Annotated in this window: 54 protein-coding genes (2 of these 54 cut by a window edge); 30 read left to right on the top strand and 24 right to left on the bottom strand. The window is 68.6% G+C overall.

The genetic code is table 11. The features are described from left to right. On the top strand, nt 1–795 hold the 3' portion of the coding sequence (locus AC1D0A_RS07620) for an ABC transporter permease (RefSeq protein ID WP_028275936.1). It extends 33 nt beyond the left edge of the window; 795 of the gene's 828 nt are visible here — the last part of the coding sequence; its start codon lies beyond the left edge, outside the window; it ends in the stop codon at nt 793–795. A gap of 9 nt (nt 796–804) precedes the next feature. Further along, nucleotides 805–1,926: an ABC transporter ATP-binding protein gene (locus AC1D0A_RS07615; RefSeq protein WP_476945488.1), complete on the top strand. Its 1,122-nt coding sequence runs from the start codon at nt 805–807 to the stop codon at nt 1,924–1,926. Nucleotides 1,927–2,165: 239 nt separating this feature from the next. Here AC1D0A_RS07615 and AC1D0A_RS07610 read toward each other — a convergent pair whose 3' ends face one another. After that, nucleotides 2,166–3,008: an alpha/beta hydrolase gene (locus tag AC1D0A_RS07610; protein ID WP_476945487.1), complete on the bottom strand. Its 843-nt coding sequence runs from the start codon at nt 3,006–3,008 to the stop codon at nt 2,166–2,168. A 251-nt stretch (nt 3,009–3,259) separates the two neighbouring features. Between AC1D0A_RS07610 and AC1D0A_RS07605 the strand changes: the two genes are divergently transcribed. Further along, entirely contained in the window at nt 3,260–3,676 is a 417-nt protein-coding gene (locus tag AC1D0A_RS07605; RefSeq protein ID WP_164468552.1) for a DUF7793 family protein, read from the top strand. 18 nt (nt 3,677–3,694) lie between these two features. Here the strand turns inward: AC1D0A_RS07605 and AC1D0A_RS07600 are convergent, their stop codons facing one another. Further along, nucleotides 3,695–4,588, bottom strand: a complete 894-nt coding sequence (locus AC1D0A_RS07600; protein ID WP_028275939.1) for a helix-turn-helix transcriptional regulator — start codon at nt 4,586–4,588, stop codon at nt 3,695–3,697. Nucleotides 4,589–4,732: 144 nt separating this feature from the next. Here AC1D0A_RS07600 and AC1D0A_RS07595 point away from each other — a divergent pair, with 144 nt between their 5' ends. Further along, complete coding sequence (locus tag AC1D0A_RS07595; protein ID WP_459383567.1) at nt 4,733–5,776, top strand: NAD(P)-dependent alcohol dehydrogenase; 1,044 nt, start codon at nt 4,733–4,735, stop codon at nt 5,774–5,776. A gap of 346 nt (nt 5,777–6,122) precedes the next feature. Here AC1D0A_RS07595 and AC1D0A_RS07590 read toward each other — a convergent pair whose 3' ends face one another. Beyond that, complete coding sequence (locus AC1D0A_RS07590) at nt 6,123–6,443, bottom strand: GYD domain-containing protein (RefSeq protein WP_028275942.1); 321 nt, start codon at nt 6,441–6,443, stop codon at nt 6,123–6,125. Nucleotides 6,444–6,671: 228 nt separating this feature from the next. On the opposite strand from AC1D0A_RS07590, the gene AC1D0A_RS07585 reads away from it, so the two are divergent. Then, the gene (locus AC1D0A_RS07585) at nt 6,672–7,001 is read left to right on the top strand and encodes an antibiotic biosynthesis monooxygenase family protein (RefSeq protein ID WP_028275943.1); all 330 of its coding nucleotides are present in this window, start codon (nt 6,672–6,674) and stop codon (nt 6,999–7,001) included. 51 nt (nt 7,002–7,052) lie between these two features. Here the strand turns inward: AC1D0A_RS07585 and AC1D0A_RS07580 are convergent, their stop codons facing one another. Both AC1D0A_RS07580 and AC1D0A_RS07575 read right to left on the bottom strand, forming a co-directional pair. Beyond that, nucleotides 7,053–7,655 (bottom strand): DUF6919 domain-containing protein, encoded by a 603-nt coding sequence (locus tag AC1D0A_RS07580; protein WP_028275944.1) that lies wholly within the window; start codon nt 7,653–7,655, stop codon nt 7,053–7,055. Next, nucleotides 7,656–8,195: an SRPBCC family protein gene (locus AC1D0A_RS07575; RefSeq protein WP_459383568.1), complete on the bottom strand. Its 540-nt coding sequence runs from the start codon at nt 8,193–8,195 to the stop codon at nt 7,656–7,658. It abuts the gene before it with no gap. A 283-nt stretch (nt 8,196–8,478) separates the two neighbouring features. Between AC1D0A_RS07575 and AC1D0A_RS07570 the strand changes: the two genes are divergently transcribed. Next, nucleotides 8,479–9,462 (top strand): ABC transporter substrate-binding protein, encoded by a 984-nt coding sequence (locus tag AC1D0A_RS07570; protein WP_028275946.1) that lies wholly within the window; start codon nt 8,479–8,481, stop codon nt 9,460–9,462. A 107-nt stretch (nt 9,463–9,569) separates the two neighbouring features. Here AC1D0A_RS07570 and AC1D0A_RS07565 read toward each other — a convergent pair whose 3' ends face one another. The 7 genes from AC1D0A_RS07565 to AC1D0A_RS07535 are packed head-to-tail and all read right to left on the bottom strand — an operon-like array spanning nt 9,570 to nt 17,253. Then, nucleotides 9,570–11,015, bottom strand: coding sequence for an NtaA/DmoA family FMN-dependent monooxygenase (locus AC1D0A_RS07565; RefSeq protein WP_459383569.1), 1,446 nt, complete (start codon nt 11,013–11,015; stop codon nt 9,570–9,572). 10 nt (nt 11,016–11,025) lie between these two features. Continuing rightward, the gene (locus AC1D0A_RS07560) at nt 11,026–12,186 is read right to left on the bottom strand and encodes an LLM class flavin-dependent oxidoreductase (protein ID WP_243178270.1); all 1,161 of its coding nucleotides are present in this window, start codon (nt 12,184–12,186) and stop codon (nt 11,026–11,028) included. Next, on the bottom strand, nt 12,183–13,070 hold the full coding sequence (locus tag AC1D0A_RS07555; RefSeq protein WP_459383571.1) for a DUF1684 domain-containing protein: 888 nt from the start codon (nt 13,068–13,070) through the stop codon (nt 12,183–12,185). The genes AC1D0A_RS07560 and AC1D0A_RS07555 overlap by 4 nt, the downstream gene beginning before the upstream one ends. Beyond that, nucleotides 13,054–14,214, bottom strand: coding sequence for an LLM class flavin-dependent oxidoreductase (locus AC1D0A_RS07550; RefSeq protein WP_476945486.1), 1,161 nt, complete (start codon nt 14,212–14,214; stop codon nt 13,054–13,056). Before AC1D0A_RS07550 ends, AC1D0A_RS07555 begins: the two co-directional genes overlap by 17 nt. Next, nucleotides 14,211–15,290, bottom strand: a complete 1,080-nt coding sequence (locus AC1D0A_RS07545) for an ABC transporter substrate-binding protein (RefSeq protein WP_243178273.1) — start codon at nt 15,288–15,290, stop codon at nt 14,211–14,213. Before AC1D0A_RS07545 ends, AC1D0A_RS07550 begins: the two co-directional genes overlap by 4 nt. An 8-nt stretch (nt 15,291–15,298) precedes the next feature. Next, a complete protein-coding gene (locus AC1D0A_RS07540) occupies nt 15,299–16,159 on the bottom strand; it encodes an amino acid ABC transporter ATP-binding protein (RefSeq protein WP_028275949.1) in 861 nt (286 codons plus the stop codon). After that, nucleotides 16,156–17,253: an amino acid ABC transporter permease gene (locus AC1D0A_RS07535; RefSeq protein ID WP_476945485.1), complete on the bottom strand. Its 1,098-nt coding sequence runs from the start codon at nt 17,251–17,253 to the stop codon at nt 16,156–16,158. Before AC1D0A_RS07535 ends, AC1D0A_RS07540 begins: the two co-directional genes overlap by 4 nt. A 241-nt stretch (nt 17,254–17,494) precedes the next feature. On the opposite strand from AC1D0A_RS07535, the gene AC1D0A_RS07530 reads away from it, so the two are divergent. The 3 genes from AC1D0A_RS07530 to AC1D0A_RS07520 all read left to right on the top strand — a co-directional run bounded on the left by AC1D0A_RS07530 (nt 17,495) and on the right by AC1D0A_RS07520 (nt 20,760). After that, nucleotides 17,495–19,501 (top strand): FAD/NAD(P)-binding protein, encoded by a 2,007-nt coding sequence (locus tag AC1D0A_RS07530; RefSeq protein ID WP_476945484.1) that lies wholly within the window; start codon nt 17,495–17,497, stop codon nt 19,499–19,501. Then, nucleotides 19,498–20,103 carry a GNAT family N-acetyltransferase gene (locus AC1D0A_RS07525; protein WP_476945483.1) on the top strand — a complete coding sequence of 202 codons (606 nt, stop codon included), beginning with the start codon at nt 19,498–19,500 and terminating at the stop codon, nt 20,101–20,103. The genes AC1D0A_RS07530 and AC1D0A_RS07525 overlap by 4 nt, the downstream gene beginning before the upstream one ends. Before the next feature lie 81 nt (nt 20,104–20,184). After that, nucleotides 20,185–20,760, top strand: a complete 576-nt coding sequence (locus AC1D0A_RS07520) for a LacI family DNA-binding transcriptional regulator (protein ID WP_476942715.1) — start codon at nt 20,185–20,187, stop codon at nt 20,758–20,760. A gap of 6 nt (nt 20,761–20,766) precedes the next feature. Here the strand turns inward: AC1D0A_RS07520 and AC1D0A_RS07515 are convergent, their stop codons facing one another. Beyond that, a complete protein-coding gene (locus AC1D0A_RS07515) occupies nt 20,767–21,831 on the bottom strand; it encodes a bile acid:sodium symporter family protein (RefSeq protein ID WP_476942714.1) in 1,065 nt (354 codons plus the stop codon). 243 nt (nt 21,832–22,074) lie between these two features. On the opposite strand from AC1D0A_RS07515, the gene AC1D0A_RS07510 reads away from it, so the two are divergent. Together AC1D0A_RS07510 and AC1D0A_RS07505 are read left to right on the top strand one after the other, a co-directional pair. Next, on the top strand, nt 22,075–23,595 hold the full coding sequence (locus tag AC1D0A_RS07510) for a SulP family inorganic anion transporter (protein WP_476945482.1): 1,521 nt from the start codon (nt 22,075–22,077) through the stop codon (nt 23,593–23,595). Nucleotides 23,596–23,721: 126 nt separating this feature from the next. Next, nucleotides 23,722–24,006, top strand: coding sequence for a DUF1540 domain-containing protein (locus tag AC1D0A_RS07505; protein WP_028275954.1), 285 nt, complete (start codon nt 23,722–23,724; stop codon nt 24,004–24,006). 173 nt (nt 24,007–24,179) lie between these two features. On the opposite strand, the gene AC1D0A_RS07500 is transcribed toward AC1D0A_RS07505, so the two are convergent. Further along, a complete protein-coding gene (locus AC1D0A_RS07500; protein ID WP_028275955.1) occupies nt 24,180–25,286 on the bottom strand; it encodes a GTP pyrophosphokinase in 1,107 nt (368 codons plus the stop codon). 255 nt (nt 25,287–25,541) lie between these two features. Between AC1D0A_RS07500 and AC1D0A_RS07495 the strand changes: the two genes are divergently transcribed. The 9 genes from AC1D0A_RS07495 to AC1D0A_RS07455 all read left to right on the top strand — a co-directional run bounded on the left by AC1D0A_RS07495 (nt 25,542) and on the right by AC1D0A_RS07455 (nt 33,829). Further along, on the top strand, nt 25,542–26,339 hold the full coding sequence (locus tag AC1D0A_RS07495) for an alpha/beta hydrolase (RefSeq protein ID WP_476945481.1): 798 nt from the start codon (nt 25,542–25,544) through the stop codon (nt 26,337–26,339). A gap of 194 nt (nt 26,340–26,533) precedes the next feature. Continuing rightward, on the top strand, nt 26,534–27,916 hold the full coding sequence (nhaA, locus tag AC1D0A_RS07490) for a Na+/H+ antiporter NhaA (protein WP_028275957.1): 1,383 nt from the start codon (nt 26,534–26,536) through the stop codon (nt 27,914–27,916). 140 nt (nt 27,917–28,056) lie between these two features. Next, nucleotides 28,057–28,359 carry a rhodanese-like domain-containing protein gene (locus tag AC1D0A_RS07485; protein ID WP_028275958.1) on the top strand — a complete coding sequence of 101 codons (303 nt, stop codon included), beginning with the start codon at nt 28,057–28,059 and terminating at the stop codon, nt 28,357–28,359. 31 nt (nt 28,360–28,390) lie between these two features. Next, nucleotides 28,391–29,752: an MBL fold metallo-hydrolase gene (locus AC1D0A_RS07480; RefSeq protein ID WP_476945480.1), complete on the top strand. Its 1,362-nt coding sequence runs from the start codon at nt 28,391–28,393 to the stop codon at nt 29,750–29,752. Between the two features lie 102 nt (nt 29,753–29,854). Further along, on the top strand, nt 29,855–30,808 hold the full coding sequence (locus AC1D0A_RS07475) for a carbohydrate kinase family protein (RefSeq protein WP_476945479.1): 954 nt from the start codon (nt 29,855–29,857) through the stop codon (nt 30,806–30,808). Nucleotides 30,809–30,821: 13 nt separating this feature from the next. Next, entirely contained in the window at nt 30,822–31,334 is a 513-nt protein-coding gene (locus AC1D0A_RS07470; protein WP_476945478.1) for a YbhB/YbcL family Raf kinase inhibitor-like protein, read from the top strand. Nucleotides 31,335–31,530: 196 nt separating this feature from the next. After that, on the top strand, nt 31,531–32,349 hold the full coding sequence (locus tag AC1D0A_RS07465; RefSeq protein ID WP_459383583.1) for an HAD family hydrolase: 819 nt from the start codon (nt 31,531–31,533) through the stop codon (nt 32,347–32,349). A gap of 286 nt (nt 32,350–32,635) precedes the next feature. After that, entirely contained in the window at nt 32,636–32,899 is a 264-nt protein-coding gene (locus AC1D0A_RS07460; RefSeq protein ID WP_476945477.1) for a hypothetical protein, read from the top strand. 87 nt (nt 32,900–32,986) lie between these two features. Continuing rightward, a complete protein-coding gene (locus AC1D0A_RS07455; RefSeq protein ID WP_028275963.1) occupies nt 32,987–33,829 on the top strand; it encodes a glycerophosphodiester phosphodiesterase family protein in 843 nt (280 codons plus the stop codon). Nucleotides 33,830–33,842: 13 nt separating this feature from the next. Here AC1D0A_RS07455 and AC1D0A_RS07450 read toward each other — a convergent pair whose 3' ends face one another. Next, entirely contained in the window at nt 33,843–34,769 is a 927-nt protein-coding gene (locus AC1D0A_RS07450) for an NAD(P)H-hydrate dehydratase (protein WP_476945476.1), read from the bottom strand. After that, the gene (locus tag AC1D0A_RS07445) at nt 34,753–35,484 is read right to left on the bottom strand and encodes a histidine phosphatase family protein (protein ID WP_459383585.1); all 732 of its coding nucleotides are present in this window, start codon (nt 35,482–35,484) and stop codon (nt 34,753–34,755) included. The genes AC1D0A_RS07450 and AC1D0A_RS07445 overlap by 17 nt, the downstream gene beginning before the upstream one ends. A 186-nt stretch (nt 35,485–35,670) precedes the next feature. On the opposite strand from AC1D0A_RS07445, the gene AC1D0A_RS07440 reads away from it, so the two are divergent. Continuing rightward, nucleotides 35,671–36,795: a glycerate kinase gene (locus tag AC1D0A_RS07440; RefSeq protein ID WP_459383586.1), complete on the top strand. Its 1,125-nt coding sequence runs from the start codon at nt 35,671–35,673 to the stop codon at nt 36,793–36,795. A 37-nt stretch (nt 36,796–36,832) separates the two neighbouring features. Here AC1D0A_RS07440 and AC1D0A_RS07435 read toward each other — a convergent pair whose 3' ends face one another. Further along, nucleotides 36,833–37,540: a DUF6766 family protein gene (locus AC1D0A_RS07435; protein ID WP_253906706.1), complete on the bottom strand. Its 708-nt coding sequence runs from the start codon at nt 37,538–37,540 to the stop codon at nt 36,833–36,835. Beyond that, entirely contained in the window at nt 37,537–38,037 is a 501-nt protein-coding gene (locus tag AC1D0A_RS07430) for a DUF6328 family protein (RefSeq protein ID WP_028275968.1), read from the bottom strand. The genes AC1D0A_RS07435 and AC1D0A_RS07430 overlap by 4 nt, the downstream gene beginning before the upstream one ends. 222 nt (nt 38,038–38,259) lie before the next feature. Here AC1D0A_RS07430 and AC1D0A_RS07425 point away from each other — a divergent pair, with 222 nt between their 5' ends. Together AC1D0A_RS07425 and AC1D0A_RS07420 are read left to right on the top strand one after the other, a co-directional pair. Then, on the top strand, nt 38,260–39,177 hold the full coding sequence (locus tag AC1D0A_RS07425) for an SDR family oxidoreductase (RefSeq protein ID WP_476856099.1): 918 nt from the start codon (nt 38,260–38,262) through the stop codon (nt 39,175–39,177). A 72-nt stretch (nt 39,178–39,249) separates the two neighbouring features. After that, entirely contained in the window at nt 39,250–39,771 is a 522-nt protein-coding gene (locus tag AC1D0A_RS07420; RefSeq protein WP_476945475.1) for a hypothetical protein, read from the top strand. Between the two features lie 139 nt (nt 39,772–39,910). Here AC1D0A_RS07420 and AC1D0A_RS07415 read toward each other — a convergent pair whose 3' ends face one another. Then, complete coding sequence (locus AC1D0A_RS07415) at nt 39,911–41,266, bottom strand: uracil-xanthine permease family protein (protein ID WP_476945474.1); 1,356 nt, start codon at nt 41,264–41,266, stop codon at nt 39,911–39,913. A 231-nt stretch (nt 41,267–41,497) separates the two neighbouring features. Here AC1D0A_RS07415 and AC1D0A_RS07410 point away from each other — a divergent pair, with 231 nt between their 5' ends. The 3 genes from AC1D0A_RS07410 (at nt 41,498) to AC1D0A_RS07400 (ending at nt 44,235) form a co-directional block, all read left to right on the top strand. Beyond that, a complete protein-coding gene (locus AC1D0A_RS07410) occupies nt 41,498–42,103 on the top strand; it encodes a malonic semialdehyde reductase (RefSeq protein WP_476945473.1) in 606 nt (201 codons plus the stop codon). 245 nt (nt 42,104–42,348) lie between these two features. Next, complete coding sequence (locus AC1D0A_RS07405; protein WP_243178291.1) at nt 42,349–42,918, top strand: hypothetical protein; 570 nt, start codon at nt 42,349–42,351, stop codon at nt 42,916–42,918. A 168-nt stretch (nt 42,919–43,086) separates the two neighbouring features. Further along, nucleotides 43,087–44,235 carry a GGDEF domain-containing protein gene (locus AC1D0A_RS07400; RefSeq protein WP_028275974.1) on the top strand — a complete coding sequence of 383 codons (1,149 nt, stop codon included), beginning with the start codon at nt 43,087–43,089 and terminating at the stop codon, nt 44,233–44,235. Nucleotide 44,236: 1 nt separating this feature from the next. Here the strand turns inward: AC1D0A_RS07400 and pgm are convergent, their stop codons facing one another. Next, nucleotides 44,237–45,898, bottom strand: coding sequence for a phosphoglucomutase (alpha-D-glucose-1,6-bisphosphate-dependent) (gene pgm, locus AC1D0A_RS07395; protein WP_476945472.1), 1,662 nt, complete (start codon nt 45,896–45,898; stop codon nt 44,237–44,239). A 148-nt stretch (nt 45,899–46,046) separates the two neighbouring features. Between pgm and AC1D0A_RS07390 the strand changes: the two genes are divergently transcribed. After that, nucleotides 46,047–46,718, top strand: a complete 672-nt coding sequence (locus AC1D0A_RS07390; RefSeq protein WP_476945471.1) for a DUF4190 domain-containing protein — start codon at nt 46,047–46,049, stop codon at nt 46,716–46,718. Nucleotides 46,719–46,749: 31 nt separating this feature from the next. Here AC1D0A_RS07390 and AC1D0A_RS07385 read toward each other — a convergent pair whose 3' ends face one another. The 4 genes from AC1D0A_RS07385 to AC1D0A_RS07370 all read right to left on the bottom strand — a co-directional run bounded on the left by AC1D0A_RS07385 (nt 46,750) and on the right by AC1D0A_RS07370 (nt 52,398). Next, the gene (locus AC1D0A_RS07385) at nt 46,750–47,604 is read right to left on the bottom strand and encodes a phosphotransferase (RefSeq protein WP_476945470.1); all 855 of its coding nucleotides are present in this window, start codon (nt 47,602–47,604) and stop codon (nt 46,750–46,752) included. Between the two features lie 4 nt (nt 47,605–47,608). After that, a complete protein-coding gene (locus AC1D0A_RS07380; RefSeq protein WP_216699111.1) occupies nt 47,609–49,114 on the bottom strand; it encodes a peptide MFS transporter in 1,506 nt (501 codons plus the stop codon). A gap of 137 nt (nt 49,115–49,251) precedes the next feature. Beyond that, a complete protein-coding gene (locus AC1D0A_RS07375) occupies nt 49,252–50,385 on the bottom strand; it encodes an alcohol dehydrogenase catalytic domain-containing protein (RefSeq protein WP_476945469.1) in 1,134 nt (377 codons plus the stop codon). A 537-nt stretch (nt 50,386–50,922) separates the two neighbouring features. Further along, the gene (locus AC1D0A_RS07370) at nt 50,923–52,398 is read right to left on the bottom strand and encodes an amidase (RefSeq protein ID WP_476945468.1); all 1,476 of its coding nucleotides are present in this window, start codon (nt 52,396–52,398) and stop codon (nt 50,923–50,925) included. Between the two features lie 288 nt (nt 52,399–52,686). On the opposite strand from AC1D0A_RS07370, the gene AC1D0A_RS07365 reads away from it, so the two are divergent. The 3 genes from AC1D0A_RS07365 to AC1D0A_RS07355 form a co-directional block, all read left to right on the top strand. After that, nucleotides 52,687–53,013 carry a rhodanese-like domain-containing protein gene (locus tag AC1D0A_RS07365; RefSeq protein WP_028275982.1) on the top strand — a complete coding sequence of 109 codons (327 nt, stop codon included), beginning with the start codon at nt 52,687–52,689 and terminating at the stop codon, nt 53,011–53,013. 18 nt (nt 53,014–53,031) lie between these two features. After that, a complete protein-coding gene (gene pheA, locus AC1D0A_RS07360; RefSeq protein WP_243178298.1) occupies nt 53,032–54,015 on the top strand; it encodes a prephenate dehydratase in 984 nt (327 codons plus the stop codon). Between the two features lie 94 nt (nt 54,016–54,109). Then, nucleotides 54,110–54,291: the 5' portion of a hypothetical protein gene (locus AC1D0A_RS07355; RefSeq protein WP_018774949.1), read on the top strand. Its footprint extends 40 nt past the window's final position; only the first 182 of its 222 coding nucleotides appear in the window; the start codon lies at nt 54,110–54,112; its stop codon lies off the right edge, out of view.

Genomic DNA, 54,291 nt, shown 5'->3' with positions numbered 1-54,291 from the left:
GCGCTGCTTTCCATCCCGGCCTTCCTGTTCCTCGTCATTCCGACGGCGATTGTGGTGCCGGTCGCGCTGAACGACAGCCGCTACATCACCTTCCCGCCGGAGGGAATCTCCTTCGCCGCCGTGGCCGGATTCTTCGCCGACCGGGCCTGGACCTCCGCACTGACGGCCAGCCTGCAGTCGGCGGCGATCGCCGTCGTGATCGGCGTGCTGCTGGGCGCCACCGCGGCGATCGGCCTGCACGGGCGCAAGTTTCCCGGCCAGCCCGCCGTGGTGGGCCTGATCCTCGCGCCGATGATCGTGCCGACCGTGGTGCTGGCGCTGGCGTTCTACCAGTTCTTCATCTCGATCGGCATGGTGGGCAGCATCGTCCCCATCGGCCTGGCGCACGCCGTGATCGCGACCCCCTATGTGTACCTGACCACCCGCGCCAGCCTCGCCGGGCTCAACCCGGCCCTGGTCCGGTCGGCGCAGAGCCTCGGGGCCGGACCGCTCTCCGTCCTGCGGCACGTGTATCTGCCCATCATCCTGCCCGGCCTGATCTCCGGGGCGCTCTTCGCGTTCTCGGTCTCCATCGATGAGACGGTGATGTCCCTGTTCATGCAGTCCCCGGGGGCCACCACCTTGCCGGTGAAGATGTTCACGGATATCCAGTTCAACCTGACCCCGAAGATCGCGGTGTCCTCCGCCCTGCTGGTCAGCGTCGCCACCATCGGGCTGCTGCTCCAGGTCTTGTTTGTCCTCAAGCGCCGCTCTTCAACCCGGATGCTGCCGCTGGCCGTGTCCGCACAAACGTAAGGAAAGTCGATGACCGCATCAGTGATTTCCGCGGGGCCCATTCCCGGCACGGGCAGGGCCGCCCAGGGCGCCATTGAGCTCCGCCAGGTCAGCAAGCACTACGGCGACGTCGTTGCCGTGGACGAACTGGACCTGACAGTCCAGCCGGGGGAGTTCGTGACCCTCCTTGGCCCCAGCGGCTCCGGCAAGACAACCACCATGATGATGGTGGCGGGATTTGAAGAACACACCGCCGGAGCCATCCTCATTGACGGCAAACCCGTGGACACGCTGCCGCCCCGGGACCGCAATCTCGGTGTGGTGTTTCAGAACTACGCCCTGTTCCCGCACATGAGCGCGCTGGAAAACGTGGAGTTTGCGCTGCGCATGAGGAAGGTGCCGCGCGCGGAACGCCGCCAGCGCGCCGAGGAAGCTCTCGACCGTGTGGGACTGGGCAAGATGGGCGGGCGCAAGCCGCGCCAGCTCTCCGGCGGACAGCAGCAGCGGGTGGCGCTGGCCCGGGCACTGGTCTTCAACCCGGCGGCCCTGCTGCTGGATGAGCCGATGGCAGCCCTGGACAAGCGCCTTCGCGAGCAGATGCAGGAGGAGATCAAGACCCTGCAGAAGGGCCTGGGCATCTCCGTGCTGTTCGTGACACACGACCAGGACGAGGCCATGGCCATGTCGGACCGGATCGTGGTGATGCGGGACGGGAAGATCGTGCAGTCCGGCCCGCCGGAGGAGGTGTACAACCACCCCATGACCGACTGGGTGGCCAGCTTCCTGGGCGACACCAACCTCATCCCGTGCACCATCGTGGAGCGCAACGGCGAGGAAGCCGTGGTGGACCTCGGCGGACTGGGGATGGCAAAGGTCCGGGACCGCGGGGCAAGCGGTGAGAACTACGCCGTCTCCGTCCGCCCGGAGCACCTCAAGTTCAGGACACGGGCTACGGCGGGCAACGGATGCGCCGCGACCCTGGTGTCCTCCACGAATCTTGGCGCCACGGTCCGCCACCGCCTCACGGCCGGCGGCCACGACCTCCAGCTCCGTGAGCTGAGCTCCGACAGTGTCGCCCGGATCCGGCCGGATGAGGAGCTGTGGGTGGGCTGGGACGCGGACAAGGCCCAGCTGCTGGTCCTGGAGTCCTGACCGCGGGATGCTGTGACGGCCGGGCCGGTTCCGGCACCCCTCCGCGGGACATGCCCTCCTCCGGCACCCCTCCGCGGGACATGCCCTCCTCCGGCGCCCAGGGATGGACATATGCCCACTATGTCCATCCCTGAGCCGCGCCGGGGGACAAGTCCATTCTGATAAGGGGGCATGTCCACTGCTGAGCGCCGGCAGGGGGCATGCCCTCGGCCGGACACGTTGACTGTGGCCGGTAGTACTCAGCCGAACTCTTTGATGAAGTCCAGGGCGGTTTGGGCGACCTCAGGCCAGCCGTGATCGATCGTGAGCGAGTGGCCTCGGTCCGGCAGCTCCTTGATTGCCGTGTGCGCCGAATTTCTTTTTTGACGCTTGTAGGACGCATTGGCGATGGCCCACGGCACGGTGTGGTCGTTCTCCCCGGAGATGATCAGCAACGGACCCCGATCCGGATTCTTCGTGTCGACCTTGGCCTCGGTGAACGGGTTGAGGTTTGCGGTTGCAGCCTGGAACAGAGGCACGCCAGAGGCCGCGACATGAAAGGTGTCAAACAATTGGCGGGCTTCGTCCTCGTCCAGGGCATTGGCCCAGCCGAAACGGAATTCGTCAAAAGTCAGAGACACTGCACGCTTGGCGTTGGCGGGATTCGCGATCACAGGCGCTGCTGATTTTAGGGCTAAGGCCGGCAGCGGCAGGACTCCCCGGAACGGTGCGGGGTCGATCGCCACCGTTACTGCGGAGGCTCCGGTTCCGGCGATCCTCTGGGCGATGAGTCCGCCGAAGGAATGCCCCACGACAGCGGGCTTGATGGTGAGCTGGCCAATCGCGTCGAGGTAGTGGTCCGTGACTTGCCTGACCATCTTCTTGGCAAAGACCTCCGGGTCGCGTCTGGCCTCATCGACGCTTTCGGGATCATCGGGCCACGTGGGGGCGAGCGTGGTGTAGCCGTTCTCCTCATACAGGGCCCGCCACCGGTCCCAACTGCTGGACAGGAGCCATAGTCCGTGGACGAAGACGACGGGTTTGAGGCCGGAAGCGTTCGCCCGGTCCACCTGCTGTTGCTCGAGGTTGGTCATATCAGCCATGGCGCTCATCCGTTCGCGTGTGCATCGCGGGCCGTCGGTGGGGGACGCGGGGACGTCCTCCCGCAGGCACGAGTATGCCTGCGGGCCATGGCGAAGGCAATGCCTTTGCTGAATGCCGGCACGGGCTGCGGGCCGCATGGGGCAGGTCCGTGGCCGGTCGGCGACGCGGAGTGCAGCCATGGTCTGCGGTCCGCCACGCGCACCGGGCCCCAAACCCGTGGCTTGTCAGGACCGGCCCTACAATGGTCTCGATGATGCCAGGACATATAGCAGCTGCTGACGGAAAGAACGTGCTGAGCATCAGTGCGGGCATCATCACATCCGTCTGGCAGCCGGGCACGTTTGTTGATGTCGACGATGCCAGGGACGCGATGCTGGCCGTAGCGCAGATCAGCGGCGGAATACCTATGCCGATGCTCTCCGAAATGACGGACGTGGAGATCAGCGCGGCCGCCAGGTACGAGTTCGCGCAGACAACAGGGGTTCTGGCGATTGCCGTGCTTGGATCCAGCACCGTGGATCGTGTGATCGCGGCGGCCATGAGCCGGCACACCCGCTACCCCCACGAATTCTTCACTTCCCGGGACAAGGCCACGGCCTGGCTGAGCAACTTTACCTCCAGCGGCCAGTCCGGTGGATACACGGACGGCATATCCGCCCTGGCGTGAGAGTGCCGCCTGCCCCGGTCAGGCCTTGTCCACAGTAAAAGCCGCCCCGGCCTCCTTGACTTGCTGGTTGGTCGCGGCCCAGCTGGCCAGCAGCCGCAGCGCATCTTCCGACGCGGAGCCGGGCTCGGCGTTGTAGACCAGCAGGGACAGCCCGGCGTCGGCGGAGACGTCCATTGCCTCGTACATCAGGTGGAGATCCCCGACCACCGGGTGGTGCAAGTGTTTGAGCCCAGTGTAGTGCTGGCGCACGTTATGCGCCGCCCACAGGGTGCGGAACTCCTCGCTCCGCGTCGATAGTTCCCCGACCAGGTCTGTCAGCCCGCGGTCGTAGGGATCCCGGCCGGCCTCGGTGCGCAGGATCGCGACGGTGTCGCTCGCCGCACGGTCCCAGCCCGGGTAGAAGCTGCGCGATCGCGCGTCCAGGAAGATGAACCGGGCATGGTTGGCCGGGCGGGCCGGGCCCGCGTACATGTCCGAATACAGGGCATGGCCCAGCGGGTTGGCCGCAAGGATGTCCATGCGTCCGTTCCGCACAAAGGCGGGCGCGTTGGCGATGGCGTTCAGCGTCAGCTGAACGCTGCGCCGGACGGACTCGGCGGGACGGGGACGACGGCGGGTCCGGCTGCCCGGGGCCGCTGCCCTGGCCAGATCGAAGAGGTGGGCCCGTTCGGCGTCGTCGAGTTGGAGGGCCCTGGCCACAGCGTCCAGAACTCCCTCCGAAACGCCCGACAGGTTTCCCCGCTCCAGCCTCGTGTAGTACTCGACGCTGACGCCGGCCAGCATGGCGACTTCCCCGCGGCGGAGTCCGGGGACCCGGCGTTTCGCGCCGTAGATCGGCAATCCCGACTCTTCGGGGGTGATCTTGGCCCGGCGCGAGGCAAGGAACTCGCGGGTCGCCTCTCGATTGTCCATGCCATCAACGTTAGGCCTTTGGGCTCTCTGAGGGAGGCCCTGCCAGTACCCCTATCAGCAGGGACTCCCTCCCGGCTGCGTTACCGGGTTTGATGGATGGTGTTCCGTTGAACAACCCCCAACGATCAACAAGCAGGAGATTCATTGCTTACCGTCAACGCTTACGCATCACCGTCCGCGACCGGGCCGCTCGCCCTCACCACCATCGAGCGCCGCGACGTGGGACCCCACGATGTCCTGATCGAGATCAAGTACGCCGGGATCTGCCATTCCGATATCCACACTGTCCGCGGCGACTGGGGCCCGCAGACCTATCCGCTGGTTCCGGGCCATGAAATTGCCGGCATTGTCACCGAGGTGGGCACGGCCGTGACCAAGCACGCCGTCGGTGACCGGGTCGGCGTCGGCTGCATGGTCAATTCCTGCGGTGAGTGCGTCAACTGCCAGGCCGGCGAGGAGCAGTACTGCCTCGCCGGGAACACCGGCACCTATGGCGCCGTCGACCGTGATGGCACCATCACCCAGGGCGGCTACTCCACCCACGTCGTTGTGACCGAAGATTTCGTGGTCACCATTCCCGAGGGCATCGAGCTCGACGTCGCCGCGCCGCTGCTTTGCGCCGGCATCACCACCTACTCGCCGCTGAACCACTGGGGCGCGGGTCCCGGCAAGAAGGTCGCGATCGTCGGCCTCGGCGGACTGGGTCACATGGCCGTCAAGATCGCCCACGCCATGGGCGCCGAGGTCACGGTCCTCTCGCAGTCGCTGAAGAAGCAGGAAGACGGGCTGAAGCTGGGCGCGGACCACTACTACGCCACGAGCGACGAGAACACTTTCACGGACCTTGCCGGCACTTTTGACCTAATCATCAACACGGTCAGTGCCGCGATCGACATCAGCTCCTACCTGCAGCTGCTGACCCTCGACGGCGCACTGGTCAACGTCGGCGCCCCCGCGGAACCGCTCCCGGTGAACGCGTTCGCCCTGATCATGGGCCGCCGTTCCTTCGCCGGTTCGATGATCGGCGGCATCCGCGAAACCCAGGAAATGCTCAACTTCTGCGCCGAGCACGGCCTGGGCGCCGAAATCGAGGTCATCCCAGCCGCGAAGATCAACGACGCCTACGAGCGCGTCCTGGCCTCCGACGTCCGCTACCGCTTCGTGATCGACACCGCGACCCTGAACTAGGACGCAGCGCACGAAGGACCCTGGGATTGGACGGACGCGGCCTCCCGTCGCGCCCGCCACCCGACAAAACACCCTGGGAGGAAATGACAGTGGAAATCCAAGCCAGGAAGCCAAGCGTCAAAGGGCCGGCGCAGATGTTCACCGGCGACGTCTGGTTTGACGTCCTCGCGGCCCCGCAGCCCGAACCGTCCCGCATGCGCGTCAACGCGGTGCACTTTGCCCCGTGCGCCCGCACGGCCTGGCACTCGCACGCCGTCGGACAGACCCTGCACGTCACCGAAGGTGTCGGGGGGGGGCCCCCCCCGGGGGCCCGCCCCCCCCCCGGGCATGCCGGGCACCGCGTGGGCTATTGCCCCGGGGCCCGGTACGACGGCGTCTTCTTGGCTGCCGCGTCGAGATCCTCTGCTGACATGAGCGGTTTCATGTGCAGGTTCACGGCGCCGGTGGAATTGATCATCAGTGACAGGGCGACGGCGTCGGCCTGGTCGGGGATATCGAAGACTCCGACAACGTCGGTCTCCCCGAAAGCGTAGTAGAAGCTTTCCAGTGAGCCGTCCACCGATTTGAGGGCTTCGACAACGGCATCACGCCGTTTGGTGCCGCCCTCACGCATGAGTCCCTTGATTCCGTCGCCGACGTAGTTCGCTTCGAACAGATATTTGCTCATCGTTTTTCCTATCCTGTGTTCGCCCAGGACATCGGCATCCGAACGTGTGCCCGCTCCCAACGATGGAAGGTCCGAGGCTGGCCCCAGAGTGGGGGTCTGCCCACATGCTAGGCCTTCCACTTCACCCTTACAACGGTTCATTTGCGGCCACAACCGGGCTCCGGGCGGTCCGGGACTACCGCCGGCCGGAGGACAGGAACATAATCGGCGTATCAACCCGTACGGACAATGGAGGCGATCGACGTGTCTGTTTATACGCTCGGAATCTGGCTGGTGCATCCCGGCCGCGAGAACGATTTTGTGCAGGCCTGGCGGGATCTGGCCAGGAAGACGAAGGAAGACTTTCCCAACGCCAAAGCCGTGCTGATGCACGATCGCGACGTCAAGAACAGGTTCATCAGCACCGGCCCGTGGGAGTCCCTGGAACAGATTGAGCAGTGGCGGGATTCTGCCCTGTTCAAGCAGGGCCTCGAGGCAATGAAGGACATGCTGGAGCATTTCGAGGCGCGCACCCTGGACGAGGCCGCGAGCATCGGGTGGGATGCGACCGATATGTGAATTTACCGGGAACCGGCTCGCCGCCGGCTGCGCGGCGCGCGTTCCCGCCGGCTAAGCGGCGTGCAGCGCCTCGAGTACGGCGGCCAACAGGACATCGTTCCGGCCCCAGACGGGATCGAAGATTTCCACGTACCAGGCATCCGCCAGGACCAGGGCCAAGGTCTCGTTGGTCTCGGCTGCCCAGTCCCTGAGCTGGTCCTCCCCAACGGGCCCCTCGCTGCTGCCGAGCAAGGTCGCGACGTCGTCGTCCTGTACGGTCACCGGGATGGAGACGCTGCTCGCCTCACCGGGGTCGTGGACGACCGTCACCAGGCCGGTCCGTGCGGACAGGGCCAGGAGTGCCGTCGCCGCCTCCGGGCCGCAGAAGGCCGTCACGTAGGCGCGCTGCGCGAGGCCCCCGGCCTGAACGCCCGGCTGCGATTCCTTGGTGAAGAGCCCGTTGCGGTTCAGCCGGGCGAGCTCTCCGGCGATGGCCGCGGTCTCCTCGTCGAACCCGGGCGCGAAGACTCCCGGCTGGTATTGGCTGTTGCCCTCCAGCCAACGGGCGGTCAGTTCGCCTGCCGCCGGGATGGTGGAGGCCTGCCGCCAGACTTCGCGGTCCGCGAGAAGCCGGCCGAAGCTGTCCCGTTCCGTCGTGAACCTGGCCTCTGACATTTAGGCCTCCTGTGCTGTGGGGTGCGGGGTGGACTGCGCCGTGAGATGTGGGGTGGGGTGCGCCTGCGGGGCGTGGTGCTGCAGGAGGACGGACAACCGTTCGCAGCTGATCCGCAGCGCCTCCAGTTCACGCCGGCTGTAGTCCTCGATGATCGCACGGATCCGCTCGGTGAGGTGCTCGTCGTCGACCTCGAACTCGTGGTTCAGCGTGACCACGGAGAGCCCGTCCGCCGGCCGGATCTCCCAGTCGCCGCCGAGCTCCCGGAACGGGGGCTCGAGGTCCAGCTGGTGGAACTGGGCGCGGTGGCTGGCGGTGTCAAAGACGCGCCAGCAGTGGCTTGAACTGAGTGAGCCGTTGGACACCACGGACGTGCGCAGCTCGTGGCCGGCGTCGTCGCCGCTGACGCGCTCCGAGTACACCGTCAGGCCCTCGAGGTAGGGCCAGTGTGAGGCGTCGCGCAGCATGCTGAAGACAAGGTCCGCCGGGGCGTTGATGCCGAGCCGGTGCGTGGTCCGGTGCGTTTGCTGGTGCGTGCTCACTGACAAGTTCACCCCTCCTGTGTCGTGCTGTCACCTTGCAGGTCTTCTATGCAGGCTAGGCCAGTTGCGGCCTGCCGTGAACAATTCCGTCCCGTCGCGTCACGCAGGGCAATCTTCGGTAACACAGGGCGTCCGCAGGCAGCGTCCGCGGACGCCGGATGAACGGGTATTACCGCCTGTATCCCTTGGTTTCACCCGGTTTCACGGCGCTTTGACCGGCTCTCCCGGGCCCCGGATAGTTGCTGGCACCAGCACCATTTCAGTCCACTCTCAAGGGGAGAACATGTCCAGTCTTTCGTTTAAATCAGGCGCCGCGGTCGCGTTGGCGGCCACCACTGTCCTGGGTCTGGCGGCCTGCTCCGATCCCGGCGCCGCTGCTGCCGGCGGCCCGTCGGCGGCGCCGTCGTCGTCCACCGGGGTGAAGCAGTTCAACCTCTCGCCGCAGCAGGACCGCGTCAAGGCCACGGTGGATGCCGCGGCCGCCGCGCTCGTCCCGGAAGCCGTTAAGAAGGACGGGAAACTGACCGTGGCGGTGAGCCCGTTTGCGGCGCCGCTGGCCGTTTACGCCACCGACAACAAGACCCCGGTGGGCAACGAGGTGGATATCGCCGTCGCTCTGGCCGAGTCCCTGGGCCTGGAGGCAGACATTGTCCCGACGGCCTGGGCCGACTGGCCGCTCGGCGTCGACTCCGGCAAGTACGAGGCTGTGCTGTCCAACGTCACCGTCACGGAGGAGCGCAAGCTCAAGTTCGACTTCGCCAGCTACCGTGAAGACAAGCTCGGCTTCTATGCCAAGGCGGACAGCAGCGTCACCAAGGTCGAATCGGCCCCGGACGTCGCCGGCAAGCGCGTGATCGTCGGTTCCGGCACCAACCAGGAGGCAATCCTGCTGCGCTGGGATGAGGAGAACAAGAAAAACGGCCTCAAGCCCGTGGAGTTCCAGTATTACGACGACGACTCCGCCTCCCAGCTCGCCATCCAGTCCGGACGGGCGGACCTGACGTTCGGCCCCAACGCCACGGCGGCCTACAAGGCGGCCTCCGACGCCAAGACAAAGCTCGTCGGCCTGGTCGACGGCGGTTGGCCGCTGAAGGCCAGCATCGCCGTCACCACCAAGAAGGACAACGGGTTTGCCGCAGCGGCCCAGGCCGGACTGAACCATCTGATCCAGGACGGAAGCTACGCCAAGATCCTGGACCGCTGGGGGTTGTCCGCGGAAGCCGTCGCGAAGTCGGAGCTGAACCCGGCGGGCCTGCCGAAGAAGTAGCCCGCCCGCGTTGGTTGAATGAACGGTACCGAAAGCCAACGAATCCCCGCCGGGAACGTCTCCGGCGGGGATTCGTTGTGGCTGTCTGGTGACCCAGCGGAGATCGTCTAGGCCTGTGCCGTGACGGAACTTGAATCGATGCCGACCTCGACGCTGGCACCTGTGCGGGCCGGGGTGGCCAGGCCGAGGTTCTCCCGCAGCGTGCTGCCCGCGTACTCCGTGGGGTACACGCCGCGCTCCTGCAGTTCCGGCACGAGGTGGTTGACGATGTCGTCGAGGCCGGACGGGATCAGCCACGGCGAGATGTTGAAGCCGTCGACGGCGCCGGTCCGGGCATACTCGCTGAGCCGGTCCGCGACCTCGGTGTACGAGCCGGTGAAGGTGGAGTCGCCCCGGCTGGTCTTGGCCGAGACGAATTGGCGGATGGACAGGCCCTTCTCCGTGGCCTCGGCCCGCCACTGGTCGGCCAGCTGGCGTGCCTTGGCGCCGTGGAAGCCGCTGCCGCGCGTTTCGGAGGTTTCTTCCACCACGGGGTCGATGTCCGGCAGCGGGCCGTCGGGATCGTAGCCCTGCAGCTCCCGGCCCCAGAACTGTTCGAGGTACGCGATGGCCTGCTGCGGGCCGATCTGCAGACTGCGGACCCAGGCCTTCTTCTCGAGGGCCTCCCGCGGCGTGGCGGCGAGGATGAACTCGCTGGCGGGCATGATCTTCACGTCTTGGGCGCCGCGGCCGGCCCGGAGGGTGCGCTCCACGATGTCGCGGCGGAACTCCAGGGCGTCATCGAGCTGCGGGTGCGCGGAAAAGATGACGTCCGCCTGCCGGGCGGCGAAGTCCCTGCCCTCGGGCGAATCCCCGGCCTGGAACAGCACCGGCCGGTACTGGGCGCTGCGCGGCAGCCGCGGGGTGACGTCGACGGTGTAGTGCCGGCCGGTGTGGCGCACCCGCCGGACCGAGCCCTCCGCCGACCACCGCTCGGCGGAGGCTGAGCCCGCGACGGCGCCGTCGTCCCACGCGTCCCAGATCCGCTTGGCGGTTTCCACGAAGGCCTCGGCGTGGGTGTACCGGTCGGCGTGGTCCAGATAACCGCCGCGCCGGAAGTTGGCGCCGGTCCAGGCGTTGTCCGTGGTGACGATGTTCCAGGCGGCGCGGCCACCGGACAGCAGGTCCAGCGTGGAGAGCCGGTGCGCCAGGTCTGCGGGGTCGTTGTACGTGGTGTTCTGGGTTGCGACGAGCCCGATCTTGGTGGTCACCGCGGCCAAGGCGGCGAGGGCAGTCTGCGCGTCGGGACGGCCGGCGACGTCGAGCGCGTGCGGACGGCCAAGATGCTCGCGCAGCCGCAGGCCTTCGCCGAGGAAGAACGCCGCGAACAGGCCGCGCTCGGCGGTTTGGGCGATGCGCCGGAACGATTCGAAGTCGGTCTGGGAGCCGGATTCGGCCGCCTTCCAGACGGTTCCGGAGTTGACGCCCTGGAAGAACACGCCCAGCTGGATCTGACCCGAGGGGATGAACCCGGACGCGGTGAATTCAGCGGCGGGGTGGGTGCTGTGGCTCATGGTGGGCTCCTTAGTTTTCCGCGCCGGGGGCGCTGGATGCGGCGGCGTAGCGGCTGGCTGGCCGTGCCAGCCCCAGCTGATCGCGGAATGTGGCGTCCGGGCTGGTGGGGGCGAGGACCCCGCGCCGGCGCAGTTCGGGCAGCACCAGCCGCGTCAGTTCCTCAAGATCCGTGTCCAGCACGGCGGGGTGCAGGCGGACCCCTTCGGCCCAGGCCAGCACCTCGGTGAGCAGATCGGTAAGCCCGGCCGCCGAGCCGATGAACTGTGCGCGCGGGCTCTGCCACGGGGTGTGGCCGTTCAGTCCGGCCAGCCGCTCAGCGGCGGGCTGGCCGCGGGAGTCCAGCACGACGTCGAGCTCGGCGATCAGCGCAGGCCCGTCGCCGCCGGCGGCGAGTCCTGCGCGCGTCGCCGCGAGCTCGGCGGCCAGGAGCCCGGGCGTCGGGGCCGAGACCAGGAGCGCGTCGGCTGCCCCGGCCGCGACGGCCTCCGCGGTGAGGAGCCCGGCCGGGGCCAGTACGGGCAGCTGGCCCTGGGGCGGCCGTGGAATGATCGACGGACCCTTGACGGAATAGCTGCCGTTTTCGACGTCGATGTAATGCAGCTTGTCGACGTCGAGGTAGCGCCCGGTGGGGACGTCGCGGATCACGGCGTTGTCCTCCCAGGAGTCCCAGAGCCTGCGGCTGACCTCGATCGAATCGGCGGCCTCGCGGGAGAGCCGGTCCCCGCGCACGGTGTCGCGTCCGACGGCGGCGGCATCGGCCGCGCTTGATGAAGCGGCTACCAGCCAGCCGGCCCGTCCCCCCGAGACGTAGTCGAGGCTGGCGAGCTGGGTGGAGATGTGGAAGGGCTCGGTGTAGGCGGTGTCCACTTCCGGAATCAGTGCGAGGGAGCGGGTCACGGGGCCGGCGAACGCGGCGCGCTGCAGGGCGTTGAGCCGGGCCGCGGCGTCCGGGTGCCCGGGGGCCGGCATGCCGGGATCGGAAAACGTCGCCGCGTGGAACCCGGCGGACTCGGCGGCGAGCACGGCGCCGCGGAGGTGTTCCGGGCCCAGCACGGCTGCCGGGGCCGTGCGGGAAACCCGCCACGCGGCCGGGTGGCTGCCGGCACCGTCGAGCTCCAGCAGGAGGAGGCCGTGTTCGCGGGGCCCGTCCTGGGCGGAATGGCTGCTCATGATGCGTCCTGTCGTTCGTAGGGGATCTGTTCGCCGGCCTCGATGGGCACCGGCAGGCGGTTCTCCGCCGGCGGCAGCGGGCACGTGGCGAGGTCCGTGTAGGCGCACGGCAGGTTCACCGCCCGGTTGAAGTCGAGCCAGACCGTGCCGTCGGGGCCCGGAGCGGCCACGGTGAGCGAGCGGTTGGCCGCGTAGGTGCTCTTGCCCGAGGTCGCGTCCGTGAAAAGCACGGACAGCGTGCCCGGAGTGTGGCCGTTGAAGGCGGTGAGGCTCAGGTCTTTGCCGCGGAGCCGGAAGCGGATTTCCCCCGGGGCTTCGTAGACGTGGTGGATTCCTTCGACCGCCGCGCCCACGGTGGTGGGCCGCGGTTCGGCGAACGGCACAAATATTCCTGAAATGGCATATTCGATGCTGGGGGCGTAGACGGGGGTGCCGCGGTAGCCGGTGAGCAGCGGGTTCAGGGGATGCCGCGGCCGCACGACATAGCGGCCACCGCGCTTGGCGAGCTCGATCACGGTATGGCCGGCGCCGGCATCCTCCACCCGCAGATTCAGGCCATCGCGCTCGGGAATCGGACCGAGGAACACGGTAGCTCCGGTCCCGTCCGCGTTCAGTTCCTGCCCGTCGCGAAGGACGCGTTCGCCTGCCCCCAAAGCCAGGCGGACGACGTCGTCCTCGACGCTCCAGGTGCCCGGCGCACCGTCCAGCCGGGCGGGTGAGGACTCGAGCCAGTGCAGGTGGGTGACGGCGAGGAAGCCGTGGGGGCTGGCGCGGTGGCGTTCGTGCGCGGCATGCCAGTCCGCCCAGGCGGCTTCGAATTCCAGGTCGGGGTGGCGGTCGGGACGAAGGTCAGGACGGCCGTCGGTGTCAGTGGGCGTGGACATGGGAACTCCCGTGGTGGTTGTGGTCGGCTGTGACGCGGGCGGCGGCGTCGGTCTCAGTAGTGCCGGCGAATGCCGGCCGGCCGGCGTACGGGTCGCCGTCGCCCCAGAGCGTGGTGGGCGCGGCGGCGCGGACGGCCGGAATGACTTCCAGGGCGAAGCGCTCCAGAATTTCCAGCTGCTGGGCGAAGGGCAGCGTGGTGGGCAGCGAGATGGACTGCAGGTCGTGTCCGTAGAGCGCGTGGTAGCTGAGGATCTTGTCGATCACCCGCTCCGGGCTGCCCACCAGAGCCGGACCGTCGGCGACGGCGTGGTCGATGTCCCGGTAGGGGGAGTTGTTGCCGGGAACGTTCCGGCCGGTCGTGAGGGCCTCGTAGACCGGGCCGAACTGCCGCTTGGCCTCCTGCGTGGTGTCCGCGATGAACACCCCGCCCGCGCCCGATCCGGAGCCCAGGTACTGGTGCCGGGGATCGTGGCCGTGCCGTGCGTATTCCTCGCGGTAGTGGTCAATGAGCACCTTGTAGTTTTCCCGCGGCTGGATCGCGTTGGCCGTGAACAGCGGATCGCCCCACTGCGCGGCGAGGGCCGCCGAGGCCAGGCTGGTGGCGGAGCCGTGCCAGACCCGCGGCGCCCCGGCGAACGGCCGCGGCGTCGTGGTGGTGGGCTCCGTCAGCGCGGCCCGGAACCTCCCGGACCACGTGACGTTTTCCTCGGTCCAAAGCCGGCGGAGCAGGGCATATTTCTCTGCGAGGAGCTCCCACTGGTCCGCCAGGTCCAGGCCGAACAACGGGTACTGCAGCACCTCATTGCCTTTGCCGATCACCAGTTCCAGCCGCCCGCAGCTGAGCTGGTCGATCGTGGCGTAGTCTTCCGCGACCCGCACCGGGTCCAGCACGGACAGCACCGTCACACCGCTCTGCAGCCGGATCTTGGTGGTCACCGCGGCGATGGCGGCGAGCACGGTGGTGGGGGAGGAGGAGATGAACTCACCCGCGTGGCGTTCCCCGACGGAGAAGCTGTCGTAGCCGAGCTCCTCCGCCCGGCGCGCGGTCTCCACCACCTGGTTGAGCCGGTCCGCGGTGGAGACGATCTCCCCGGTGACCGGGTTCTTCAGGTGCGGGATGATGTCGAGGACCTGGAACCTCACTGTGTTTTCCCTGTCTGTGTTTTCCCTGTCTGTGCTTTCCCTGAAGGGGCTGTCCCGAAGTTGGCCTCAGTGACGGTCGTGGACTCGGGAAGGGCTTCCTCGGAGAGTCCCCAGCGGTCCAGGACCTTGGCGTAGGAGCCGTCCTTGATGGCGGAGTTCAGGGCGTCCGTGATGGCCGGGGCCAGGCCGTTGCCCTTGAGCGTGGTGGCCGCGACCAGGGTCTCGGACGGCCAGCCGGCGTTGACCTTGCCCACCACCTTGAGGTCGTCGCGGGTGTTTTCCCGGTACGTGACGGACGGGTAGGGCGCGAGGTTCAGGTCAGTGCGGCCGGAGGACAGGGCCAGGATGGTGTCGGCGTCGGAGGAGTAGTACTGCAGCACCGCGGGTGCCTTGCCCTTGGCCTCGAGCTCTTTGTTCCAGGCGATCAGGATCTTCTCCTGGTTGGTGCCCGAGCCCACCGAGATCTTCAGCCCGGAGATGTCGTCGGAGCCCTTGATGTTGTAGCCGGAGCTCTTCTTGGCCTCGAAGCCCATGTACGCGGCGCGGTAGCTGGAGAAGTCGAAGAGCTTCACCCGGGCGGCGTTGATGCCCACATTGGAGAACACGGCCTCGAAGTCACCGGACTGGGTCTTCAACGGCCAGTTCTCCCAGGAGGTCACCTGGACGTCCAGGTCCAGGCCCAGCTTGTCCGCGACCAGCTGGGCCAGGTCCACTTCCACGCCGATCGGGGTCTTGTCGTCCGTGGCGTGGAAGGACAGCGGAATCGCGCCCGCCGTCGTCGCGACGGTCAGCTTGCCGTCCTTGCCGATCAGCGCCGGGACCTTCGCGGCCAGGGCGGCGTCCTTCTCCGCCCGGATCCGCTGCTGGTCCGGCGAGGTGTTGTAGACGACGCCGTTGCGCGCCGCCGTCGTCGCCGGCTGCCCGCCGGAAGCCGCGGAGGCGCCGGGATCCGCGCAGCCACTCAGGGCCAGGGTGCCGGACAGGGTGCCGATGAGGACGACGGCGGGAAGCGCCGCACGCGTCCGCCGGGGACCAGTACTCGCGCGGGCGGTGTGGGGGGCGGAGCTGATTGCCATGGGGTTCCTTAGATGTTGAAAGCGGGTTCGATGACTTTGGAGAAGAAGCTCCGGGTGCGAACTTCGCGCGGGTTGGTGAAAATTTCCTGGGGGGTGCCTTGCTCGACGATCTGGCCCTGGTCCATGAACACCACCGTGTCGGCGACGTCGCGGGCGAAGCCCATCTCATGCGTGACGATGATCAGCGTGGTGCCGGACTTGGCCAGCCCGCGGATGACGTCCAGGACCTCGTTGACCAGTTCCGGGTCCAGGGCCGACGTGGGCTCGTCGAAGAGCAGGATCTTCGGGTCCAGGGCAAGCGCCCGGGCGATCGCGACGCGCTGCTGCTGGCCGCCGGACAGCTGGCGCGGGTAGGCGCCGGCACGGTCCTTCAGGCCCACGCGGTCCAGCAGTTCCAGCCCGCGGTCGCGGGCCTCGGCCTTGGAGAGCCGGGGTTTTCCGGCCCGCGGCGCGACGATCGGTGCCTCGGTGACGTTTTCCAGCGCGGTCAGGTGCGGGAAGAGGTTGAAGTTCTGGAACACCATGCCGATCTCGGTGCGCTGCTTCAGGATTTCCTTTTCGCGCAACTCGTGGAGCCTGCGCCCGCGGACCGCGTAGCCCACCAGCGTGCCGTCGATCGCGATGAACCCGGCGTCGACCTTTTCGAGGTGGTTGATGGTGCGCAGGAGGGTGGATTTGCCGGATCCGGACGGTCCGACGATCACGGCGACACCCCCGGGCTCGACCGTCAGCGTGATGCCCTTGAGGACTTCCGCGGCGCCGAAGGACTTGCGGACCTTCGTGATCTCGACGAGGCCGCGGGTGGTTACGGCGTCCGTGGCAGCGGCCGCGGACGGGGTCTGGGTGGTCGTACGGAGTGCGGTGCTCATCGGGTGCCCCTTTCCTGCTTCGATTCCCGGGCGGCGGGCGTATGGATGGCGAGGAATTTGCGGGCCTTCTGCAGCGGCGTCAGGGGCAGCGTACGGACCGCGCCCTTGGAGTAGTGCCGCTCGATGTAGTACTGGAAGACGCTCAGGACCGAGGTGATGACGACGTACCAGAGCGTGGCCACGAGCAGCAGCGGCAGGACCTGCTGGGTGCGGTTGTAAATGACCTGGACGGTGTAGAACAGCTCGGAATAGGCCAGGACGTAAACGATTGAGGTGCCCTTGACCAGGCCGATCACCTCGTTGAAGGCGGTGGGCAGGATGGCCCGCATGGCCTGGGGCAGGACGATCCTGGTGGAACGCCGCCAGGCCGGAATGCCCAGGGCGGTTGCGGCCTCGAGCTGGCCCTGGTCCACGGACAGGATGCCGCCGCGGATGATCTCGGCGGAGTAGGCGGCCTGGTTCAGGGTCAGGCCGAGGACTGCCGCGGCGAACTGGCTGATCAGGGTGGTGGTCTGCGCCTCAAAGAAGCGCACGTCCGTGAAGGGGAGCCCCAGGCTGATTTTCTCGTAGAGGTAGCCCAGGTTGTACCAGAGCAGCATCTGCACCAGCAGCGGCGTGGAGCGGAAAATCCAGGAGAAGGTCCAGGAGACGGAGACCAGCAGGGGTGACGCCGAGAGCCGCATCAGCGCCAGGATGAACCCCAGGATGAAGCCTAGCGCCCCGGAGATCGCCGTCAGCTTCAGGGTCTCCAGCAGGCCGTTCACGATCGACTGCGCGGTATACCACTGCGCCACCACGCCCCACTCCCAGCGCGGGTTGGTGGCCAGCGACCAGGCAATGCCGGCCACGCCCACGGCGACGACGGCGGTGCCCACCCAGCGCCACGGGTGGCGGGCCGGGACCAGCCGGTAGTCGGCGTAGTCGGTGGCGGCCTTGCGGCCCACCGAACCGGAGCCGACCGTTCCGGCCGGTGCGGTCTCGCCGGCGGGTACGGGTCCTGCGGCCCGGACCTCCGGGGTCTCAGGTGCGGATTCGATGCCGGCGGACGCCGGCTCCGGGGCGGACTGTGCCACCGGGGTTGCTGTTGAACTCATGCGCCACCTCGCTTCTTCCAGTTGCTGTGGGGGTAGTTGGCTGCCAATCTAGGGCCGTGCGAAATCGCGCGGCAAGGCGGCAGGTTGCATACGTTCACGCAGGTTCGCACGGCGTCACACGACGAATTCTTGCCTCGATTTACGCCGCGTTACGCGGGGTGAACGGCCGTGACCGGCGCCTCGACCGGCTCCATTTCGGGTGCCTAGCATGAGGGCTCCGCACCCGAGCCAGGAGACCGTCATGCCAGTGAATGCCCCGTCCGTGGTCCTCATCGGCGGCGGCCCGCGCGCGGCCGGGCTGTTGGAACGCCTCGCCGCCAACCGGCCGGAGCTGCTCGACGGCGCCCTGCAGATCCACGTCGTGGAGCCGCACACCCCGGGTGCCGGCAGGATCTGGCGTTACGAGCAGCATCCCGGGCTGATGCTCAACTCCGCGGCGGCGGACGTCACGATGTTCACGGATGCCTCCGTCCAATGCGAGGGACCCGCGGTCGACGGCCCCGGCCTGGCAAAGTGGGCCGCCGGGGTCCTGGACGGGTCCATCGCGGATGTTCCGGAGCTGCCGGCGGAACTCCGGCGCCAGCTGGCCGACCTCACCGGTGCCACCTTCCCCACCCGGCAGCTGCAGAGTGTCTACCTGGAATGGTTCTTCCGCCGCTCCGTCGCCGCCCTCGGACCGGACACCACCGTCACCGTGCACCGGGACACGGCGTCCGCCGTCGAGCCGGTGCAGCATGTAGCCGAACAGGGTCCGGAACGCTACCGCGTCCGGCTGGCCGGCGGCGCGGTGCTGCACGCCGACGTCGTAATCGCCTCCCTGGGGCACGCGGATTCGCTGCCCGATGCGGAGTCTGCGGCGTGGGCCGGTTTTGCCGCCCGGCACGGCGCGTTCCACGCGGCGCCCAGCTACACCACCGACGTCGACTACTCACCCCTCGCCGCGGGCCAGGACGTGATTGTCTCCGGCATGGGCCTGGCCTTCGTGGACCTGCTGGTCCTGCTCATGGAGGGCCGCGGCGGCAGGTTCGAGGAGCTGCCAGGCGGCGCCCTGCGCTACGTGCCCTCCGGTACCGAGCCGCGGCTGTGGGCCGGCTCCCGCCGCGGCGTGCCATACCACTCCAAGATCACGTCCGCCCTGCGCGGCGACGCGGCGGGCGAGCCGGCGTTCTTCACGGCCGACGCCGTCGCGGCGCTGCTGGATGCGCCCGGCGAGGTGGACTTCCGCGCCCAGCTGTGGCCCCTGATCGCCAAGGACGCCGGCTACGCGTACTACCGCGAGCTGTTCACCGGTTACCCGGAACGGGTCCGGACCGGCTGGCAGGAATTCGCCGAACGGTTCGCCGCCGCGGACTGGTACAGCCAGGAGCGCCGGCGGCTCGTCGCCGGGTCCGTCCCGGACGCAGGGCTCCACCTGGACCTCGAACGGCTGGACCATCCCTTCGCCGGCCGCGTCTTCGCCGGCCACGCAGACTTCCAGTCGGCGGCGGCAGCGTACATTGGCCGCGACCTTGAGCTGCGCACCGGGCCGGACCATTCGGAAACCCTGGCCCTGTTCACTTCCTTGCTGAAGTCCTACATGGACCTGGGCCGGCTGGTGCCGTCCGAGCGGCTGAACGCGCGGTCGCAGCGGGAGGTCCAGGGCTGGTGGCACGGCTTCTTCAGCTTCGTCGATTCCGGCCCGCCGCCGCGCAGGCTGCGGGAGATGCTGGCGATCCACCGGGCCGGGCTGCTGCAGTTCATTGGCCCGGGGCTGGAGATCGAGGCCGCGGAGCACGCGGGCCGGTTCGTCGCCCGCTCGGCCCAGTCCGGGATCAGCGTGTCAGCGGCGGCCCTGATCGAGGCCCGGCTCCCGGCGCCGTCGGTGGCCCGCTCCGCGAACCCGCTGCTGCGCCAGCTGCACGCCTCCGGGCTCGGCACCGAACAGCAGCTCCTCACTGCCGACGGCACGCACGCGACCGGACGGCTCCTGGTGTCCGCCCACAACGAGCTCATCAGCCCGGTGGGGGAGCGGCGCGAGCGGCTGTTCGGCGTCGGGCCCGGTACTTCCGGCTGGGGCGCCGGCGCCTTCGCCCGGCCCGGCACCAACGCCGCGCCGTTCCGCGAAAACGATGCCCTGGCCCGGCGCGTCCTGAACCTGCTGGCGAAGCCCAACAACGGGCCGGCCGACAGCGGCCTGGCCAACAACGATCAAACGGACGCCGGCCGGGCGGTGCCGCAGGCCGCCGCCGGCGGAAAGGACCCGTCATGACCCCGCCCCCACTACACACCCCACCCGTGGACACCCCGCCCGTGGACACCGCCGCGCTGACGGTCCTCAATCTGCCCATGAGCGATCCCAGGGTCCGTCCGCTCCTGGATGAGCTCGCGCTCGAATACGACACCCGCTACGGCAACCTCTTCGGCCGCGGGGCCGCCGCGGAGGAACTCAACCGCTACCCGGCCGAGGAATTCGCCCCGCCGGGCGGGGCCCTGCTGATTGTGCGCGAGAACGGCGAATCCGTGGCCGGCGGCGCGTTCCGCCGGCACGGCCCGCAGACCGCCGAGTTCAAGCGGATCTGGACGCATTCGGCGCACCGCCGCCGCGGACTGGCCCGGTTTGTCCTTGCCGAGCTGGAGGCGCTGGCCGGCCATCGCGGCTACCGGAAGGTCTACCTGACAACCGGCCCGCGCCAGCCGGAGGCGAAACGCCTTTACCTGAGCACCGGTTACGAGGCACAGTTCGATCTCTCCGCCGACCCGGAAACCATCGGGCCGCTGGCATTCACCAAGGACCTGCCCGCCGCAAACCCCGCCGCAAACCTCGCCGCGCTGCTTGGTCGGCGTGGGCCGGGAACCGGTGCTTCGGGCTAGAGTTCACACGGGGGGTCTGCCCTGAAACAACGTATTAACGAGCCGCCGCGGACCCGGCGGAGAAACAGCCGGGAGTCATCAGTGCGGCCTGGATCCAAGCCCACCATCCGCGATGTCGCGCAGACGGCCGGGGTCTCCCTGACCACCGTCTCCTATGTGCTCTCCGGCCGCTCCGGCGGTACCACCCGGATCAGCGAGGCCACCCAGGACCGGGTGCACGCCGCGGTCCGCGAACTTGGCTATGTGGCCAACAGCGCCGCCCGGGGAATGCGCCGGGGCCGGACGGAGCTGGTGGCCGTGGCCGTACCGGACCTCGAGCAGCCCCGGGACAGGGCCATCGCCACGGTGCTGGCCAGGATCCTGCCGGAGCACGGCTACCAGTCGGTCATCCTGCTGGGCGGGAACTGGCGGCAGTTCATGCTCTCCGGCGGAGCCGACGGCGTGATCCACACCAGCGCACCGGAGGCGGACAACGATTCCGGGGCCACGGCAGAGCTCGCCGGCCGCGGCACGCCCCACGTGCTCATCACGGACGACGCCGGGCCCGGCAGCTCTGGTGTCCAGGGCGGACACGAGGTGGTCCCCGCCGGAACGGACACCCCCGAGATCCTGGCCGGGCGCGCCGTCACTCGGCTGCTGGCACAGTTGCGGGGTTAGGACCCTTTAGGCCTTCAGCGCGGCGGCCGGTGCCGTGTCCCGCGTTGCGGTTTCCTGGGTTGCGGCCTCCCGGAGGGGACGCCGGGCCAGCCAGGCGGCCACGATCGCGCCGGAGACGTTGTGCCACAGGGAGAAGACCGCAGACGGCAGCGCCGCCAGCGCGCCGAAGTGCGCGGTGGCGAGGGTGGCGGCCAGGCCGGAATTCTGCATCCCGACCTCGAAGGCGAGGGCCCTGCGCGCCTTGTCATCCAGGCGCCCCAGCTTGCCGGCCAGGTAGCCCAGGCCCAGGCCGAAGCCGTTGTGCAGCACCACGGCGAGGAACACGATGCCGCCCGCGGCGACGATTTTGCTGGCGCTGCCGGCCACGACAATCGCGACGATCAGGGAAATCACGACGGCCGAGGCCCACGGCAGCGCGGGCAGGACCTTGGCCACGAGCTTCTTGAGGAAGAGGCGGGCCAGCAGGCCGGCGATGACCGGCAGGAGGACGGTCTTGACGATGTCCTGGACCATGCCCCCGGCGTCGATGTTCAGGTACGAGCCGGCCAGGAACAGCACCAGCAGCGGCGTCACGATCGGCGCGATCAGGGTGGACACGGAGGCGACGGCCACGGACAGGGCGACGTCGCCCTTGGCGAGGAACGCCATCACGTTGGAGGCGGTGCCCGACGGCGCGCAGCCCACCAGGATCAGGCCCACCGCAAGCTCCGGCTCGAGGTGGAGGCCGACGGCGATCAGCCAGCCGGCCCCCGGCATGATGACGTAGTGCGCCACGATTCCCAGGGCCACGGCCCAGGGGCGCTTGGCCACCGACGCGAAATCGGGCGGCGTCAGCGTCAGGCCCATGCAGAACATGATGATGCCCAGCAGGAAGGGCACGCTGGGGGCGAGGGGTTTGAACGCGCCGGGGAGCAGGAAGCCGGCGAGCCCGGCCACCACCACAAGGACCGGGAAGACCGTCACCGCGATGCGGGCAATCTTTGCCTCGGCGGCGAGGGCGGGATTGGCCGGGACGTCGGCGGCAGTGCCTGCGTCCCGGGCAGTATTCTGAGTTTTAGTTGCCTCAAGCATCCAAGAATGGTGCCACCGGCGTCCACGGGGTGGCCACTTCGTGACCACCTGTCAGACAAATATGTCAGATTTTTAGGCCGCCGTGCGGGCGGGAATCGGACGGGTAGGGTTCATTGCGTGGGTGAGCCCGAAAAGGCGAACTCCCCACCCCGGCGCGACGCAGCGCCCCACCTTCCCTGAATTCTGCACATTCTTTGACATCTGGCGGCCGTTGGGCCTCCTTGACCACGAACGGAGCCAGCGATGGCCACCAGTATCGACGCGCAGGCCCCGGCCGCCACGCCTGCACAACTGCAATCGGTCCGAGGCGCCTTGACGTCCCCGCGACGGCTCAAGACCGAGGTTTTGGGCGGCCTCGTGGTGGCACTGGCGCTGATTCCTGAGGCGATCGCCTTCTCGATCATCGCCGGCGTGGACCCGAGGATCGGGCTCTTCGCGTCCTTCACGATGGCAGTGACCATCGCCTTCGTCGGCGGCCGTCCGGCGATGATTTCGGCGGCCACCGGCGCTGTCGCCCTGGTAATCGCCCCACTGGTGAAGTCCCACGGACTGGATTACCTTGTGGCGGCGGTGATTCTGACCGGCATTTTCCAGATCGTGCTGGGCCTCTCCGGGGTGGCGAAACTGATGCGGTTCATCCCCCGCCCGGTCATGGTGGGGTTTGTGAACGCCCTGGCCATCCTGATCTTTCTGTCGCAGGTGCCCGAGCTGATCGGCGTACCCTGGCTGGTCTACCCGCTTACCGCGCTGGGCCTGCTGGTCGTCTTCGGCCTGCCCAGGCTCACCAAAGCCGTCCCCGCACCCCTCGTGGCCATTGTGGCCCTGACGATCATTACGGTGACGGCCGCCGTCGTCGTTCCCACTGTGGGGGACAAGGGTGCACTGCCGGACTCGCTGCCCTCTTTGTCACTGCCCAACGTGCCGTTCACACTCGAAACGTTGCAGGTCATCTTCCCGTTCGCGCTGGCCATGGCCTTCGTGGGCCTGCTCGAATCCCTCATGACCGCGAAGCTCGTGGATGACATCACGGACACGGGTTCAGCCAAGACCCGCGAGGCCTGGGGGCAGGGTGTCGCGAACATTGTCACCGGCATCTTCGGCGGCATGGGCGGCTGCGCCATGATCGGCCAGACCATGATCAACGTCAAAGCCTCCGGCGCCCGGACCCGGATCTCCACCCTTCTGGCCGGCGTCTTCCTGCTCATCCTCGTGGTGGCACTCGGAGACATTGTGTCCCTCATCCCGATGGCCGCGCTCGTGGCCGTCATGATTTTCGTATCAGTCGCCACCTTTGACTGGCACAGCATCCGGCCCGCCACCCTCAAGGCGCTGCCCAAGAGTGAAACCGCCGTCATGGCGGTGACGGTGGCGGTCACCGTTGCCACGCACAATCTGGCAACCGGCGTCGGGGTCGGCGTACTCGTCGCGATGGTCCTGTTCGCCAGGCGGGTGGCCCACTTCGTCACCGTCGAGCGCACGGTGACGGAGCACGACGGCGGCCGGGCCACGTATCGCGTGGACGGCGAGCTGTTCTTCGCCTCCGCGAATGACCTCTACACCCAGTTCGAGTACGCACTGGACCCCGAACGCGTCGTCATCGACATGCGCGACTCCCACCTGTGGGACACCTCCACGATCGCCGCTTTGGATGCCATCACGGAGAAGTACCGGCAGCACGGCAAGAGCGTCGACGTCGTGGGCCTGAACCAGGCCAGCGCCCTGATGCGCGAACGCCTGGCCGGCAAGCTCGGCGCGGGGAACTGACGGGAAGGCGCGACCGGTCGGGCCGGTATTAGGTCACACGTTTGGGTCTTTTTGTTTGCCTTGGTGCGGCCTAGCGTGGATTTACGGCGCCGCCCGTCCGGGTGGCCGGAGCATGGAGGAAATCCAATGACGACGCACGTAGCCGACTGCAGCGTGAGCAATTGCTCCTTCAATGACCACTCGCACTGCAACGCGGCCGCCATTACCGTCGGCGGCGCCGCAGACCATGCCTCCTGCGCGACCTTCATCGACATCGGTGTGCACGGCGGGCTCCCCAAGGTGCTGGCCGACGTCGGCGCCTGCCAGCGTTCGGAGTGCACCCACAACGACCATCTGATGTGCAAGGCGCCCGAAGTTCACGTGGGCCCGGGCGTCGACAACGCCGACTGCCTCACCTACGCCCACACGTAGCCGCACCCGCCGTCCGCGTCCATCGACCATCCGCCCCGCTGGCGCTGAAATTCCCCACCTTTGGTCGCCGCACCCGGCGTGTCGGGGCGGACCGCCGGTGAGGCCCGGCGTCGCTGGTTCAAAGGTGGGGAGAATCGGTGGTGGCAGAGGGCACCCGCGGAGGCAGGCGCGCGCTAGCCCTGGGTGAGCCGGTACCGTTCGATCTGCTTGAGCCGGCGCAGGAGGCTGTCGCGCCGGGGGTGCGGGACGGCGTCGGCCGGCTCGGCGGTGAGCTCGATGTGTTCGGTGCCGTACTGCCACAGCAGCAGGTCATCGAGGAGCCGGTCCGGGCCGGGGGAGTAGCGGTGGTCCAGGGCCTTGCGGACCTCGGTGATCCGGTTGGCGCTAAGCAGCCCGGCGAGCTGCATGGTCTGGTTGAGGCCGTGGGCGGCCATGAGCTCCGCGGCCCAGCCCCAGTCGTCGTCGACCTTCCGGTCCACGTGCGGCAGCAGGGTCCGCCAGACGTCGCGGATCCGGTTGGGCGTCAGCTGCGCGGCACCCTCACCGTCCATGTCCCAGTAGCCGCGGACCTCCTCGTAGCGTTCGTGCAGGTCCGAGAACGCGCTCTCCACGGTCTCCAGCATGGCGGCCGTCGCGGTGAACTGGCGGTCGAAGTGCGGGGTCCACGCCCGCGGGTCCTCGGCCTTGAACCGGATGTCGTGCTCGATCTCGCTCCAGGCGTGGGCGAAGACGGTCCGGATTTGGCACTCGAAGAAGTAGCTGCCGTTCGGCGGGACGTCCGGGTTGAAGGCCAGCTGGTAGTCCTTGACGGCCTCGTTCTGGATGGTCCGCAGGATCAGGTGCCGGCTGGAGTAGCCGTATGTGCCGGACTCGATCGAGCCGATGTCCTTTTCCCGGTCCCCCCGGCAGTCAAAGAGCTGGCGCTGGCGCTTGATCAGATTCGCCACCACCGCGTTTTCCGCCGGCAGCTTGGTGATCACACGGATTCCCACCATGTCATTCAGGGTCCGGAACGGGTCCGGGAACTTCAGCACAGGTGGCCCGCCCGGCTCCAGCGGTTCTTCCGTGCGGGAGATCTTCTCGCGGAAGGATTCAACGGTCTTGGTGCGTCCGGTGACGAACAACGGCGTGACTTCGGTGTCCTTGAGCATGGTCCGCAGTGTGAGCAGGACCTCCCGGGTGACCAGCTTCAGGGCAGGCCGGACCCGCTCGTACAACTCCACGTTCTCCTGCACGGAATCGCGCAGGCTCACGTCCAAACGGTCCCAGTTGCTCGCCATGGATCCAGCTTACGGCGCACCACCGACACCGGCCCGCAGGCTGGCACCGCCGGGCACGCCCGCAGGCAAGGGCAGCGCAGCAGGCATGGGAGCGGTCCGGCATGCGAGGGGTCCGGCCTGCGCTGGGCCGCTTGGTGCCCAAGGTAGGCTCAACACATGGCTGAAATGCGGCGGCGAACTATGATCGCGGCCGCAGCGGCGGTGACTCTGGGGGCAGTCTCCGCCGCCTGTTCACCGGGCCCCAAGGAGGACGCTGTGAAGAGGCACAAGTACCAATATGGCGAGGACCCCAGCCAGTGGGGTGAGCTCTTCCTCCCGGATGTTGCCGCGCCCAAGGGTGTGGTGGTGGTGATCCATGGCGGGTACTGGCGTTCGCAGTACGGCGCAGAACTGGGGGAGCCCCTTGCCAAGGACCTCGCCGCGCACGGCATGGCAGCCTGGAACCTGGAGTACCGGCGGGCCGGCAATGGCGGAGGCTGGCCCAACACGTTCGCCGACGTCCTGGCCGGAATCGACAAGCTCGGTGAACTGGCCGAAGAGCACGGGCTGGGACTGGACCGCGTGGTGGCCCTGGGCCACTCGGCAGGCGGCCACCTCGCCGTCTGGGCGGCGGGACGCCGCCGGCTCGCGGGGCTTGGTGCCCCGGACGCGGACCGCCAGCTGACGCGTCGGGGCGACGACGACGGCGCGGTGCAGCTCACCGGCGTCGTCAGCCAGTCGGGGGTACTTAACCTCGCGGCCGCCGAGCGGCTCAACCTCAGCAACGGCGCCGTCAGCAACTTCCTGGGCGGCTCGTCGGAGAAATATCCCAAACGGCATAAATTTGCGGACCCCATGAGTGCGGTGCCGCTGGGCGTGCCCGTATATGCCGTTCACGGCACGGAGGACGATACCGTGCCGGTAAGCCAGTCCGAGACCTACACCGGAGCAGCCAAGGCGGCCGGTGCGCCGGTCCAGCTGCTCAAGGTCCCGGGCGACCACTTCGCGCTCATCGATCCGAAGGCACCCGCGTACCGGAAATGCCGTGAACTCGTGCAGCAGCTGCTGGTCTGAAACCCGGACGTCGCCAGGCGCCCGCCTGCCCGCCCGGCGCCCGCCCGGCGACCTGCCAGGCCTGCCGCCCGGCCGGGAGGGGGTCCCGGTGTCCCTGACGGCATCCCCTGGCCGGCGAAAGCGAATAGACTGGAGCGCAGGTGCGCCGGGAAGTCTGGTCGGCATAGTTCCGTCGACCCCATTTTGAGGATCCCATGAGCGCCCTGCCCCCTTCGCCAACACCCTCTTCACCAACACCGCCCCCTCCTTCGCCGCCCCGCCTCACCATTTTCGGCCGGGGCAGCTATGCCGAGGCCCTGCGGATCGGCGAGATCCTCCGCAAGGAAACCGTGGGCGGCGCCCTGCTGGTCGCCGCGGCGATGGTGGCCCTTATCTGGGCCAACTCCCCGGCCTCGGAGAGTTACTTCGCGCTGCGCGACTTCACCATCGGCTACGCGCCCTGGCATCTGGACCTGAGCCTGGGCGCGTGGGCCGCCGACGGCCTGCTGGCCATCTTCTTCTTCCTGGTGGGGCTCGAACTCAAGCGCGAGTTCGTTGCCGGCGACCTGCGCCAGCCGAGCAAATCCGTGGTTCCGGTGGCCGCCGCCGTTGGCGGTGTGGCCGTTCCGGCACTCATCTACGCGGCCATTAACCTCTCCGGTCCCGAAACGCTGCACGGCTGGGCCATTCCCACCGCCACCGACATCGCCTTCGCCGTCGCGGTGCTGGCGCTCATCGGTTCCCACCTGCCCAGTGCGCTGCGGATCTTCCTGCTGACCCTCGCCGTCGTCGACGACCTCCTGGCCATCGCCATCATCGCGATCTTCTACACCAGCGATCTCCACCCCGAGCCGTTCCTGCTGGCCCTGCTCCCGCTGGGCCTCTACACGTTCCTGGCGCACAAATACCGGCGGTTCTTCGGCACGCACGCAGCCGCAGCCTGGGTGATCCTGCTGCCGCTCGGCTTCGCGACGTGGGCCCTCGTGCACGCATCAGGCATCCACGCCACCGTGGCCGGGGTCCTGCTCGGATTTGCCATTCCCGTCAAACGTTCGAAGGCCAGCGGCGGCCCTGAAGCCGGCCCGGGCCTGGCGGAGATTTTCGAACACCGGTTCCGCCCCATCTCGGCCGGGATCGCCGTCCCGGTCTTCGCGTTCTTTTCCGCCGGGGTGGCCATAGGCGGCTGGCAGGGCCTCGGCGCCGCCCTGACGGACCCCGTGGCGGTGGGCATCATCGTGGCGCTGGTTGCCGGAAAGCCGGCGGGGATCCTCGGCACCACATGGCTCATCACCAAAGTCACGCGGGCACGCCTGGACGCGTCCTTCAAGTGGATCGACGTCTTCGGCCTCGCCATCCTCGCCGGCATCGGTTTCACGGTCTCGCTGCTGCTTGCCGAGTTGAGCTTCGGCCAGGGCACTGCGCACGAAGACCACGCGAAGGTAGGGATCCTCGCGGCCTCACTGCTCGCCGCGCTCCTCGCCACCACGGTGCTCCGCACACGCAACCACCAGTACCGGCGTGCGGAGGAGGCGGAACAGGTCGACTCGGACCACGACGGCATCCCGGACGTCTACCAGCAGGACCGCCCCGCAGGCTAGGTTGGCAGGCCAGGCCGACGGGCTATATTTGGGGTGTGGCGGGAGGGGCCGTCCGGAGGGTCAATGATACCCCAAGGGGTATCATTGATTGAGCTGGAATACGCGCGCCGGGCCGTCCGGCGCCCGCGAAAGGAACAGGCATGAAGAGCATTTCCGTCAAGGACCTGGCCGCCCTGGGCGACGCCACCGAAATCGTCGATGTCCGCGAGGAAGACGAATACGTCGCCGTCCGCGTTCCCGGCGCCCGGAGCATCCCGCTCTCACGGTTCGTCCAGTCCCTCGCCGAGGTCCCGGCCAGCGGCACCGTCTACGTCATGTGCGCCGCCGGGGGCCGCAGTGCCCAGGCCGCCACCTACCTGGAGGACCAGGGATACGACGCCGTCAACGTCACCGGCGGGATCATGAAGTGGCAGGACGAGGGACACCCCGTCAACCGGGGCTGACCTTCAAGGGGCTGACCGCACCGGAGGGACCATGGAAGTCATCGTCATCGAGACCCCGCAGCTCGGGGACCGCAGCTACCTGGTCCACGACGGCTCGGTGGCGCTGGCGATCGACCCGCAGCGCGACACGGACCGCATCGAGGCGGCCGCCCGTGACGCCGGGGTAGCCATCACGCACGTGGCCGAAACGCACATGCACAATGACTACATCACCGGCGGGCTGATCCTGGCCCGCGCCCACGGCGCCAGCTATCTCGTCAACGCCGCCGACGCCGTCGGGTTCGAGCGCACTCCCATCACGGACGGCCAAACAGTCCGCGTGGGCTCGCTTACCGTCAAGGCGGTCGCCACGCCCGGCCACACGCATACCCACCTGTCGTTCATCGTGGACGACGGCGGGAAGCAGGCTGTCTTCTCGGGCGGCAGCCTCCTGTATGGCTCGGTGGGCCGCCCGGACCTTGTCGCCGAGGCGGACACGGTTGGCTTGACCCACGACCAGTACGCTTCGGTCCGTCGCCTCGCCGCCGAGGCCGGCCCTGACGCGGCGCTGTTCCCGACCCACGGATTCGGCTCGTTCTGCTCCTCCGGACCCGCCAGCGGTGCCCGGTCCTCCACCATCGGCGAGCAGCTTGCCGCCAACCACGCCCTAACGGACCCCGATGAGGACCACTTCGTCCGCCAACTCATCGCCAACCTCACGGACCACCCCTCCTACTACGCGCACATGAGTCCGGCCAATGTCCGGGGCCCGGGCCCTGCCGAGCTGGCCGTTCCGGCATCGCTCGATGCCGCCGAACTCACCCGGCGCCTGGCCGGCGGCGAGTGGGTGGTGGACCTGCGCCGGCGCGTGGCGTTCGCCAACAGCCACCTCAAGGGCAGCGTCAGTTTTGAGTATGGCGCCGGCTCCAGTTTCACCACCTATCTCGGCTGGGTGCTGCCGTGGCGCGAACCGCTGACCCTGGTGGGCTCGCGGGAAGACGTTGAGAACGCCATCCGCGACCTCTCCCGGATCGGCATCGAATCCCCCGACGCCGCGCTCGGTTCCGAGCCGCACGCCCTCGCCCCGCAGGCCGGGCTCGCCTCCTACCCGCGCGTGGGCTGGGACGGCGTGCTCGCCGGCCGGGCGCCTGAGGACACCGTCCTGGACGTGCGCCGGGCCGACGAATTCGCCGCCGCCCGTGTGGTGGGCGCGGTCAACGTGCCGCTGCACGAGCTGTTGCTGCGCCTCGGGGACATTCCCGCCGGGAAACTCTGGGTGCACTGCGGTTCCGGGTACCGTGCCGGGGTCGCCGCCAGCCTCCTGCAGCGGGCAGGCCGGGACGTGGTCCACATCGATGCCAGGTTTGCCCACGCCGCGTCCGCGGGGATCGTGCTGGACACCACCGCGGCCTGAGCGCCTGCGGCCCGGGAGCGCCGGCAGTGACGCCGGCACGGCGGAAACGGGAGGCGGGCGCAACACACGGCACCGGAGGGCATTCTCTGGCAGAGTATGGTCATGCTCACAGTTATTGGCGAGGGGCTGGTTGATGTAGTCCAGCGGTCCTCCGGCGTCCAGGCCCATGTCGGCGGCAGCCCCCTCAACGTGGCCGTGGGGCTGGCGCGGCTGGACCATCCGGTCCAGTTCATCGGCCGCTACGGCCGCGATGCGTATGGTGAGGCCCTCGCCGCGCACCTGAAGTCGAGCTCCGTGCTGCTCCCGCTGGGACCCGACGAGCTGCCCACCAGTGTGGCCGCCGCCCTGATCGACGACGCCGGCGCCGCCACGTACACATTCGACCTCGCCTGGGAGCTTCCCGGCGTCGCGGCGCGCCTGCCGTTCCTGCTTCAGGGAACCACGCTGCTGCACACCGGTTCGATCGCCACCATGCTGGCGCCGGGCGCCGCCGACGTGTTTGCCGCCGTCGAGCGCGCCCACCCGTCCGCCACCATCAGCTTCGACCCCAATTGCCGACCCAGCATCATCCCGGACGTGGACTACGCCCGCGGGCAGGCCGAAAAGTTTGTGCGCCTCGCCGACGTTGTGAAGGCCTCCGACGAGGACCTCGAATGGCTCTACCCGGGCGTGGACCCGCTGGACTCGGCCCGCCGCTGGCAGGCGATGGGCGGTTCCGAAGGGCCGGCGATGGTGGTGGTGACCCGCGGCAGCAAGGGGCCCTGGGGCATCAACGCTGCCGGTGAGGCGCAGTTCCCCGCCCCTGAGATCAACGTCGCGGACACGGTCGGCGCCGGGGATTCGTTCATGGCCGCGCTCCTGTCCGGCGTGGTGGATCTGGGCCTGGACGGGGCACAAAACCGCAAGGGCCTGCGCGAACTCTCCGCCGAAAGCCTCCGCGATGTCCTCGCCCATGCCTCCCGGGCAGCAGCGGTCACCGTGTCCCGCGCCGGCGCGAACCCGCCCACGCGCGCGGAACTGGCACGGATGGAAATGGGGGCCCAGCCCCTGCAGTGAGTGAAAGGCAGCCATGACACGCCACGATGTTCCGGTGTTCCCCGTCCGCAGTGAATCCTACGCGGAGGGCCAGACGCTCCCGGCCGCCCAGCGCAGCGGCAAAATGCGCGCCGGCGGCCAGGACGAATCCCCGCAGCTGAGCTGGAGCGGCGCCCCGGCCGGCACCAAGGGCTACGCGGTGACGATGTTCGACCCCGATGCCCCGGGGCGCGGCGGCTTCTGGCACTGGGCCGTGCTGGACGTCCCCGCCGACGTCACCTCGTTACCGGCAGGTGCGGGCGCCGAGGGCGGCAGGCTCCTTCCCGCGGGCGCCATCCAGTTGAAGAACGACGCCGGGTTCCATGGCTACCTGGGCGCCGCACCGCCTCCCGGACACGGGCCGCACCGGTATGTCATCACCGTCCACGCGCTCGACATCGCACCTTCCGGACTCAACGAGCGCACCGCCCCGGGCAGTCTGGAGGCGAAGCTGTCGCAGCACACCCTGGGCCGGGGCACGCTGACCGGCATCTTCGAACGCCACTGAGCCCGCCTCCGCCGAGCTCGCCGTCGCCCCGCCTGCCCGCCCGCCGCCACCTGCCGCCGTCCCTGTCGCCCCTGACGCCGAGCTCGTCGGAACCTGCCCAATTCGCCGTGATTGTCCGGCGAACCCGACGCGGTCCGGCGAACTCGGCGAATGCGGCCGCGAGGGCCTGCCGCCCCGGCGCACGTAGACTGGCACTATGCGGCTGGTAGCAAGTGACATTGACGGAACGATCCTCGGCCATGACGGCAAAATCAGCGACCGGACCGTCCGCGCGTTCAACGCCTGCCGCGACGCCGGGCTGGAACTGGTGTTCGTCACCGGACGGCCGCCGCGCTGGCTCCACCCCCTGCAGGACCAGCTGGGGCATACCGGAACGGTCATCTGCTCCAACGGCGCCGTCGTGTGGGACCTCGAGGCGGACCGCCTGCTCTCGGCGCGGACACTGGACCTCGACGCCATGTTCGAGGTCCGCCGCATCATCAAGCGGCTGCGTCCCTCCGCGCTGTTTGCCGCCGAAACCCTGACCGGCTTCCATCTGGAACCGGGCTTTATCGAAAACGGCTCGAGCGAACTGCTCGGGGAATTCACCCCGGCCCCGCTTCACACCACCCTCACCGAGGCGGACGCCGTGGCGAAGTTCCTGGCCATTGTCCGCGAAGGCACCGCCGACGAGTTCCTGGCCGAGGTGACGCCCGCCGTCGCCCATCTGGCCGCCGCGACGCACTCGGCGCCGAACATGGCCCTCCTCGAGCTGTCCCTGCCCGGCGTGAACAAGGCCGTGGCCCTGGCTGAATATGCGTCGTCCCTCGGCATCGGCGCCGCGGACGTGGTGGCATTCGGGGACATGCCCAACGACATCGAGATGCTTCGCTGGGCCGGGCACGGCTACGCGATGGCCAGCGGCCACCCGGAAGCGATCCGGGCCGCCGGCCGGCAGGCCCCGCACTTCGACGACGACGGCGTCGCCCAGATCCTCGAGTCAAAGCTCGCCGAGCTCGGCGTCCGGCTGCCCTAAAACCCAGACCCAGGTCCATCCCCACGCCCGCCTCAGGTCCCATGTCCCCACGCCCGCCCCCGGCCCGGGTCCCCGCGCCCGCCCCCGGCCCGGGTCCCCGCGCCCGCCCCCGGCCCGGGTCCCGGCCCCCGGCGCGGCCTCACGTCCCCGCACCCGGCCCGGTCCCCGCACCGATCGCACGGTTCACGGTGGACACCGGATTCCCAGCGGACGGTCAACTGGCGTTCACCTTGGCCTCCTAGGCTGAAAGCTCGCGACGAAACGTTTGACCGAGAGTGGGGACATCATGGCCAGGCACCGCATCAACAACACGGACGAACAACCCCTTCACCCGGTGGAACCGGACCGGCACTGGCGGCAGCTGCGCCAGGGTGACCGCGTCAGCGTCCGGCTCGCCCCGGGCGTTGAGACCGGTGGGCTTGTGGACGCCGTGACGGCGGACCACAGCGTGGTCTGGGTCGACCTCGACGGCGGCCGCGGCCGCACGCTGCTGCACTGCAGCGACGGCGTCGAAATCCGCCAGCAGACTCCTGACACGCCGTCCCGCTGAGGCCCGCTGATCCGGCCCGCCAGTATCGGCCCGCCAGCCCGGGTCGAATCCGGTCCCGGCGGCCCAAAGCTCGGGTACGCTTCAGGAGTGACTGACCTGCACCCCTACTTTGCCCCTCGCGGGGATCGCGACGGCGGCCCGGCGGGCGCCGCCACCCCGGCCCCGGGCGGTTCCCGGGCGCCGCTGGCGCTGGCCCACCGGGGCTTTTCGCTGGACGGGCTGGAGAACTCGATGGCCGCGTTCCGCGCCGCCGTCGACCTCGGGTTCCGGCATCTGGAGACGGACGTGCACACCACGGCCGACGGCGTGTTGGTGCTTTTCCACGACAAGACCCTGGACCGGATCACGGAGGGCCGGGGCCAAATCGCTGACCTTCCGGCCTCAACCGTGGCCCGGGCCAGGATCGGCGGGACCGAACCGATCCCGCGGTTCGATGAGTTGATCGCTGCCTTCCCGGACGTCCGGCTCAATATCGACGTCAAGGACTGGAACTCCGTGGGCACCCTGGCCTCGGCGATTGAACGCCACGGATTGCACGACCGCGTGCTGGTGGCCAGTTTCTCGGACCGGCGGCGCCGGGCAGTGCTGAAGCAGCTGAGCCGTCCCGCCGCGAGCTCGGCCGGCATCGTGTCCAACGCCGTGTTCGTCCTGCTGGGCCCCGTGCTGCCGACGCCGCTGATGTCCGCCGTGGTGCGCCGGGCACTGCGCGGAGTCCACGCCCTGCAGGTCCCCGTCCGCTACGGCGCCGTGCCCGTGGTGACGCCGGGCTTCATCCGGCGGGCACACCGGCACGGACTGCAGGTCCACGTGTGGACAATCAACGAGCCCGCGGAAATGCACCGGCTGCTTGACCTTGGCGTCGACGGGATTGTCACGGACCGCGCGGACCTGCTCAAATCGGTCCTCCAGGAGCGCGGAACCTGGTCCTGAAGGATCGCACCGCTCAGGCGGAAAGTTCCATCATGAGTGGCGGCAATTCGTCGGTTAGCTCCCGGGCGAGATAGCCCAGCCCGCCCAGCCGGCTGGCAAGGCGGTCTCCGGCCGCAGCATGCAGATGCGTTCCCCAGCAGGCGGCCTGCGCATTGCCCGTTCCCCTGGCGCGGAGGCCGGTGATGGCGCCGGAGAGGACATCCCCGCTGCCCGAGGTGCCCAGCCCGCTGTGCCCTGTGGTGATTTCCCAGAGGCCGGCCCCGGACGCGGCAGCCCTGCTGCTGCGGGGTTCTGCGATGGCCCCCTGACACGTGACCACGGCCCGGTATTTGGCGGCCACCTCAGGGAGCTGGCGGTGCAGGTCCTCGACCTCCCGCCCGAGCAGGATGCCCGCCTCCGTGATGTTCGGGGTCAGGATCAGCCGGCCGGCCCACGGCGCCAGTTCGGCTTCGAGTTCCGGGACGCTGGCCAGGGCAAAAGCATCCAGGACAATGCACGGCGGGCTGCCCGGGGTGCCTTGGAGGAGCTCGCGCAGCAGCGCCGTGGTCTGGTCCTTGTCGTCCAGGCCCGGCCCCACCAGGACGGCGTCGGCGGTTTCCAGCTCGGCGGCCAGGGACCCGGCGGCGGAACCGACCACGGTCCCGGCCGTTGTTTCCGGCAGGCCAAGGACACCGGCTTCGGGCAGGGCGATGGCGAGCGGCACCGCCACGGACTCCGCCACGGCCAGGGTCAGCCGGCCCGCGCCCGCGCGGAGGGCGGCGACGCCGGCGAGCAAGGCCGCTCCGGGCGTCTTGCGCGCACCGCCGATCACCAGCACGGAGCCCCGGTCATCCTTTCCGGAGCCGCCGTCAGGGAGCGGCCAGGCGCGCAACAAAGCGGGGGTGACGGCCTCGGCCCGGGGGCGGCGTTTCGCCTGCCGGGAGTTAGCGGGGGTGGACATCGGCGTCTCCCGAGTGCTGGGTTACCGGGACACCTTCGCTCGTGAGGTGGTCGGCCATATTGAACGCCTCCAGCTGCCATTCCCCCCGGCCGCCGGGCCGGACGAAGCGGCTGACGGAGGCGTTGAGGATGGTGGACGCGGCCGCGATGTCCAGCAGCTGCTCCTCCGAGAGCCCCTCCAGGATGTAGCGGATGAGCAAGATCACGGCGTCGTGGCAGACCAGCAGGACGCCCCCGCCCGGATGCCTGTTGTCGAGGTCGGCGAGCAGCGAGCGAAGCCGCAGCACCACGTCCGCCCAGGACTCGCCGCCCGGGGGCCGGTAGTAGAACTTGCCGAGCCACCGCCGCCGGCCGGCCTCCTCCGGGAGGCGGGCTTCCACCCCGGCCGAAGTGAGCATGTCCAGGATGCCGAGCTCACGGTCGCGCAGCCGCTCATCGATCAGGACAGATGTTTGCCAGCCGCCGGTCTGGACGGCGAGTTCCGCAGTCTGGCGTGCGCGCAGGTAGGGCGAGGACCAGACTGGCGTGCGCCGGCCGTCCGGGTAGCCCGCGAGGAGCCTGCCCAGGGCCAGCGCCTGCTCCCGTCCCGTGTCCGACAATCCGACATCCGCATCCCGGGCCGGGACATCAATGACATGCGCGCCGGCCTGCTGAGCCAGCGTGGCGGCAACGTTGCCCTGGCTTTCACCGTGCCGCACCAGCAGTAACTCAGTCACGCCCGGAACGCCGTGTCCGTAGTGGCTCACCGATCCCCCTATCCGTTGCTTTCCAACGTTGTCCTCTGCCGGGGCTGGCCCGGGCTGGAATATGTGTGGCAGACAGGTTACTCCCAGTGGCACGGATTTGTCCCTGCACCGGCGATGGGGCAACATCGGGGGCCGCCGGGCTGGCAGGATAGAGCCATGCGCATCCTCATCGCCCCGGACAAGTTCAAGGGCTCCCTCACCGCCGTCGAAGCCGCCGCGGCCATTGCCGAAGGCGCCCTGCGCGTCTACCCCGAGGCCGACGCCATCCAGTTTCCGGTGGCCGACGGCGGCGAAGGGACGCTCGAGGCGGCCGTCGCGGCCGGCTACGAGGAACGGCTCAACGCGGTTGTCGGCCCGATCCTGGCCCCGATCGGTGCCGCGTGGGCCATCCGGGCGGATGCTTTCGGAGGGGCCACCGCGGTGATTGAAACGGCGCAGGCCTCAGGGCTGGCGCACATGGAGCCCACACCGGGCAACGCGCTGCGCGCCCACAGCTATGGCTGCGGCCAGCTGATCGCCGCCGCGCTAGACGCCGGTGCCACGGAAATCGTGCTGGGCGTGGGCGGTTCGGCCATGAGCGACGGCGGCAGCGGGGCCCTCCGCGCCCTCGGACTCAAGCCGTTGGACGCCGCCGGCAACGTGGTGCCCCTCGGCGGCGGGTCGCTTGCCGACGTCGCGTCCGTGGACGTCAGCGGCCTCGACCCGCGGCTGGCCGGGGTGAAGTTCAGGATCGCCGTCGACGTCCAAAACCCGCTGTTCGGCAGCGACGGCGCGGCACACGTGTTCGGCCCGCAAAAAGGCGCCGACGCCGATGCGGTGGAGCTGCTCGACGCAGGCCTGCGCAACTGGGCCTCGGTCCTGCGCCAGAGGACCGGCCGGGACGTCAACGTGCCCGGCGCCGGAGCGGCCGGCGGGTTTCCGGCGTCGTTCCTGGCCTTCAGCACGGCCGCCCTGGAAGGCGGCTTCGAGCTGGTGGCTGGCCTCACCGGGCTGGACGCGAAACTCGCGGTGGCTGATTTGGTCATCACCGGAGAAGGCTCCATGGACAGCCAATCGCTGACAGGCAAGGCGCCGATCGCCCTCGCCGATGCCGCCCAGGCCCTTGGCATTCCGGTGGTCGTGGTGGCCGGACGGATCCTCGTCACCCCAGAGGACCTTGCCCGTCACGGCGTGGTGGCCGCGGCGCAGCTGCTGGACGTCGCCGGCAGCCCCCAGGACGCAGTAGCAAACGCCGCAAAGTACCTTACCTGGGTCACCAGCCAGGTCCTCGAAGGCGCCTGACGCCCCGGCTGGCCGGCCGTGCCGGCCGGCCTGCCGCCTAGGCGCCGGTCTCGTAGTGCGGTTCGGCCACGGGTTTGGACTCGGGGGAGCCCTTCTCGCGCAGGTAGACCGAGGCGCCCACCAGGACCGCCACGGCGAGGAACTCGCTCTGCCAGTTCTGGAAGGACTCGAACCAGAATCGGCTCGTCGCCAGATAGCCCAGCACCGTCACGGTGGGCTGTCCGTGCGCCTCCTGGTCACTGTTGTAGTCCTCCGCGCCGCCAACCGCGTGCAGGGCGATCGACGCCAGGAACAGCAGGAGGAACATGATCGAAAGCGAGTGTTCGTAGAGCTTGAGGACCCAGCCGCCGTGCCGCACCGGCCACGGCGTGGACTCTTTGAGCTTTGCCTGCCGGGGGTCCTCGTCCTGCGGGGAGGTCCGGCCCATCGGCTTGGACTCGGAGGACCCCTTCTGGAACAGGAAGACGGTGAGGATGACGTACATGCCCATCTGCAGGAATTCCGACTCCCAGTTCTCGAAAGTCGCCTCGAGGAAGTTCCCGGTGCCAAGGTACTGCAGGACGGTCACGGCAGGTTCGCCGTGGGCAAGCTGCTCGTCGCTGTAGGTGCTTGCCCCGCTCAGGACCATGCCGCCGAAAAACACGACGAACAGCCCGATATTGGCTAGAAGCAGTCCATGTTCCTTGACCCACTTGCCCATGGTTCCCGAGCCTGCGGTGTGGCGCTCATGTGAAACGTTTGTCATAGCGACTCCTCTTTGCGGGCCCGTCGACGGATCCAGGCAGGGACAAGTACCAGCAGCAGCACCAGCACGGCGAGCAGCCCGACGCCGGCGATCACGCCCGCCGTCCGGCCTACCGTGACATCGAAGATGAGTGAGGTGGTGCCCACGCTCAGCAGCCCCACCCCGGTCAACGAAAACCTGACGATGATGTCCGCGCTGCTCACGAGGGCCTGCTTCAGCCCTTGCCGGAACAGCCGGCGGTGCACGCTCACAGGCAGCAGGATCGTGGCCGTGGTCAGGGCCGCCAGGACGACGTTGGCGAGATACAGGCGGGTCTGGTAGTCATCGAGCGTCTCGAAGCGCGACTGGAACGGCAGCGTCAGGAGGAAGCCGGCGAGAATCTGGACGCCGGTCTGCAGTACGCGCAGTTCCTGCAGCAGTTCGACCCAGTTGCGGTCCATCCGCTCCGCAACGGACTCGTCCCTGCCGTCGTTCTTCGGCACTACTGGGCCAGTCATCGGTACTCCTCCGCAAAATCCTGAAACCAAGGAAACCGCCACAACATGCGGCCCCACCCTCAACCTAGGCTTGAGAGTTGCCAAAAACAAGTTGGTACTAAGCTTGCTGACGATATTGTGGTTAGGGTAGAAACTGATTACTTCGCCGGGATGGATTCAGCGGACCCCCGCCACACGGGACCGATGAACATCCCTGGAAACCGACACGTTGTTAGGTGGACTATGAGCGACTCAAGCGAACGGCAGGACCAGCCCAAGCAGCCCGAACAGCCCCGCGATCCGCGCGCCGGCTACCATTCCGGCCCGTTCCCGGAACAGGTCCAGAAGCAGCCCGGCCTCACCGCGCCTATGGAGCCCAAGCCGGACCACGGCGAGGAAAGCTACCGCGGCAGCGGTGCCCTGAGCGGCAAGGCCGCCCTGATCACCGGCGGCGACTCCGGGATCGGCAGGGCGGTGGCGATCGCCTTCGCCCGTGAGGGGGCCGACGTCGCCATCTCCTACCTGCCGGAGGAAGAAGACGACGCGCAGGACACCGCCGAGTGGATCCGAAAGGCCGGCCGCAAGGCCCTGCTTCTCCCCGGCGACGGGCGCAGCGAGGACTTCGCGGCTGACATCGTGAAGGCGACGCTGGCCGAATTCGGGCGCCTCGACGTCCTGGTGCTCAATGCGGCCTACCAGAAGAACCGCGAGAGCTTCGAATCACTGCCCACCGAAGAGTTTGATCGAGTTTTCAAAACCAATCTGTACTCCCTGCTCTGGACGGCCCGTGCCGCGGTCCCGCATCTGGAAGCGGGTGCGTCGATCATCACCACTGCGTCAATCCAGGCCTTCAACCCGTCCCCGGGGCTCATTGACTACGCCATGACCAAGGCGGCCCAGGTGGCCTTCACCAAAGCCCTGGCCCAGGAGCTCGGACCCAAGGGCATCAGGGTCAACGCCGTGGCCCCGGGTCCCATCTGGACACCGCTGATTCCGGCCACCGAATGGCCCGACAAGCTCCCGTCCTTCGGCCAGGACACGCCCCTGCAGCGGGCGGGGCAGCCGGCGGAGCTCGCGGCCGCCTATGTCCTTCTCGCCTCCGACCACGGATCCTACATTTCCGGAGCCGTGCTTCCGGTCACCGGAGGCAAAGGCCTCTGAACCCGCTCCGGACCCGTCCACTGCCAGCTAGTCCCATTTCCAGCACCAGTTTCCAGTACCAGGAGGAATGACATGACTGAAAACCAGCAGGATCCCAAGACCGTCACCGAGGAAGCGGGCGGCTACGGCACACCGACCGCCGAGCAGGAGATGGGCGGCGATGGGAAGAAATTCGCCCAGCCCCGCGAGGAGGAGGCCTTCGACGCCGCCGGGCTGAACCAGGACAGCTCCGACGGCGAGACGTATCCGGCCGGCGCGCCGGACCTGAGCCAGTTCGGTGCAGAAGATCAAGACAGTGCAGGAGAACCCGGAGCAGGTCGCTTCGGAGGAGCGGAGGAACAAATGAGTTCAGAAAACGCCAGCGCAACCCCCGGCTTCGACCCGGCCGCCTCGGAGAATTCCGAGGCGGCAGTGCCGTCGTCGGAAGCGGAGATGGACGGGGCCAACACGGAAGAGCCCGACGCCGGTCGGCCCTTCTCCTCTGAGTCCGGACAGGACGCGGCGGGGCTGCCGGACGGCTCCGGGACGGACCTGCCGGAGAACAAGTCGCCGAAGGACCGCGACGATGACAAGGACGCCTTCGACGCCGGCTAGTCCCAGGGCCGTCGCGCCCCGCCACTGCCGGCGCTGCCGGCCGTGACAGCGAAAAGGCCGGACTCCTGCCCGTGGGCGGAGTCCGGCCTTTCTCGTCGGCGGGGTTGCCCGCCCGCCGCGCACTTCCGGGCGGCGTTCTTTAGCGGCGCTTCTTGGGGGAGCGCTTGACCGCTGCCTTGACCGCGGCCGTCGAAGCTGCGGCCGGCGAGGGATCTTCGGTTTCCGGTTCGGCCACCGTGCCGCGCACCTTCGCGATCGCCTTCATGCCGTGGTAGATCACCAGGGCCGCGGCCGAGCCGAGCGCAATCCCGGTGAACTTCAAGTCGCCGATGGTCCAGGTGTAGTCGGCAATCCCGACAATAAGGGCGACGGCGGCCGTGGTCAGGTTGATCGAGTTGGAGAAGTTCACCTTGTTCTGGACCCAGATTTTCACGCCCAGCACGCCGATCATGCCGTACAGCATCGTGGCCGCGCCGCCCAGGACGCCGGCGGGGACCGTGGCGATAAGCTCGCCAAACTTCGGCGAGAAGCTCAGGATCACTGCGAAGCCGCCGGCCACCCAGTACGCCGCCGTCGAATACACCTTGGTGGCGGCCATGACGCCGATGTTCTCGGCGTAGGTGGTCGTCCCGGACCCGCCGCCAAGACCGGCAAGTACGGTGGCGGCGCCGTCGGCCAGCAGCGCGCGGCCGGAGACGCCGTCGAGGTTCTGCCCCGTCATGGCGGACACGGATTTCACGTGGCCGATGTTCTCTGCCACCAGCACCAGAACGACCGGCACGAAGAGGCCCACGACGCCGAGGTGGAATTCGGGGGTCTGGAAATGCGGCAGGCCCACCCACCCAGCACTGTCCACCTTGGAGAAGTCCACCTCGCCCCGGATCATCGCAACAAGGTAGCCCACCAGGACACCCGCCAGGATGCTCAGCCGGCCCAGCATGCCGCGGAACAGCACGCTGACCACGATGATGACGGCCAGGGTGATGAAGGCGGTCACGGGGGCCTGGTCGAAGTTGGCCTTCGCCGCGGGTGCCAGGTTCAGGCCGATCAGCGCCACGATCGCGCCGGTCACGATCGGCGGCATGACCCGGTTGATCCAGCCGGCGCCAAACTTCTGCACCACGGCGCCGACGACGGCGAGGGTCGCGCCTGCCAGGACCACTCCGCCGAGTGCCCCGGGGACGCCGAACTGCTGCTGGGAAGCCATGATCGGCGCGATGAACGCGAAGCTGGAACCGAGGTAGCTGGGCACCCGTCCCTGCGTGATGACCAGGAACAGGAGCGTGCCAATGCCGGAGAAGAACAGGGTGGTGGCTGGCGGCATGCCCGTGATGATCGGGACCAGGAAGGTGGCACCGAACATGGCCACAACATGCTGCATCCCGATCCCCACCGTCAGGGGCCAGGTGAGCCGCTCATCCGGCCTGACGACCTCACCGGGGCGGACGGACTTGCCGTTGCCGTGGAGCTTCCATTTGGTGCCGAGCATGCTCATGCCGGGAGCCTTTCAGAGAATGTGGGGCGGGCGGGAAGGAATCTTCCCGAGCAACTTTACCGCGCAGCATTTCCCGGCCGTCCCGTCGGGCCGGCGTGCTGCGTGCGGGGCCGATGTGCCCGAGGTCACAGGGCGCAGTGGGAAGCAGGCGTCGTCCGTTGAAGTTGCAACTATTGATAGCAGGAGACGCCGGCCGCCCAAGAGTGCGCCGGCCCAGCGAAAGGGATGCCCATGACACTCGCCCACGATGAAGCAGTAATCGAGGCAGCCGCCGTCGACGCCATCTTTGCCGAAGCCCGCACGGCGAACGCCTTCACCGGCGACGTCACCGACGAGCAGGCCCGCGCGATTTACGAACTGACGAAGTTCGGCCCCACGGCGTTCAACTCCCAGCCGCTGCGCGTTACGTACGTGCGCTCCGACGAAGCCCGCGCCACGCTTGTAGATGCGCTGGCCGCCGGAAACCGCGTCAAGACGGCATCAGCGCCGCTCGTCGCGGTCCTGAGCTACGACACCGCCTGGCAGGACCAGTGGGACGCGTTCCTTCCCGGCTACAACGCCCCCAAGGCCATGTATGACGCCGCGCCGGAACTCGCAGCGGCCACGGGCAACAACAACGCCCACCTGCAGGCCGGCTACTTCATCCTCGCGGTCCGCACCCTGGGCCTCGCGGCAGGTCCCATGACCGGTGCCGACTTCGCCAAGATCGACGCCGCGTTCTTCCCCGACGGGAACCAGAAGAGCTTCCTGGTGGTCAACATCGGCCAGCCCGGGGCAGACGCCTGGGGCGAAGCCAAGCCGAAATTCGCCTACGAGGACGTCGTCCGCACCGTCTAACAGCCCCCGGCGCCGTTCTCCGGCACTGTCCTTCCGCGGAGGTGCCTCCGGCACTGTCCTCCCGCGGAGGTGCCTCCGGCACCATGGGGGACAGGCCGGAGGCACTCGGGATGCGATTCTGCGGTTCAGCGCAAGGCCCACATCCAGGGCCACTTCCCATTTTAGTCCGCGCCGTCGCCGCCGGCACTGTGAGTTTGCGGCGCCCGCCCGGCCCCGGAGGCGCCGCGGCGTGGCACACTTTTCCCATGCGGAACCTGATCGCGGTGGCCTTCGTGGAACCGGTAGCCGAGGGGCTCGAGTTTCCCCGGGATGACTGGCCGCTGCACCTCACCCTGGTCAAATTCGACGTGGTCAAGGCCGGCGTCGTGCAGTCCGACGTCGTCGAACCCGGCCAGGAAACCCGCGCGGAACCCGCGCCGGGCACGCCGCCGGCCGCGGGCGATCCGCTCGCCGGCCACATCGCCGCCCTCATGGCGGACCCGGTGGCCGCTGCCCTGGGCTGCCGGATCAGCGTGGGCGGCGAAGCCGGGTTCGGGCGCGCAGGGTCAATCCCGGTCAACCTGATTGAACCCAACGACGAGCTGCAGGTCCTCCACAACGAGCTGGTCCGGATCGTGGATCAGCTGCCCGGCCGGATCTCCACGCCTGCCTTCACCCTGGAGGGGTACCGGCCGCACGTCTCGCACCACGGCGACAAACGGCTCCGGCAGGGCGACACGTTCGCGCTTGACCGAATAGCGCTCGTGGACATGGCGCCTGACGGCGGGCACGCCACGCGCCGGATCCTGAAGTTGTGGACTGTCGGCCAGGCGTAGGCGCCAGAACGGCGTCTGGGGAGGGCACAACGTCATATCCGCGACGCCGGCGCTGGATTCCTGTGGACCGGGTGCCATACTTGGGTCAACTTCGGCAGCTATTCGACGGTAATTCGAAGACGAAGTGAGTATTTCGGGCAAGTCACAGCGGACCGGGGGGACCACTAAATGATGCTTGACGCCGCGACACTGCGGGTTGCCTTGGCGCTTGTCGACCTCACACTGCTCATGCTTTTCTACTTCATTACGTTCCGGCGCACCCGGTCGCACTACAGCGGCTGGTGGTGCATGGCGCTCCTGCTGTTCCTGGTCGGCAACGCCGCGTACCTGCTGGAGGGTACAACGCAGCAGGGGTGGGCCATCCCTGCCGGCAACGTCCTGCTGGTCGCCGGTGCCGCCAGCATCTGGGCCGGCGGTCGATCCCTCCGCGCCCCCTCCCTCCGGCCTTGGCAGCTCGCGGCCGGTCCTGCCGCGACCGCCGTCGCTTCCTTCCTCGGCCACCCGGCCACCAACGTCTGGGCGGGAGGCCCGGTGTACCTGGGATTCATGGCCGTGTTGATCGGCCTGGCATCCCGGGAGCTGTTCCTGCTCGAGCGCGACTACTCGCGCGTCCACCGTCCCCTCGCCGTGGGCGCCGGCATCCTGGCCGTGTTCTACCTGGGCCGCCTCGTCGCTTTCCTGGCGAACGGACCGGACGGTGCCGTCTTCACGTCGGTGTTCGGCTCCGTCCCGATGACGGTCTTCTCGACGATCACGCTCGTGGTTGCTTCCTTCACCATGGCCGAGCTGAGCTACGAACAGCAGACCCAGGACCTCCGGGCACGGGCCACCGTGGACGGCCTCACGGGCCTGCTCAACCGTTCTGCGTTCCTGGACCTCGCCGAAAACGAACTGCGCCGTTTGCGCCGGACCGGCACCACGGCATCGATCATCCTCGCGGACCTGGACCACTTCAAGGCCATCAACGATCAGTTCGGCCACTCGGCCGGGGACTCCGCGCTGCAGGCCTTTGCCAGGGCCTGCTCCGGCACCGTCCGCTCCACCGACCTCGTGGGCCGTTACGGCGGCGAGGAATTCATCCTCCTGCTGCCTGGCGTCACGCCGGACAGGGCACGGGAAATCGCTGCCGACATCAGCGTCCGGCTCCATCAATCCGGGTCCGCAGTCATTCCCCGGCTGCCCACCGTGAGCTACGGCATCGCGTCCACCGGCGCCGGAGCGGGCAGCCTCGACGCCGCAGTGATCTCGGCCGACGCGGCCCTCTACCAGGCAAAGACGCTTGGCAGGGACCGCGCCGAGTTGGCCACCGGCGGCTGAACTACGAGATAACCCCGTCCACCAGCGCCTTCGCCTCGGCCTGGACCTGCTTGAGGTGCTCGGCACCCTTGAAGGACTCGGCGTAGATCTTGTAGACATCTTCCGTGCCGGAGGGCCGGGCTGCGAACCAGGCGTTTTCGGTAACGACCTTGAGGCCGCCAATCGCGGCCCCATTGCCCGGCGCCTCGGTCAGTTTGGCCGTGATCGTTTCGCCGGCCAGTTCGGTCGCGGTAACGTCCGACGGCGAGAGCTTGCCCAGCGCCGCCTTCTGCTCCCGGGTGGCGGCCGCGTCGATCCGGGCGTAGACGGGGTCGCCGAACTGGTCGGTGAGGCCCTTGTACAGCTGCGACGGTGATTTGCCCGTCACCGCCGTGATCTCCGAGGCCAGCAGGGCCAGCAGGATGCCATCCTTGTCGGTGGTCCAGACGCTCCCGTCCATCTTGTTAAAGGAGGCGCCGGCGGATTCCTCGCCGCCGAAGGCGCCCTCTCCGGACAGCAGCCCGGGGACGAACCACTTGAAGCCCACGGGCACTTCGACAAGTTTGCGGCCCAGGCTCTCGGCCACGCGGTCGATGATGGATGAGGAAACCAGGGTCTTGCCGATCACGGACTGCGGGTTCCAGCCGGTCCGGTGCCGGTACAGATAATCGATGGCGACGGCGAGGTAGTGGTTCGGGTTCATCAGCCCGCCGTCGGGGGTGACGATTCCGTGGCGGTCGGCGTCGGCGTCGTTGCCGGTGGCGACGTCGAAGGCTGCGGACCCGTCCGCACCAACAGACATGCGGTTAATCAGGGACGCCATCGCCGACGGCGAGGAGCAATCCATCCGGATCTTCTCGTCCCAGTCCAGCGTCATGAAAGCCCACTGCGGGTCGACGGTGGGGTTGACCACGGTGAGGTTCAGGTGGTGGCGCTCACCGATCTCGCCCCAGTAGTCCACCGACGCTCCGCCCATCGGGTCGGCGCCGATCCGGACGCCCGCCTCGCGGATCGCGTTGAGATCCAGTACCGAGGGGAGGTCGTCGACGTAGCTGCTCAGGAAGTCGAACTTGCCGGTGGTCCCGGCGGCCAGGGCCTCGGCCACCGGAATCCGCTTGACGCCGCGCAGGCCGTTTTCCAGCAGCTCGTTGGCGCGGTTGGCGATCCAGCCGGTGGCGTCGGTGTCCGCGGGGCCGCCGTGCGGAGGGTTGTACTTGAATCCGCCGTCGCCCGGGGGGTTGTGGCTGGGGGTCACCACGATGCCGTCGGCCTGCGGCGCGCCAAGGGCGGCATTGCGGTTGTGCGTCAGGATGGCGTGGCTCAGGGCAGGGGTGGGCGTGTAGCCGTGGCGGGCGTCGATGAGGACGTGCACGCCGTTGGCGGCCAGCACCTCAAGGGCGGAGTTTTGTGCGGGCTCGCTCAGGCCATGGGTGTCCTTGGCCATATAGAGGGGGCCGGTGATGCCCTGGCCTGCCCGGTATTCCACGATCGCCTGCGTGATGGCGAGGATGTGGGGTTCGTTAAAGGACGCCTTCAGGCTCGATCCACGATGCCCGGAGGTGCCGAAGGCCACCCGCTGGCCCGGGTCCGAGAGGTCCGGCGAAACGTCGTAGTACGCATCCAAAAGCGCAGTGAGGTCAACAAGGTCTTGGGGTTGGGCAACTGTGCCCGCGCGGCTAGCCATGGCACCAGCATGCCAGACGAGGGCGGGCTGCAACACGGTTTCGCGCCAAACCCGCTCCTGTGACGAAAGAAAACCCGCCAATAGGCCCGGTCCCAAGCCAACCGTGCGGCGGTACTCTGGATCCAGGGACTTCTTGAGGGGACAAGCCATGACTGAACAGCCAAAACAAGGCAAAGACGAGACCCCGGAGGGCTACCAGCCGACCCTGCGCCTCCCGGACCAGCAACCCGACGTTCCGCCGGGGCAGACACCACCCGCCGGCCAGGACCAGGGACCGTCGGCGACGCAGCAGTTCGCGCAACCCGAATCCCCGCAGCAGCCCTACCCGGGCCAGCAGCCTCACACAGGCCGGCAGCCCGACACGGGCGAGCAGCCTCACGTCGGACAGCAGCCCTACACCGGACAACAGCCCTACACCGGCCAGGCGGCACCTGACCGCGGCCAGTACTCAAGCCCGTACCCCCCGATCTACAGCCAGCCGTCCGCCCCGTATGGCCAGCCGTCGCCGTATGCCCAGCCGGGCAGCCCCAACGCCTACGGCCAGCCCGCGTACTACGGCGCGCCGCCGTCGCCCAAGAGTCTGAGCATCGCCAGCATGTGCTGCGGCATCGCCGCGCTGGTGGGATTCGGATTCTTCCTGCTCCCGCAGCTGGCCGCCGTGATTCTGGGGCACCTGGCCCTGCGGCGCGAACCGGCCGGCCGGGGCATGGCGATCGCCGGCCTGGTGATGGGTTACGTGGGCATCGCCGTGACCATCCTGGTCCTGGTCATTTTCGGACTGGTCATCGGCACCGCGCGCAACAGCGGGTACGGAGCCTAGGTCTGCCCTGTGGCGCCGGAGCCGCGCCTGGTCAGGCTGTCAGAGCAGCCACCAGGGGCTGCGCGTTGGCCTCAAGCCAAGCGCGCCGGCGGTTGATCTGGCCGCCCACGCCGTCCTGCCACATCCGCGCCCAGCCGCCGCCCAGGGCCGCGGCGTTGTGCCGCATCCGCTCGTAGCTGAGCGCCGCGGCGTCGATCCCGGCGCCGGGAACCCGGCGTCGTTCATCCTCGCTCCAGCCGTAGGCGTCGGCGAAGATGCGCAGCCGGCGGAACGGATTCTGGTCTTCCCAGCCCGGCCACGCATCTGACGGGTCGCGGAGCGGCACCCAGCGCATGGCGGTGTTGAGCGAATCGTGAAGTGCCGTGGCGGGTCCGGCGAGGTCAAAATCCACCAGTCCCGCGGCCAGGCCGTCCCGGACCACCACGTTCTGGGGTGTCACGTCCAGGTGGCAGATGAGTCCGGCGGCGTCGGTGGGGTTAGGCCGGACCGGCCGGGGCGGGAACGCGTGGGCCCGCGGCACGAAGCCGGCGGACGCGGTGTGCAGGCGCCGCACCAGGCGGGCCACGGAGGCCAGCAGGTCCTCGGACTGCACCCAGGATTCCGGCGGCGACCCGGCGCAGTCTCCCGGCACGAAGGTCAGGACGTCCCGGCCCTGCGGGTCGCGGCCGAGGAAGCGGGGGGAGCCCTCAAAACCGGCGTCGTCCAGCCAGTCGAGGTACTCGGCGACGGCGAGGGATTGCGCCTGGTGCGGGCGGCGGATGGTTCCGCCAACCCGCACCACGCCGTCGGTGACATCGCCTGCCGGCATGAGTTCGACGTCGGACGCCTCGCCGGGGGCGGGGGTGTAGACGCGCGAAGCAACCGGAACGCGATGTGCGGTGCTCATCGGGTCAGCGTACGCCGCCCATGAGCTTCTTGATCGCCGGGGAGGCGACCGCCAGGCCCACGGCCAGCAGCATTGCGGTTCCGCCGATGCCGATGAAGTAGGGCAGCTCGTCCTGCGGGTTGTACAGACCGGACAGGATACCGGCCAGGGTGGTGCCCAGGGACACGGACAGGAAGAACAGTGCCACCATCTGGGTGTGGAAGGCCTTCGGCGCCAGCTTGGTGGTCACAGACAGGCCGATGGGGGAGAGGAACAGCTCTGCAAGCGTGAACAGAAGCAGGATTCCGACCAGGGCCAGCAGAGGGGTCTTGCCACCGCCGGCCAGCGGAATGAAGGCCAGGAACGCAAGGCCCATCACGAACAGGCCGATCGAGAACTTCAGGGCCGAACCGGGCTGCTTGCGGCCGAGCCGGGTCCAGAGGGCGGCCATGATGCCGGCGAAAATGATGATGAACACCGGGTTGATGGACTGGACCCAGGCGGCAGGCATTTCCCAGCCGAACAGGTTCCGGTCCAGCTTCTCCTCCGAGTACACGGCGATGAAGGTGAACTGCTGCTGGAACAGGGCCCAGAACGCGGCGGAGGCGATGTACAGCGGGATGAATGCTGCGACCCGTCCGCGCTCGGTGGGGGTGACCTTCTTGCTGCTGAAGATCAGCGCGAAGTACAGCACCGACGCACCGATTGCGGCGTAGGCCATGGACATGGCCAGGTTTTCGGCGTTCACCGTGCCGGTCACGAGCAGCACGGCGATGATCAGGGCGATGCCGGCGAAGACGAGGCCGTAGCGGGTGCGCTGGGCGGCCGGGAGCGGGTTCGGTACCCGGTGTGCTTCTTCGGGCAGCTTCTTGCGGCCCAGCGAGTAGATGACAAGGCCAATGGCCATGCCGACGGCGGCAGCGCCGAAGCCCCAGTGGAAGCCCTGGCTTTCCTGCAGCCAGCCGGTGACCAGCGGGCCGATCAGCGCACCGGCGTTGATGCCCATGTAGAAGATGGAGAACCCGGCGTCGCGGCGTTCGTCCTTCTCCCCATACAGGCTGCCGACGAGGGCGGTGGCATTGGCCTTCAGGCCGCCGGAGCCGACGCCCACCAGCACCAGTCCGGCGATCAGGCCGGGTATGCCGGGCACGAGTGCCAGCCCGATGTGGCCGGCCATGATCAGGACGGCCGCGCCGAACAGCACCCGCTCGGACCCGAAGAGCCGGTCCGCGAGCCAGGCGCCGAGGATTGTGGAGAGGTAGACGCCGCCACCGTAGGCGCCGACGAGGCCGGCCGCCAAAGCTTGTGGGATCTCAAGGCCGCCCTGGGCAGCCGTGAAGTACATGTAGTAAAGGAGGATCCCCTGCATTCCGTAGAAGGAGAAGCGCTCCCACATCTCTACGGAGAAAAGGCTGGCCAGCATCTTTGGGTGGCCAAAAAACGAGGTGTCGCCCGGTGTTTTGGTGGGGGGACGTAACGAGGGATCGCCCGGCGTTATAGCGGGGGGATTGGATAAATGAGTTGTGCTCATTTACTTAATGGTGACATTGTGACGCGCGATTGTCACATTCGAGCAGGCCCGAGGCAAGCAGCCCGGATGGTGTTTTGCCTCTCTTTCGCCTCTCTTTCCGCCGGTTTCGCGGGCGTTCCGGGCTGGGCGGTCGTGTCCTAGACGGGCTTGCCGGCGGGCTCGCCGGCGTCGAACATAATGATCTGCCGGATGGCGTGGCCGTCTGCCAGCTGGTCCATGGCCCGGTTGATATCGGCCAGGGCGATGCGGTCCGAGATCAGCTCCTCGACGGGCAGTTTCCCGTCCCGCCACAACTGGGCGTATTTCGGGATGTCCCGCGACGGGACGGCGGAGCCAAGGTAGCTGCCCACGATCGTCCGGGCTTCGGCGGTGACGGTCAGCGGTGCCAGCTGGGCGCGGGCCTCGGGGGAGGGCAGTCCGGCCGTGACGGTGGTGCCGCCGGGGGAGGTGGCGGCAAAAGCGGTCTCGAACGCGCGGGGATTTCCCGCGCACTCGATCACGAACCTGGCTTTGACCCCGGCGTCGAGGACCTGCTGCGGGGTGTATGTCTCGTGGGCGCCGAGGCGGCGGGCGTGATCGAGTTTCTGCTCCAGCGTGTCCACGGCGATGATCCGCGAGATTCCTTGCGAGACGGCGGTGATGAGCGCCGCCATGCCCACCCCGCCGAGGCCGACGATCATGATGCTGTCCTGCGGGCGGGGCCGGGCCGCGTTGAGCACCGCGCCGCCGCCGGTCAGCACGGCGCAGCCCAGCACTGCCGCGATGTCCGCGGGGATGTCGTCGTCCACCGGCACGGCGGAAGCGCGGTCCACGACGGCGTGGGTGGCGAAGCCTGAGACGCCCAGGTGGTGGTGGACGGGCTCGCCGTCGCGGCTCAGGAGCCGGGATCCGTGCAGCAGGGTCCCGTCGTTGTTGCTCTTGGACCCTGCCGTGCAGGGCAGCCGGCCGTCCTCGGCGCAGTTCGCGCAGTGCTCGCAGCGGGGCAGGAAGGACATGACCACCCGCTGGCCGGGCTGCAGGTCCGTGACGCCGGAACCGACCGTCACGATGCGGCCCGCGGCCTCGTGGCCCAGCAGCATGGGTACCGGCCGGACCCTGTTGCCGTCGACGACGCTCAGGTCCGAGTGGCAGATTCCGGCGGCCTCCATCCGGACAAGGATCTCGGTGGGCCCGGGAGCCGCCAGTTCCAGCTCGGAGATGCTGATCGGCCTGGACTCCGCGAAAGGGCGGGGGCGGCCGATTTCCTCAAGTACTGCACCGGTGATCTTCATCGATCCTCTTTCGCGGCCTGGTCGGGTTTGAGTGAACGATAGCCGCCTGCCGCCGTCAGCGTCCATTTGGGGGAGGGGGAGGTCCGACGGCGGCCGCGGGCTTGGGGTGGCTGGGGGCTTGGGGTGGCTGGTTTCCAGTGCCTCGCCGGGGGACATGCCCGTTCTTGGTGCCCGGGGGTGTGTGTCGGCTGAGTTCCTGGATGCCAGTTAGGGACATGCCCACTCTTGGCCCGGGCGTGCGTGTGTTGGTTGAGTTCCGGGGCCTCACCGGGGGACATGTCCATTTGTGGCGCCCGGGCGTGGACAAGATGGCATTATGTCCATCCGCCCCGGCCGCAGGCGGACATGTCCGTGATGAGCACTGGGCATGTCCATTGCGCGGCGTGAGGGGCGGGCGGGTCCGATGCGGGGCCTGAGGAACGGGCACGTCCCGGCTGGTGGAGGACGGACATGTCCGGTGCCCGATGTGAGTTCCGGACATGTCCCCTGCGCGGCGTCAGGAGTGGGCATGTCCCCAGGTGAGTGCCGGGTCCGCGGCTAGAAGCCCAATTGGGCGGCCACCTGCAGCAGGAGCCCCTCGCAGCCCATCGGCCCGATCAGCTGGATGCCCATCGGCAGGCCGGAACCAGGGGCGCCGCCGGTCCAGTGCACCGGGATGCTGATGGCCGGCAGCCCGCAGACGTTGACCATGGATGACCACGGCGCGTACTCGCACTGTTTGCGGTAGTCGCCGTCGGCGTCGCCTGCCCATTCCGCGGCCGGCCAGTAGCCTCCGCCGTGGGTCGCGCCAGTGAACCAGCCCACCGGACGGGGTGTCTGCGCCAGGGCCGGCGTCACTATGAGGTCCCATTGGGCGTACTGGACAATGGTGTCCTGCTGGAACTGCCGGAGGAACCCGAGGGATTCGTTGAGTTTGGCTGCACTGCGCTGCTGTGCCCGCCGGCGGAAAGTCCTCGTGAGCGGCGTCAGGAGCGCCTCGCGCTGCGGCGAGATGCGCGCGCTGCCAATGCCGGCCGTCCACGCTGTGGTGAAAGCATCCGGGTAGCGGTTGTCGTAGCGAATCGCCGCTTCCATGGCCTCGTGCCCCGCCGCCGCCAGCCGCGAGATGCCGTCCGCGAGTGCGTCGAGCGCCTCACTGTCCGGGATGAAGGGAAACTTCGCTTGCCACGGGCTGTCGAGACTTATGCCGATCCTCAGCGGGCGGGGCTCCCTGGCGGTCAGCTCGAGGTAGCTGGCGTGCGCCCGGCCGCCCATGCCCGGACCGCCCGCCCCCTGTCCGCCCGCACCCTGATTGTCCGGGCCCGGCACCAGGGCATCCAGCAGCAGCGCGGCGTCGGCGGCGGAGCGGGCGAGCGGTCCGGCAACCACGAGCTGCGCGGGATCGCCCGAGCTTTCCCCGGCCGGCACCAGCCCACGTCCGGGCTTCAACCCGACCAGCCCGCATGCCGCGGCAGGGATCCGCACGGAGCCCCCGCCGTCGGACCCTGGGGCGAACGGCAACAGCCCCGCGGCCACCGCGGCAGCGCTGCCGCCCGAGGAGCCGCCCGAACTGCGGCTGAGTGCATACGGATTGCGCGACGGCGGGGCGATCCGGTTCTCGCTGTAGGCGGTCAGGCCGAACTCCGGGACCTGTGTCTTGCCCAGCGAGAGGACCCCGGCGGCCTTGAGCGCGGCGGGAACTGCGCCGTCGGCCAGGGCCGGCTTGCGTTCCAGGGCCGCGCTTCCATGCGTGGTGACGACCCCTGCCACATCCGTCAGGTCCTTGAAGGCGACCGGCATTCCATGCAGCAGGGGCAAGTCGCCGCCGTTCCGGCTCCGGAGGGCGTAGCGCCGGTCGGCTGCCGTGGCGTCTTTCCGCGCCTGTTCCGCGGTGACCGTGATGAAGGCACCGAGGTGCGGGTTCTGGGCTTCGACCCGGTCCAGGAAATGATCGGCGGCGGCCCTGGCGGACAGCTCCCCGGAACGGAGCGCATCGCGGAGCTCGACGGCGGAGAGTTCGTGGATTTCAGCCAAGGAGGCGGGACTCCGGCCGTACCTGGGGCCGCGCGGGCCGGCTACCCGGGGGACATGCCCATTCCTGGGACCGGCGGAAGGACACATTTGCATCATGCCCAGCGCTCGCGGCCAGGGCAGGGCATGTCCCGTGGCGGGGGCCGCGGACCGGCCGCTCCGCGGGCTGTTCGGCAGCCATGAGGTCTCCTTTGCGGTCCCCAGAAGCGTAACGTGCCGCCAGCGGGGGTGCGGTGCCAGCGGCGGGGGATACGCTGGGATCGGAGCTTGAATTCTGCGGAAAGGGTCAACATGAGCGACTTCCAGAGCGTAAGCGTGTCTGGCATCCCCGATGGCGCCAAGATCGTGGACGTCCGCGAGGACTATGAGTGGGCTGCGGGCCACGCCGAGGGTGCCCTGCACATTCCCATGGACCAGTTGCCCTCCCGGATTGAGGAGCTGGACCCGGACGAGGACGTCTACGTCATCTGCCGCACCGGCGGCCGCTCCTTCCGGGCCACCCAGTGGCTGGTCGGAATGGGATATTCCGCCGTGAATGTGGCCGGCGGCATGGACCAGTGGGTTGAGACCGGCATGCCGCTGGTGTCCGACAACGGCCTCAAACCGGTTGTCCTGTAACTGAAGAAGGAAGAACTGATGCCCGCACCGACGCTCACCTACACATTCCTCGGACCCGAGGGCACCTTCACCGAAGCGGCCCTGATGCAGGTCCCGGACGCGGCGGAGGCCATCCGCATCCCGTCCTCGAATGTGAACACGGCGCTGGACAAGGTGCGGGACGGCTCCGCCGATGCGGCCATGGTACCGATCGAAAATTCGGTCGAGGGCGGGGTCACCGCCACCCTCGACGCCATCGCCACCGGCCAGGAACTCAGGATCCTCCGGGAGGCCCTGGTGCCCATCAGCTTCGTCTTGGTGGCCAGGCCCGGCGTGGCGCTCGGGGACATCCGGCGCGTCTCCACCCACGGGCATGCCTGGGCCCAGTGCAGGCTCTGGGTGGACGCCAATATTCCCAATGCGGAATACATCCCCGGTTCTTCCACCGCCGCTGCCGCCATGGGCTTGCTGGATGGTGACGGCGCCCACTACGACGCCGCGATCTGCGCCCCGATCGTGGCCACCGAACAGCCGGGCCTGATGGTGCTGGCGGAAAACATCGGCGACAACCCCGGAGCCGTCACCCGGTTCGTGCTGGTGGGCCGCCCGGGTGAACTGCCGGCCCCCACCGGAGCCGACAAGACCACTGTCGTGGTGCCGCTGCCCGAAGACCGGCCGGGTGCGCTGATGGAGATCCTGGACCAGTTCGCCACCCGCGGCGTGAACCTGAGCCGGATCGAATCCCGGCCCACCGGGCAGTACCTGGGCCACTATTTCTTCAGCATTGACGCCGACGGCCATGTCGCCGACGCCCGGGTGGCCGACGCGCTCGCGGGTCTTCACCGGATCAGCCCGGCCACCCGCTTCCTCGGGTCCTACCAGCGTGCCGACGGCCACCGAACCAGCGTCGCGCCGCATACCTCCGACCAGGCATTCCGCGCCGCGCATGCGTGGGTGAAAGACATACTGGGGGGCGCATCTGCTGTGCCGGAATATACCCCGGGGGCTTCGCCCAGAGCGTAGGCAAATGCCATATGGCGGACTTCCACCCCCTCCCAACTGTGCGTATGCTTGCCTGATCCATATTGGGGAATTCCCCTACGGGAGGGAGCGGGTCATGTCAGGCACCAGCACAGAAAATGACGGCCAGGGAATGATTGTCAATCCCAAGCCGACAGCTGAAAATCAGGACTGGGACGGCGACGACGCCGACCGCGCGGACCGCCTGCGCTTCGAAGAGGAGCAGGCAATGATCCGTGAGCAGTCCGAAGCCCGGGCCGCCAAGGCTGCGGCCGAGGC

Source organism: Arthrobacter sp. P1_D4 (genome assembly GCF_056406115.1).
The sequence above is the reverse complement of the archived record's forward strand: the minus strand, read 5'-3'. Positions and strand labels throughout refer to the sequence as shown.

Excerpts from the sequence above, each read along its gene's own strand:
- AC1D0A_RS07615 (WP_476945488.1), top strand. The coding sequence starts at position 805 with ATGACCGCATCAGTGATTTCCGCGGGGCCCATTCCCGGCACGGGCAGG.
- AC1D0A_RS07610 (WP_476945487.1), bottom strand. The coding sequence starts at position 3,008 with ATGGCTGATATGACCAACCTCGAGCAACAGCAGGTGGACCGGGCGAAC.
- AC1D0A_RS07605 (WP_164468552.1), top strand. The coding sequence starts at position 3,260 with ATGATGCCAGGACATATAGCAGCTGCTGACGGAAAGAACGTGCTGAGC.
- AC1D0A_RS07600 (WP_028275939.1), bottom strand. The coding sequence starts at position 4,588 with ATGGACAATCGAGAGGCGACCCGCGAGTTCCTTGCCTCGCGCCGGGCC.
- AC1D0A_RS07590 (WP_028275942.1), bottom strand. The coding sequence starts at position 6,443 with ATGAGCAAATATCTGTTCGAAGCGAACTACGTCGGCGACGGAATCAAG.
- AC1D0A_RS07585 (WP_028275943.1), top strand. The coding sequence starts at position 6,672 with ATGGAGGCGATCGACGTGTCTGTTTATACGCTCGGAATCTGGCTGGTG.
- AC1D0A_RS07580 (WP_028275944.1), bottom strand. The coding sequence starts at position 7,655 with ATGTCAGAGGCCAGGTTCACGACGGAACGGGACAGCTTCGGCCGGCTT.
- AC1D0A_RS07570 (WP_028275946.1), top strand. The coding sequence starts at position 8,479 with ATGTCCAGTCTTTCGTTTAAATCAGGCGCCGCGGTCGCGTTGGCGGCC.
- AC1D0A_RS07565 (WP_459383569.1), bottom strand. The coding sequence starts at position 11,015 with ATGAGCCACAGCACCCACCCCGCCGCTGAATTCACCGCGTCCGGGTTC.
- AC1D0A_RS07560 (WP_243178270.1), bottom strand. The coding sequence starts at position 12,186 with ATGAGCAGCCATTCCGCCCAGGACGGGCCCCGCGAACACGGCCTCCTC.
- AC1D0A_RS07555 (WP_459383571.1), bottom strand. The coding sequence starts at position 13,070 with ATGTCCACGCCCACTGACACCGACGGCCGTCCTGACCTTCGTCCCGAC.
- AC1D0A_RS07545 (WP_243178273.1), bottom strand. The coding sequence starts at position 15,290 with ATGGCAATCAGCTCCGCCCCCCACACCGCCCGCGCGAGTACTGGTCCC.
- AC1D0A_RS07540 (WP_028275949.1), bottom strand. The coding sequence starts at position 16,159 with ATGAGCACCGCACTCCGTACGACCACCCAGACCCCGTCCGCGGCCGCT.
- AC1D0A_RS07535 (WP_476945485.1), bottom strand. The coding sequence starts at position 17,253 with ATGAGTTCAACAGCAACCCCGGTGGCACAGTCCGCCCCGGAGCCGGCG.
- AC1D0A_RS07530 (WP_476945484.1), top strand. The coding sequence starts at position 17,495 with ATGCCAGTGAATGCCCCGTCCGTGGTCCTCATCGGCGGCGGCCCGCGC.
- AC1D0A_RS07525 (WP_476945483.1), top strand. The coding sequence starts at position 19,498 with ATGACCCCGCCCCCACTACACACCCCACCCGTGGACACCCCGCCCGTG.
- AC1D0A_RS07515 (WP_476942714.1), bottom strand. The coding sequence starts at position 21,831 with ATGCTTGAGGCAACTAAAACTCAGAATACTGCCCGGGACGCAGGCACT.
- AC1D0A_RS07510 (WP_476945482.1), top strand. The coding sequence starts at position 22,075 with ATGGCCACCAGTATCGACGCGCAGGCCCCGGCCGCCACGCCTGCACAA.
- AC1D0A_RS07505 (WP_028275954.1), top strand. The coding sequence starts at position 23,722 with ATGACGACGCACGTAGCCGACTGCAGCGTGAGCAATTGCTCCTTCAAT.
- AC1D0A_RS07500 (WP_028275955.1), bottom strand. The coding sequence starts at position 25,286 with ATGGCGAGCAACTGGGACCGTTTGGACGTGAGCCTGCGCGATTCCGTG.
- nhaA (WP_028275957.1), top strand. The coding sequence starts at position 26,534 with ATGAGCGCCCTGCCCCCTTCGCCAACACCCTCTTCACCAACACCGCCC.
- AC1D0A_RS07485 (WP_028275958.1), top strand. The coding sequence starts at position 28,057 with ATGAAGAGCATTTCCGTCAAGGACCTGGCCGCCCTGGGCGACGCCACC.
- AC1D0A_RS07480 (WP_476945480.1), top strand. The coding sequence starts at position 28,391 with ATGGAAGTCATCGTCATCGAGACCCCGCAGCTCGGGGACCGCAGCTAC.
- AC1D0A_RS07475 (WP_476945479.1), top strand. The coding sequence starts at position 29,855 with ATGCTCACAGTTATTGGCGAGGGGCTGGTTGATGTAGTCCAGCGGTCC.
- AC1D0A_RS07470 (WP_476945478.1), top strand. The coding sequence starts at position 30,822 with ATGACACGCCACGATGTTCCGGTGTTCCCCGTCCGCAGTGAATCCTAC.
- AC1D0A_RS07465 (WP_459383583.1), top strand. The coding sequence starts at position 31,531 with ATGCGGCTGGTAGCAAGTGACATTGACGGAACGATCCTCGGCCATGAC.
- AC1D0A_RS07460 (WP_476945477.1), top strand. The coding sequence starts at position 32,636 with ATGGCCAGGCACCGCATCAACAACACGGACGAACAACCCCTTCACCCG.
- AC1D0A_RS07450 (WP_476945476.1), bottom strand. The coding sequence starts at position 34,769 with ATGTCCACCCCCGCTAACTCCCGGCAGGCGAAACGCCGCCCCCGGGCC.
- AC1D0A_RS07440 (WP_459383586.1), top strand. The coding sequence starts at position 35,671 with ATGCGCATCCTCATCGCCCCGGACAAGTTCAAGGGCTCCCTCACCGCC.
- AC1D0A_RS07435 (WP_253906706.1), bottom strand. The coding sequence starts at position 37,540 with ATGACAAACGTTTCACATGAGCGCCACACCGCAGGCTCGGGAACCATG.
- AC1D0A_RS07430 (WP_028275968.1), bottom strand. The coding sequence starts at position 38,037 with ATGACTGGCCCAGTAGTGCCGAAGAACGACGGCAGGGACGAGTCCGTT.
- AC1D0A_RS07425 (WP_476856099.1), top strand. The coding sequence starts at position 38,260 with ATGAGCGACTCAAGCGAACGGCAGGACCAGCCCAAGCAGCCCGAACAG.
- AC1D0A_RS07420 (WP_476945475.1), top strand. The coding sequence starts at position 39,250 with ATGACTGAAAACCAGCAGGATCCCAAGACCGTCACCGAGGAAGCGGGC.
- AC1D0A_RS07415 (WP_476945474.1), bottom strand. The coding sequence starts at position 41,266 with ATGAGCATGCTCGGCACCAAATGGAAGCTCCACGGCAACGGCAAGTCC.
- AC1D0A_RS07410 (WP_476945473.1), top strand. The coding sequence starts at position 41,498 with ATGACACTCGCCCACGATGAAGCAGTAATCGAGGCAGCCGCCGTCGAC.
- AC1D0A_RS07405 (WP_243178291.1), top strand. The coding sequence starts at position 42,349 with ATGCGGAACCTGATCGCGGTGGCCTTCGTGGAACCGGTAGCCGAGGGG.
- AC1D0A_RS07400 (WP_028275974.1), top strand. The coding sequence starts at position 43,087 with ATGATGCTTGACGCCGCGACACTGCGGGTTGCCTTGGCGCTTGTCGAC.
- pgm (WP_476945472.1), bottom strand. The coding sequence starts at position 45,898 with ATGGCTAGCCGCGCGGGCACAGTTGCCCAACCCCAAGACCTTGTTGAC.
- AC1D0A_RS07390 (WP_476945471.1), top strand. The coding sequence starts at position 46,047 with ATGACTGAACAGCCAAAACAAGGCAAAGACGAGACCCCGGAGGGCTAC.
- AC1D0A_RS07385 (WP_476945470.1), bottom strand. The coding sequence starts at position 47,604 with ATGAGCACCGCACATCGCGTTCCGGTTGCTTCGCGCGTCTACACCCCC.
- AC1D0A_RS07380 (WP_216699111.1), bottom strand. The coding sequence starts at position 49,114 with ATGAGCACAACTCATTTATCCAATCCCCCCGCTATAACGCCGGGCGAT.
- AC1D0A_RS07375 (WP_476945469.1), bottom strand. The coding sequence starts at position 50,385 with ATGAAGATCACCGGTGCAGTACTTGAGGAAATCGGCCGCCCCCGCCCT.
- AC1D0A_RS07365 (WP_028275982.1), top strand. The coding sequence starts at position 52,687 with ATGAGCGACTTCCAGAGCGTAAGCGTGTCTGGCATCCCCGATGGCGCC.
- pheA (WP_243178298.1), top strand. The coding sequence starts at position 53,032 with ATGCCCGCACCGACGCTCACCTACACATTCCTCGGACCCGAGGGCACC.